Raw genomic sequence first — 57,470 nt, forward strand, 5'->3', positions numbered from 1 at the left:
TGCCCGATGTCGGCCAGGTCGAGTTCACCAATATTCCCGGCTTCCGACAGCTGGAAGCGCTGCTCGACATGGGCCAATACGGCGCCAACGACGTCAAGGACAAGTTCATCGACTGGACCTGGGCATCTGCCTCCGATGGCAATGCCGTTTATGGTATCCCCTGGGATTCAGGCCCGATGGGCATTCTCTACCGCGCCGACGTGCTGGACGCGCACAAGATCGAGGTGCCGAAAACCTGGGCAGCCTTTGCCGAAAGCTCGAAGGCTCTCAGCAAGGCATCGCCGGATACATACCTTACCAATTTCGGCGGCACGGCCGATGGTGGCTGGGTGATCGCACTTCTGGCGCAGGCCGGCTGGAAGCCGTTCGAGCTCAACGGCACCGATCTCAAGCTCAACCTTAACGATGCCATTGCAAAGAAATGGGCCGCCTATTGGCAGGATCTCATCGACGCCAAGGCCGTTGGCGTCAAGACGCCCGTCTGGACCACCGACTGGTTCACCGGTCTCGACGAGGGCACCTATGCCTCGTGGATGACCGGTGCCTGGGGCGCGGTGTTCATTCCGCAATTCGCCAAGAAGAGCAATGGTCACTGGCGCGCGGCTCCGCTGCCGCAATGGGACGAAGGAAAATACGTCTCCGCCAATCTCGGCGGCTCCACATTCGCGGTGTTCAAGACCTCGAAACATCCGAAGGAAGCAACGCAGCTTGCAATGTTCCTGGGTGCAGATCCCCAGGCGGCGCGTCTGTGGAACACCAAGCAGTTCCTCTTCCCCGTGCTGAAGGAACTCGTCGCCGACCCCGAGCTCATCAATCACAAATACGATCTCTACGGCGGCCAGGCGGTCAACTCGGTGTTTGTTGAAGCCGCCAAGCACGTCGACTCCTCATTCCAGTATGCGCCGTTTCAGGATTATCTTGCCGGCCAGGTGCAGCAGGAGCTTTCCGCCTCCATCGGCGGCAAAGGCTCTCTCGGTGATGCTTTCGATCGACTGCAGGAAGGCGTCAGCGCCTACTGCGCCGATCAGGGCTATACCGTTTCCAAGGGGTGATCATCGGCATGCGGGTTGCAGGCCGCCCGCATGCTTTTCGCATGACCCGCGCTTCGGCGCGGGCATATTTTTGCAGGCGGAGACAATGTAGATGGCCGGTCCTAATCAGCGCAAACGTCGCCGCCGCGTGGGCAAGAGACTGGCACCTCTTCTCTTCCTCACTCCCTTTGCACTGCTCTTCATCGCCTTTCTGATTGCACCGATGCTCTATGCGCTTAACCTGGCGGTCTACAAGACGACAGTGGTTGCAGGCACCAAATTTGTCGGTGCCGACAATTTTGTACGTGCGCTCGGCGATCCGAAATTCTGGCAGGGCGTCTTGGTGCTCTTGAAATTCGCGGTGATCCAGATCCCCGGCATGGTCGCGATCGCATTGCTGATCGCCCTAATCCTCGACAGCGGCACCGTTTATGCCAAGAGCTTCTTCCGGGTGAGCCTATTTCTGCCCTATGCCGTGCCCGCTGTTATCGCCACCCTGATCTGGGGCTATCTCTATGGTCCAGCCTTCGGTCCTTTTACGCAGCTCGCCAACGCGCTTGGTCTTCCAGCACCCAATTTCCTCGGGGCGAATACCATCCTCCCGTCGATCGCCAATATCGCCAACTGGGAATATACCGGCTATCAGATGATCATCTATTACGCCGCGCTTCAGGCCATCCCGACGGATCTGGAAGAGGCAGCCTCGATGGATGGAGCCAGCAGTTTCATCTATGCCGTGCGCGTGAAACTTCCACTGATTGCTCCGATGATTGTCGTCACCATCATCTTCTCGATCATCGGCTCGTTGCAGCTCTTCTCCGAGCCTTATCTCCTGCGTAATCTTGCTCCACTCAGTATCACCAACTCCTACACGCCGAACTATTATGCCTACACACTTGCTTTCGCCAACCAGCAATATAATTATTCTGCTGCCATATCCTTCTTGCTCGGTGCAGTCACAGCCGTGATTTCCTATGCCTTCATGCTGATCGTCAATCGCGGTGGCCGCGCATGACCATCGTCGGCAAGTCGAAGCGCTCACCCTCCTTCCGGCGCAATCGCTGGATGTTGACGGCAATCCTGCTGGTGATATGGCTTTATACCGCATTGCCGCTCTTCTATGTCCTCGTCTCGGCATCGAAATCGAACAATGATCTGTTCACGAGCTTCGGCCTCTGGTTTGCGAGCGACTTCAAGCTTGTCGAGAACATCGGCCAGGTCTTCAGCTTCCAGGGCGGTATCTTTGCCCGCTGGCTGTTCAACACCATCATCTATGCGACAACCGCCGGCATCGGCGCCGCCCTTTTTTCCACCATGGCCGGATATGCGCTTGCAAAGTACCAGTTCTTCGGCAAGAGGCTGATCTTTGCGATCATTCTCGGGGCCGTCATGATCCCGCAAACGGCGCTCGTCGTGCCGCTGTTCCTGCTGATGTCGAAGGTTGGTATCGTCAATACGCCTTGGGCCGTGATCCTGCCGTCTCTCGTCTATCCGCCCGGCGTCTTCCTGATGCGCGTCTATGCCGACGATGCCATACCGAATGAGCTGATCGATGCAGGCCGGGTCGATGGCGCCGGCGAGCTGCACATCTTCTTCTCTCTGGCGCTGCGCCTGTTGATGCCGGGCTTTGCGACCGTGCTCATCCTCTCCTTCGTGGCGACCTGGAACAATTACTTCCTGCCCCTCGTCGTCCTGAGCTCAGCCGAATATTTCCCCGTCACCGTCGGCCTTGCGCAATGGTATGCGACGGCGACCGTCGGCTCCGGCGGAGGGGCCGCGCTCTTTACCCTGGTGCTGGCCGGCGCGCTGATCAGCATCGTTCCCGTCATCATCGCCTTCATCGTCATGCAGCGTTTCTGGCAAGGCGGCCTCGGCGCCGGCGGCGTCAAGGCATAGGGCTGCGGAGAAACAGACATGGCCGTTATAGAACTGAAAAGCATTCGGAAATCGTTCGGCGCACTGGACATCATCCGCGGCCTCGACCTGCGGATCGAGGATGGCGAATTCGTCGTCTTCGTCGGCCCCTCCGGCAGCGGGAAATCAACGCTGCTGCGCCTCGTCGCCGGTCTGGAGGAGGTCACCTCCGGCCAAATCCTGATCGGCGGCGAGGATGTCACCGATCTCGGGCCGGCGGATCGGGCCTTGTCGATGGTCTTCCAGTCCTACGCGCTCTACCCGCACAAGACCGTGCGCGGCAACATGGCGTTCGGCCTCGAAGTTGCCCGCACGCCCCGGGCCGAAATCAATCGTCGTGTTCAGGCTGCCGCCGCATCCCTACGGCTCGAAAACTATCTCGACCGCAAGCCGAAGGAACTGTCCGGCGGTCAGCGCCAGCGCGTTGCGATCGGCCGCGCCATCGTCCGCGATCCCGTGGCGTTTCTCTTCGACGAGCCGCTGTCCAACCTCGATGCCGCCCTGCGTGCGGAGATGCGCATCGAGATCGCCAGGCTGCACCAACGCCTCGGCGCAACGATGATCTATGTCACCCATGACCAGGTCGAGGCGATGACGCTCGCCGACAAGATCGTCGTCCTCAAGGACGGAGAGATCCAGCAAATCGGCTCGCCGATCGAGCTCTACGAAAAGCCCGCCAATCTCTTCGTCGCCCAGTTCCTCGGCTCGCCGAAGATGAATGTCTACGATGTCGAGCAGACCTCCGGGGGACTGAAAATCGCCGGCGGCGGCGTGCTTGCGCTGCCTTCGACGCCTTTGAGCGCGGCAAAGCTCGGCGCTCGCCCGGAACATATCGCCGTCCAGGAACCGGGGCTCGGCCATCTCGAAGGCAGGATCGATGTCGTCGAACGACTTGGGTCGGACACCTACGCCTATGTCGTCCACGATGGTGGTCAGCTGACGACAGTCCGCCTGCCCGGCAATGTCCATCTCAGCGTCGGCCAGCCGGTGAGCCTTGCCGTTGATCGGGAGCAACTGCATCTTTTCGACAGGGACGCCAAGTCTATCGCATAGGCCTGCCTGAACAATGATCCGGCCTAAGGACATGAACGGCACTCATGGGCGGCCCAACCGGAGGCATCCTCACATCCATGTTGCAACGATCTCCAAATCGATTAATCTGCGAGCCAGCTGATCAATGACGCACGCAAGAGTTCCGGCATTGCCGGAACCGTGCCAAAGCCCCCAGCTTCAGAGAGATCGATGATAAGCACTGGTGTATTGACGACTTATATATTGGTGGTGATCGGTCTGATGGTCATTCCCGGGCCTGCCACATTGCTCACGCTTGCCAGGGCCGTCAGCGGCGGCAAGCGCGTCGGGCTTGCGACAGGCGCCGGCATCGCCGCCGGCGATCTCCTCCATACGACGATGGCGACCTTCGGACTGTCGGCGCTGCTCGCCACATCCGCGCTGGCTTTCGAAATCGTCAAATATGCCGGCGTCATCTATCTGATCTATCTCGGCTTCAAGGCCTTCATCGAAAAGAGCGGCAGCATCGACATGCCGTCCGCGCAGGCGATCACGCCCATGCGTGCATTCCGGCAAGGTTTTTTCACGGAGATACTCAATCCAAAGACGGCACTTTTCTTCCTGGCCTTCCTGCCACAGTTCATCCATCCGGAAAGCGGCTCGGTCATCGTGCAATTCGCGCTGCTCGGCGCCATCTTCGTGACTTTAAGCATCGGCGTCACCTCGCTTCTGGCAATCGGCGCCGGATCGATCGGCGGCTGGCTGCGCCGCAACCGCACCATTGGCCGTTGGCAAGGAAAGGTCATCGGCACGATCTACATGGCCCTCGGCCTGCGGCTTGCCCTGCAACAGCAGTAATCTTGCCTCACGCCAGCCGGCTTGCAGATCAGGCCGGCTGCCGCTTGACGACGCAGAAGTTCATCTCCGAGCGGATGCGAAACCCCATCGCTTCGTAAAGTGCGACGGCCGGAGCGTTCGTGACGTAGGCGTGCAGATAGGCGGTTTCATCCCGCGCTGCGATCTCGCCCGCGACAAAGCGGAAGAGCAAGGTGCCAAGACCCCGTCCCTGAAAATCCGGATGGGTACAGAGGCCACTGAGCTCGGCAAATCCGGTCTGGCGCATGCGTTGACCGGCCATGGCGACGAGAATCCCATCGATCTTCACGCCCCAGAACGAGCCGAGGCTTTGGGCGCGCAGCGTGAAGGGGCCAGGCTTCGTGAGCGTGGCAAGATCAAGCATAGCTGCGGCGTCGGCCTCGGTCAGCAGCTCGATCCTGCTATCCGAGACCCGCTCGGAAGGCCGCTCCGCCATCATCTGCACGAGCCGGGCATTGGAAAGAACAGTCAATCCCTGCGGAACGATAATCGGTTCGGCTTCGACGATCGCCATCACTTCGTCGCCTGTCGGCAGCTTTTCCAGAGCACCGAGGCTCTCGTTCGAATTGTCGGCTGCTGCTGCGAATGGCACGATGGAAGGCGGGTAGCGCCGCGCACGCGCATTGCCCTCAGCCAGCGAAGCATGCGCGGTTTCGAGGGCACTCCAGATCGGTCTGTCGAGAATATGGCCCATCATTTCTGCTCCCTGCCGAGATTGCCGCGCCGTTTCAACGGAGCTTCCGCAAGTCCGTCCTCGATCGCGCCCAGTTGTTGCAATATCGGCCCGGAAAGGTCGCCGCAAAGTTCGTGCACCGCCTGCTCGACGCGAGGCCATACTGATTGCTTCGAATAGTCAATGAGTTCCTGCCCTCTCAATGTCAGCGAGACCAGGCGACGACGCTGGTCCTCGGCCGAGGCCTGCATGTCGACATAACCCAATTCCAGAAGCTGTGAGACGGTGCGCGTCGCGCCCGGTTGTGTAATGCCGACGGCCTGGGCAAGTTCACCGATCGTCAACGGGCCGGCACGGTCAATGGCGGCGAGGAAGGGATACTGGGCAGATTGCAACGAGACGCCCTGTTCTTCCATGATCTGCTGCGTATCAGCCTGTAGGCGTTCGCCGATCCGACGGAATCTGCTGCCAAGGCAGAGGAAACCCAGCGACCTCACAACATCTTCAACCAAGCAAGCCTCCATCATTTATATAAGCTATTATATAACTCGTTATGTAACTGTAGTCAACTGATGATCCAGTCTCACAATCGCAGCAGCCTTGACATCGAATAAGGAATAATGAATTCTCTATTCATCATCATGGAGCAAAAGCGATGCGTGAGAGCACAGACCATACCGAGGTTTACGAACCCGATGAATTCACGCTACGGGATGCGACCGTCCAGGCCGAACTGGTTCGCCGCAAGGAGGTGACCCCGCTGGAACTCGTGGACGCCGCTATCAAACGTATCGAGCGCATAAACCCTGAAATCAATGCAATCGCGTCCACGGATTTCAATCTTGCGCGCGAACGCGCCGCAACCATCGCTCCCGAAGGTCTCTTCGCCGGTGTACCCACGCTGCTCAAGGACCTAATGTCCTATCCAGGCCATGCCGTGGCATTCGGGACAAGGATGTTTGCCGGCCAGCGAGCGGTGGCGGGCTCCGATTACACAGAGGCTCTCGACGCGGCCGGCTTGATCGTCCTCGGCAAAAGCGCGACATCGGAGTTCGGGTTGCTTGGCACTACGAAAACGTTCGCGAACGGGGCAACGCGCAACCCCTGGGATACGTCGCGATCGTCCGGCGGATCATCCGGAGGAGCAGCGGCGGCAGTCGCAGCCGGGCTTGTGCCCATTGCCCATGCATCCGACGGCGGCGGCTCGATCAGAGGACCGGCCTCCTTTACTGGACTTTTCGGCTTCAAGCCTACGCGCGGCCGCACGGTATCGAACGGCATGCCAGCCGAGATGCCGACGGCGGGGCTCATCGCCGAGCATTGTGTCAGCCGCTCCGTTCGCGACAGCTATCACTGGTTGGTCGCGACCGAGCGGCGGGACCGCGCGCATCTTTTGCCCTCTCTGGAAGTACTTAGAGCCTCCTCGCAAAAACGGTTGAGGATCGGCGCCTATCGCTCTGATTGCTTCGGTTCACCGGCTTCGCTCGATGCGGCGGCCGCACTCGAAACTGGCATTAACCTCTGCCGCCTGCTTGGCCATGACGTTATTGATGTTGCCGGTCCCGTGATCGACACCAAAGCAACGCGCGAGGCCTTCTTCACGCTCACCGGTTTCAGCATCGGTCAATTATTGAGCCAGGTGCGGCAGATGCTGGGGGATCGCTTCGACCCGAACCTGTTCGAGCCCTATACGCTGGATCTGGTTCGAAGGGCCGAAGGCGTGTCTCCGGAAACGCTTGCGACGTTGGCTAAAGCATTTCCTATTGCCGAGCGCGCAGCGGATGACGCCCTTGCTGATATCGATGTGCTGCTATCGCCCACCGTATCCATGCAAGCGTTTCCGCTCGACATTCACGGTCCGAACCAACCACCCGCCGAAGCCGACGATTTTATCGCAAGACTCGCCGGCTATACGGTGGTCGCGTCGCTTGCCGGCTGGCCGGCCATGTCGGTTCCGCTGCATCGAACTGCAGACGGTCTGCCGATCGGCTGCCACTTCACGGCGGCGAGGGGACGCGACGACATGCTGTTTTCTCTTGCGTTCCAGCTCGAAGAGGCTTCCCACTGGTCTTCAGATCTGATCTCTCTTCCACGAGTAACCGCATGCCGCAGAAACTGAAGGACGACGTACGCGACCGCATCGTCGCCGCAGCCGGCGCCGTTTTTGCCGAAAAGGGCTTTGCCGCCGCGAGACTTGCCGATGTTGCCGAGCGTGCCGACATCAGCACCGGGAATATCTACAAGTATTTCCGTGACAAGGAAGCACTCTTCAACACCGTCGTCACGCCACCGGTTGCCGCGGAATTGCTGCGAAAATTGCGCGCTCGCCTGAAGGAATTTCCGAAAATCAAGGATTGGGAGGGTGCGACGGCAGCCGGATCAGGCGCCGCAGGGGCGCTGTTGTCCTTCTGGATCGATCACCGTGTCGCGGTTTTAATTTTGCTGCGCGGCAGCCAAGGCACTCGGTTCGAGCATGTGCGAGGGCTCATGATCAATGAGATGGAACGCCTCGCCTCCTCCTATGTGGAGCGCAGGGCAGGTGGCAGCGCTTTATCGCCAGCGTCCAGGTTCGTGCTCCATAAAGTGTTCGCGCGGACCGTCGACATGATCGCCGACATACTCGACGCCCATCAAGATCCTCAATCCATCCAGCAAGCAGTCACAGCCTTCTGGCGCTACCAACTTGCAGGGCTGCAAGCCTTGCTCAACGTGTAACGTACGCCCTTCCCCACGCTTCCCGTTATGACGTTCCTAGGTTGCATCGGCCTCTGATGCGAGCGAGCGCATACGAAAGCTTGATGACTGAGGACTAGCGTTAAGGTCGTATGTTGTTCGAAACTAGGACGATCCCTAATTCGAACGGTACGGGCGCGAGCCAGTGCGATGGCTCTTGGATGCATCGTAGCTGATACGAACACCTCGCACTTTACTCAATGACGCCGGAAGCCAGCGCGAGAACATCATATTGAAATTACTTCATAATATCACTTTTTAAGTAGAGGTGCGTCAGACGCGAGTCCTTAAGTCTGTGCGTATATTATTTCTTTAGAAATTTACATATTAACTGAATACTAATAAACGACTTAACTTTCCAATTCATATTAGCTAACCATTACGCAAGCGGAGGTAATGGTCGTGCATGATATTGGTACAGAACCCCGAAGACATTTACGAAGAGCTTATTCAATCCGAGATGGCATTCAGACGCACGACCTCGACGGGTCGGACGCCGCTGGCCGACATCTCGCCTCCGAAGGACAGGTTTCAAATCAGGAGAGCCAAATGCAGCCGGTGGACGCGCCCGAACGAGGAACCGCCATTCCGACTCAAGACTATCCGCCAACACTTCCAAGCGTATTGATCGGCGGCTTGCCCATCACCGTCGTCAATCGGCGCAATGCCGCCTCCTTCATGATTGCAGTCGCGCGAAAGCGCCGCCGCGACAGTCGGCCCTACTACTTTACATCCGCCAATGGTGAGGTTGTCGCGCGCGTTCATGCCGACGCCAACATCGCCAAACTTTTCCACGAAGCCGATCAGATCCTCGCCGATGGCCAGCCGCTCGTCATGGCGTCGCGCCTGCTCTGCAGGGTGCGGCTTCCCGAGCGCGTCGCAACGACGGACCTCTTCCACGATGTAGCGGAACTGGCCGAAAAGGAGGGCATAAGCTTCTACCTCCTGGGCGCAACGGAGGCGGCAAGCCAAAAAGCCGTCTCGGCCGTACGAACGCGCTATCCCGGCTTGCGCATCTCCGGTCATTGCCACGGCTATCTTGCCGGGGAGGCTCTGGAGCGCAAGCTTGACGAAATCAACGCGCTTGCGCCCGACATATTGTGGATCGGCCTCGGGGTCCCGCGCGAGCAGATCTTCGTGCATGATTTTGCCGCACGACTTGCCAATGTCGGCATCATCAAGACGTCGGGCGGGCTCTTTGACCATCTCGCTGAAAGAACAAAGAGAGCGCCGATTTGGGTCCAGAAACTGGGTTTCGAATGGTTCTGGCGGATGCTGATGGAGCCTCGCCGCCTGTTCTGGCGCTACCTGACGACCAATCCCTATGCCATCTACGCAATCCTGAGGTATTCGAAATGACGAACCGGCGTTATTTAGAGCTGTCGACCGGCGAAACGGACACGGACATAGCCATCGTTGGTGGTGGGCTTTCCGGCACGTTGACCGCTTGCCTGCTCGGACGAGCAGGGTATCGGGTAACGCTCATCGATCGCCATCGCATCTTTCCGCAGGAGTTTCGGGTCGAAAAAGTCGGCGGCGAGGAAATCGAAAAACTTCAACGGCTGCAGTTGCTCGCACCTCTGTCGGCCGCCTCCCTGCCCTTCGACGAGATCGTCAACATGCACAGGGGACGAGTATTGGACCGGACATACGGTCGCAACTACGGATTTTTCTACAACAGGCTGATCGCTGCGATGCGCGCGGCATTGCCGGAAACGGTAAACTTCGTCGTCGGGCAGGTCTGCGGCTTGCGGACAGGCGCGACGCAACAGCGGATCTCGATCCTCGGCCAGAACGAGATGACGGCGCGACTGCTGGTGCTCGCCGGCGGAATGGGCGATATATTGCGTCGGGATATCGGCATCACTCATCGGTCGATCGGCGCACGGCGCCCCCTTGCATTCGGCTTCAACCTCCGTCCGCTACGGTCGAACAGATTTCGGCATCCGGCGCTGACTTATTATGGCGACGGCGATGGCATCGACCATCTCAGCTTATTTCCGGTTCCCGGCGCGACACGCGCCAATCTTTTCCTGTTTCGAGATCCGCGCGATCCCTGGGTGAAGTCACTCTATGACGAACCGAAGCAGGCGCTTGTCGCCGCCTTCCCGTCCCTAGTCGAGACCTTCGGTGATTTTGAAATCGCCAGCCGTATCGACAGCTGGATCACCGACATCACCTTTGCCGAAAATTGTCGGCAAGCCGGCGTCGTCCTGATCGGGGACGCCTATATGACCTCCTGTCCGGCAATCGGCCTTGGCGTCAGCCGGCTTCTGACCGACGTCGAGCGCCTCTGCACCGTCCATGTTCCGCAATGGATGGAGGAGACCTCGATCGACAGCACCAGGATCGCAGCCTTCTACGGAGATCCGGAAAAGCTTGCGATGGACACCAACGTCCTGCGGACGGCCGATCATCATTTCAATATGGGGGGCGGAACCGATCTGAGCTGGCGTCTGCGCCGCCAATTCCATTTCATGCAGCGCCGCATACTGTCCGGCATCGACAGCCTGAGCCCCGCTCTCGCAGCAAAGCTTCAGCATCTCAAGACGATACGCGCCAGATCCGTCGTTCGCTCACCGTCGCTGAACCTGAAGTCGACGCCATAGCATGACCAGAGCAATTCCAGGAGAAATGCGCAGCAGTCTTCTATCCAGAACGGCCGGATAACAATGAGATAGGGCGGTTCAGAAATTTCGTGAAATGATGAACCGCTCTAGAAACCGAAGATGACAAGCTCGGTAAATGTCAAGTCGCCAAGCGCGGGCGGCTTCGGACCTTTGAAATACTTTGTCCCGCTTCCGGCAAAATAACGCCCCACGAGACCAGGCACCGGCCCGTTCGCATCGACGACACAGAGGAATACGCCTTTGCGCAGGAGATAGCGCCCAAGTACGCCGGCGCATTGACTAAGCTCTTCGGGCGAGCGGCAATAAACCACCTGAGAACTCGGAATCATGCCGCGCAGGATGCGGCGCGTCTTGAAGACGAAGGGCAATGCCCTGCCCTCGCCGACACAAATCAGCGAAAAGCAGTCGAGCGCCGCATGCTGGAGAAGGATCCCCCTGTCACCTTCGGAAAGCAGTGACATCTCCGGAAGATCAGCGCGGGCTTCGAGCACACGATAAGGCCGCCTCGCCGCACTCAGTATGGGAAAGAAGGCGAGTTGTCCGTCGGCATAGCGGCGGAAGCCGAACGCCTCGTTGAGCTTTATCGTCCCGGGAGCCGGCGAAACATTGATATAGGTCACGTTCTTTCGTCTGAGCGCAGCGATCACCATCTTGCCGGCGAAGGCGCGATATTCCGGATCGACAGACCAGCTCGACAGATTGCAGCGCAACTCTTCGCCTTCCAGTCCGTCATGTCGAAAATATAGCGCCAGCAGGACACCGACGATATGTCCGGACATATCCAGCACAAAGCCGTATTTCGGCAGATCGGGCACGAAGGGACGCTTCTCCATGCGCGTGACGGCGCGCTTCCAATAGCTTCGATCGCGCTCCGGGAAATTTCTGCGCAGACAATCGATAATCCCGTCCCAATCATTGTCCTCAATCGGTCGACAAGTAAGTCCGAGAGGAAATGCACCTAAAACCGACATGAACAACTCCACAATATTATCAATACGACTTTGCGTGCTTCACATGTTAGAAACATACTATATTTCTATTAATGAATATTTTCACAGGTTCGCTCGCAAGCCTTTTGAGCGACCCGAACAATTCCAGCGCACGAGGCATGCCATAAGTGCGCCAGGGCAGATCAGTCACGAAGTGGCGCTCGCTCTTGTACATGTTCGCCCAATTGATTGAGTAATCCCCTCGAAACGCCGAGCGAACGCCATCGCGTTCCGAAGGAAACACCGACGAGCAGAAGGCCGAAGCCGAGGGCAAGAGGCGAAAAGAACGCCTCTTCCTGCAAGACGGCATTGGAGGTGATCGTGACGACGGCGACGAAAGCGAAGAGGAAATCCGGATCGCCGGTGACAATCAGCTGCTTGCGGGCAGACAGGGCAAGCGCGATCAGAAAGCCGAAGAAGACGAAGCTGCCCACGCCCATTTGATAGAGCATGACGCCGACGGCACTTTCCACGGGAACCGAGGCAACCCCCTCATCCTGGGCGCGGTCCCAATCCAGATTGAGACTTGTGCTCGACAGGTTGCCGCCAATCCCCAGGCCCTGGCCGAGCGGATTGTGCATGAATTCGCGAACACCGGCGATCAGCCCGAGAACATGGTAGTCGCCATGCGTCACGCCGAACAGGATGGCCGCAACCGTCCAGGAGACGGAAAGCGCAATGACGGCAAGCAGAGTGAACTCCGCACGCGAGGGGCGATAGATCAGCCGCGCGCCCAGCGCCACAAGCAGCATAAAGGTCGCGCCCTTCGAGCCGATGACAAGCAGCAACGGCAGCGCGGCAATGGGCAGCAGCCAACGTCCCCTGAAGAGAAGCCAGGTCGACATGATGCTCAGCCCATACGCATAGCTGATGGGGTGAAAATTCGGACCGCCATTGCGGAAGATCGGCGGGACCAAATCACTGAGTAGCTTAATGTTGAAGAAGGTCGTCATCATCGTATCTTCGATGCCGCGGAGCACGAAGCCGGTTTCCCGCAGCTTCTTTTCCCAGACACCCGCCTCGATCTGCGCCTTCAGACCGCGGTGAATATAAAGATCGCCATGAAAGAGGCTCAGGAAATCCATCCGGAAGATCTGCTCCAGATATCCATAGAGAATGGCGGCGGCGCATAGCCAAAAAATGCCTTTGCGCAGGTCGATGGGATAGAGACTGGCGGCAAGGATGGCGATGTGGAAGCATGCAAGCGGCGTGATGGTATTGCGGAAGTAGATGACGGCATCCTTCGGTCCGCCATGCACGGCACCGAGCGCAAGATAGAAGCTAACTGTACCGCAAAGCAGGAAGCTGAAGATCAACCACGGCCGCAATTCGGTCAGCGCCCGCACGCGATATTGGAACGAGGCCATGGCGAAGGCCAGAAAGGCAGTCATCAGGATAACGAAATTGGCGCCACGCAGCGCATCGAATGTATTGTGATCGGGCACGAAGGGGGTGAACCAGGCAACCACGAGATTCTGGTAGAGAAAGGAACAAGCGATGACGATCGGGATGCAGCCGGGTTGAGCGATCGACAGGACGAGCGTCAAGGCGAATGTCGCAGCAACCCCAAATGGGGTCCAGACGGCAAATGCCGAAACAGAAGCGATGACTGCGAGAATGGCGATGCAGAGATGGAACGTCGCATCCGAGCGCAGTCCGCTCGGACCTCCCGCCCCGAAGCCGGCTCGACTTGCCGTGATGCTCATCGTCGATCTCCATCCATCCGCATCAGTTGCCGCTCCGCAATGCCATATTCCCTCGGATTTCAGCCGCCGTCAGGGCCATCCATCAGTGCGGCGATCATGGCATTGTCGAAGCCCTCGATACTGCGCCGGCTCTGGATAATGCCGAACCCTTGATCAAGCTCCCAATAGGCCCAGCCGACCTGATTGGCCTCCGCCGCTTGCCGCACGGCCCGAACCCAGAACCTGCGGCTTTCGGCGTCGACGCAGAAGTTGAGCACGCCGAACTCATTCATCATCACCGGGCAATCATGCGTCTCCGACCACCGCCTCAGCCGCACGAACTCAGAGGCAATCGCCTCTTCGGTCCAGGGTGTCGTCAACTGTTCCTCAATGAGGCTTGCGGCCTGCTCGTCCCCGTCGGCGCGTAGTGTGTCGATACTCTCCTGTACGAGGGGAGTTTCAATGGTGGCTGGAAAAGGCAAATTTGAAATTCGCGCCAACGGAGAAGCATCCCAGGTCTCGCATTGATGCGTGAAGGCCGTGGGCGAATAAAAATGAATGGCGGCGATCTGGTTGTCGTCGGCAAGAGGCGGCGTCTCGCCAATTTCCCAGATGCCTTGCGAGGGCGAAGGCCCCCAGATCAGCGTGTGGTTCGGGCATTTGGATCGCACGATCTCGGCAAGCCTGTCCCGCAATTGAAGCCAGGCGTCGCTCCCCATAGGCGGCTCGTTCAAGAGTTCGGGATAGACGCTTTCACTCGGCAGGTTCGCGACGACGACGCCTAACGCGGTCCAGGCCTCTGCCACCCTTCGAGAGCCGGCTTCGAAATCTTGGCGAAGTGCCGTGTGAAGACTTTCGGAGGGATGCATGTCCAGGAGCACAGAAAAACCCAGCCGATTGAGGTCGATCACCCCGGCCTCGATGCGGTGGAGCGCCGACGTGTCGCCAGTCGACAGGAGATCGCCGTTGATCGGCAACCGGATCGTTTGGAACCCCGATCCGCGAAGCTTTTCGAGCACCGCTTCACTCGGCGCCACTCCATCGTTTCGATCGAACCACCCCGGCAGGTTGATGCCACGGGAGGGCACGATGGGCTTGACCGCCGCGCGCGTCGTGGCGGCAGCGGGAAGAGCCGCCAAAATGGAGCCGCCTGCCAGCTTGAGAGCGCTGCGGCGAGACATCATCGTCGATCGCAAGCCGCGTTCCATGCTCATCCTCTCGCTGAGATTCGATCGCCCTGCTCTCCGTCGCCGGCCGGTCGGATCGACCGCACCACCCGACCCTGACGCGCATCGACATGCTCCGCTGCAATTGTCAGCGTGGCGCTGCGTTCGATCTGATCGACATCAAGGCGTTGGCGAAGCATCTTGGCAGCTTCCGCCACCTCCTCCGCAGGACTGAGCGCAAAGAGCATGAGATCCGCTTCGCCAAATAGCGCCGGGTCCCAGTTGCCATCAGCGACGGAGGGTCCCATCAGCAACACGAAATCGAAGGAGCCGGCTTTGGCCAAGATATCGTCGAGACCAAGGCGCGCCGACGACGACGTATCCTCGGCTGCGGGCCTGTTGTACACGACAGTGCGCAGGCCGCTCGCCCCGCTGACGAAGACGCCGTTACCATCACGCACCGACGCCTGCAGGCCAGGCTGGTTGTCGAACTCGACCACGAGCACATTCTGCTCGGCCTGCTCGAGCCCTAAGCCGACCATTGCCCCTGCCAGCCTCGCCGCCAGCGGCGTATGGAGCGGCGAGATCAGCAGCACATATGGCTTCGGATGTTCGGTCAGATGAAGGATGATGCGCCGCATGAGCTGCAGCACATCCCGCGAGAAAACCTCGTTTCCGGCCTGGAAGAAACGCCGCCGCATCGCACGAATACTCAAATATGCACCGGCACCCGCCACGCCCGGGAGTCGATATTCGCCGAGATTAACGGGCGTGGGCTGCGACTGCGCGATCTCCGCGACCGTCGCCGTAAGAGGTTCCACATGAAGGAGACTGCTGCGTATCGGGGGTGTCGGGTCCTTTTCCGGTCGATGCTTCGGCCCGCGCACCAGCGCAAGACCGCAGCCGATGATAAGGCCGAGCGCCGCACTGACCGGCAGCAGCAGCAGCGGCTTCGGCCAGGTCGGCTGCACCGGGGGCGCTGCGGCGCTGATTACCCTGGCCTCTTGCAGTTGCAGACCCTGCATCTGCGAGGTCTCCTCGGCGCGCTTCAGGAAATCATCGAGCACAGTGCGCGCGGCTTTCGCCTTCGCCTCCAGTTGCCGCAACTGCACCTGCGCGGCGTCCGAGCTTGCGAGCCTTTGACGGAGATCGTCGAGCTTTGCCTGCAGCGCCGCGACATTCTGCGTGGCGAGATCGGATTTCGCCTTCAATTCGCGGGTAATCCGCTGTGCCTCGACAGCCATGAGGCTCTGCATGCCCTCCAATTCGGATCGCAGCCTTTTGATGATCGGATGACGCGGCTGATACATAGCTTCGTAATTGGCGAGATCGGCCGCCCGCTGATTATAATTCTCGCGAAGTTTAACCGTCGCTTCGGAGGAGAGGATTTCCGAAAGCTTGGCGAGCCCGGCCGGCGAGGTGCCTGCGGCAAGCGCCTGAGCATATTTATCCTTGGCCTGGTCCGCATCGCTTCGCGCAGCGATCAACTGATCGGTAAGTTTGTCGATCTGCGACTGCAGCGTGCCGCCGGCGGAAGCATCCAGGATCTGATGCGAGACCTTAAAGTCCCCGACCTCCTGCTCCGCATCGCTGACGTTCTTCTGAAGGCTGCCGATCCGGCTTGAAAGCAGGGAATTCACGTCGCTGTTTGCTGTCTCCCGCTCACCCGAAAGACCGGCCCTGTAGCGGTCCACAATGGCGTTGGCGATCCGCGCTGCCTTGTCGGCATAGCGAGATACGAAATTGACATCGATGACATAGGTGAGGCCGGCCCGCTCGACGGTAACGGCGCGCTGAAAGTTCTTAAAGATCGAATCCTTCGTCGGATGGGGCGCCAGACCGAAACGTGATAGGAGACCGCCGCCGGCGAATTCCGGGTCGTTCTCGATATCTTCGCTTTCGAAGACCTTCATCAGCAGATCGCGCGATTCGATGACGAACACCTGACTCGCAATAGCCGCACTGTCACTGCCAATACCGGGCAGGACATTGTTGAGATTCGTCGCACGGGGATCACGCGGATCGATCATGACGGAGGCCGTCGCCGTATAACTCGGCTTTGCCACGGCAAGATAGGCCAACGTCAATAGAAGGACGATACAGGTGCTCGCCAGCACCGTCAGCCAGCGTTGCCGCAAGATCGTCCAGACGGCGCCGACATCGAATAGCGGCGGAAGCGAGCGCTCGTCAATGTTAAACGGCTTCATCCTATTCCTCTCCGCCGCCGCGGATCTCCGGCTCATCGCACATCACTAAATTCAGTATTAGTGAATAATGTTAATCATCCGTTGAATTTACACCGGAGCGTGTGATCAACCTCAGACATCGCAAGTAACCATGTTGAGACTTCGATATGGCGCGCCCATGAGTACTTACGATATTAGAGATACATTCTATTTCAGGTGTTGTCGGCCATTCCGCCGACGGCAATCAGCACAGGATCAGGGCGTTGGGTGATAAAGCTGACAGCTATGATAACATATCGGCCGAAATGCCCCCGCCCCAGAGCAACCTGCGCTTGTCGATCGGCGCCCTTGCCCGGAGCGGCGCCGTTGCCGGCGCCATCAAGCTAGCCAGCGCCGGCCTGTCGTTCCTGATGTTCGTCGCGGTCGCCATGACGACCGATGGGCGGCAATTCGGTCTTTACAGCGCCGCCTATGCCGGAGCGAGCCTGGTCTCCTTCTTCGCGGTGGTCGGCCAGCAAAGCGCGGTGCTCAGGTTCTGGCCGCAATATGCCGGCAACAATGATCTGAATTCCGCAAACGGCATGATGACCCGTTCCATCCTCGTTGCGCTTGCCGGGCTTGCCAGCTTCAGCCTGCTCATCCTCATCATCGGCATCTTGCCACTCGCGGGCACGCAGACACCAGAGTGGTTCCCGATCTGTGTGGCGACCATGGTCCTGGCCTTCGCGCTCGGCTGGTCGGAATTCGTGGCTTGCGCCCTTCGCGCCAAGAATGCACTGATATTCGCGCTGCTGCCACGCGATGTCCTATGGCGAGCGGTGGCAATCCCGGTCTTTGTGCTTGCCCATTTCATGCAAGTGAAGTTGAGCGCGGTTACCGCAACCTACCTGACGGCCGGCTTGCTGCTTGTCATGATCGCCCCGCAAACATTCGTGCTTTTCCGCGACACGGTCCGCGCCCAGCGCGGCCCGCTTACCATCGCGCAGAAAGCCGAATTCAAAACGGTGACGTTCGGGCTCTGGGGCGTCACGGCGCTGCCGCCGGCGCTTAGCCAGGCAAGCACCTTGCTCGTCGCGGCCATCCTCGGTCCCGAAGCCGCCGGCGCGATCTTCGTGGCGGACCGGACGATGCGACTGGTCGTCCTGGCCTTAAACGGCATCAACCAGGCGCTCGCGCCGCAGATCTCGGCTGCCTTCTACACCGGAGACAGGGCGCATGTGCAACGCATCACCAGCCTCGCGGCGCTCGGCGGCTTTGTCATCGCCTTGTGCGTGCTGATATCGTTCCTGATCTTCGGCGACCTGATCCTGTCGATCTTCAATCATGCCTATGCCACCCCGACCATGCAGGTAACCCTCATCATCTTCGGCATCGGCGCGACCGTCGGCACCGCCTGTGGGCCGACTGAAATCCTCATGCAACTGACAGGCCTTCAGCACGCGCTTTTCAAGCTGCTTGTCATCGTCAACACGTTCGGGCTGTGTGCGACGGCGGTACTCACCTATTGGCTCGGCCCAATCGGGGCTGCGCTCAGCATTGCCGGCACGATCATCATATGGTGCATCACCGCCGTATTCATCGCGCGCCGCACCATCGGCATCAACCCATCGATCCTTGGCTTCTTTGCCGGCGAAGACGCCCTTGCCGCCCGCTCCTTCCTGAAAGGCCGCTCATGAAAATCGTCCAGGTACAGACCCAGGCGGAAGCAGCCGGGGCACAGCGGATTTCGGACATGATCGGCGAGGGCCTGCGCGCCCGCGGCCATGAGGTGCGCACCGTCTTCATGTACAGGAAGACCGATGTCTACGACCGCGATTCCCATGCGGACTTCATCCTTGCCGAGCCGCCGCGCGGTTTGCTCGGCCAGATGCGTGCGGCTATCGGGCTTGCGGGCTATTTGCGCGAAACCCGAGCCGATGCGGTCATTACCTTCCAGCATTACGGCAATATTTTCGGCACCATCGGCGCGCGGCTCGCCGGCGCGAACCTCATCATCGCAAACCAAAGCGGCGCGCCGCAAACGCGCGGTATCAGGGGAATCCTCACGCAGATCGACAAGCTGATGGGCACCTTTGGCGCCTATCATGCCAATGTCGTCAATTCGAAATGGACCGAAGCGCAATTCCACACATTTCCGAAAGCCTACCAGCGCCGGATGTCGCGCATCGATCACGGCGTGCCAGCACCGACATTCACCTTTGACAAGCAGGCCATGCGTGCTGCCTTCGGCCTTCCTCCTGGGGCATGGCTTGCCGTCTCTTCCGGCCGCATGGCTCCATCCAAAAACCAGCTTGCGCTCGCCGGCGCCCTTGTCCATCTGCCCGACATTCACATTGCCATCGCCGGCACCGGCCCAGAGCAGGATGCGATCCTCGCCTTTGCCAGGGACAATGGCGTCATCGACAGGCTACATCTCGTCGGCGAGGTTCCCCCCTCCCGCATCTTCGAGTTCCTCGCAGCCGGAGACGCCTATGCCTTTTCGTCATTGACGGAAACCTTTGGCCTCGCGGCGGTCGAAGCAGCCATTTCCGGCCTGCCGGTCGTTGCGAACAAACTGGACGTCCTGCGGGAAGTGCTGACGATGGATGACGGCCGGGCTGCGGCACTCTTCGTCGATGCCGATGCCAAGAGCATGGCCGAGGGGCTTGCTGAACTCATTGCCAGGCCGGAGCTTGCAGCCCGGCTGGCTGCAGCCGGACGGCATTTGAAGGAACAATATTCACCAGCGCGCATGTGTGCCGGCTACGAAGCGCTGCTCCTGTCGCGCTCACTTCCGCACGGCTGCAATCCCGTCGATAACCTCCAGTCGGCCTGAGCGGTTGAGCGTATGGATTTTCGGATAAGGCCAGTCGCCACGGGCGGCGATCGGCCGGGGCGCTGACAGCCGGACCGTATTTTCATCCAGCTCCAGCAATTGCGAGATGCCGAGCCCGCCGCCATAGCCGAGCGTCCCGTCCTGAACCGGCAGAGAGATGCGGCCATCCGCTGCGCGGATGAAAGCCCCGCCGGGGCGCGCCATGCGGCGATCGATGAGTATGGGATTGAGCGCATGCGGCGTCCAAGGCCCAGCCAGCCGCAACGCATGGAAAACCACGAGCGTATCAGACGTGCTGCCATAGCCATCGCGATTGGTCGCAAACAGCCAAAGCTTGCCACCGTGATCGAGCAGGGTCGCGTCGGAGATCTCGCCCTCGACAAGCACGGCTTCGGGCTCCCAGCGATCGGGAAATTCCGTGGAGCGATAGAGAACCAGCTTTCCGCCAGAGCTGGCTTCGGGAAGCATCCAGATGGCGCCATCGCGCTCGAAGACCTGCGGATAGGAAAGATGGTATGGCTCCTCCAGCACGCATCGCGGCTCCTCGGGCACGCCGGCCGCATCGAAGGGCACGACGGAGATAACGGCCTTGCCGGTGGCGTGCGGATAATCCTCCACGAACAGGAAGGAGCGGCCCTGCCATTCGAACGGAAAGGGATCGGCATAAAAGCGATCCCCCAGATCGGGCAGAGCCGACCAGCCACCACCGAGCTCGCAGGTGCTCGCCACGCCCGGCCCTTCCAGAAAGCGATAGCCGACGCGCCAATGCGCGTGACGAAAGCGTGCGCGACGCATCGCCTCCCGGCCGAGACGCGGCATGGCGCTGGCCAAGTAGGTGGATGCAAAAGCAAGCGTTCCACTGGCGCGATTTTCCGGCGTCGTCGATACGTGTTCGCTCATTTCAAGCCGATTTTCAGCAAAGGAACGAACCGAGGCAACAGCAAGCGTGATCGCACGCGCCAACACATCCTCGACGCCGAGTGACGCGGCCTCTCGCCGATCGATCATCGGCCAGGCCCGACCTATCACCGTCCACCCATCCAGAACCGCCTCGATGACAGGCAAATTGCCGGCTGCGACCGCCACCACGACCGACAGGTCCGATTGTGAACCATCAAACCGCAAGCCAATGGTCGGAACGTCAGAAGGCACGGCGTTGCCTGCGAGATCCAGCCGAAGCGCTGAAGTTCTGCTGCGAGTGCTGGCGGGGATTTCCGATAATGGGGCGGCAAGCGCCTGATCACGTCGGCGGAAAACTTGCCGTTCGAAGGCCAAGCTAGCGTTGACTGCCGCCGGCCATGCGGCCGACAAAGGCTGATGCAAGACAGCGGTATCATATCCGTCCGCTTGCAGACGCCGGATCACGATCTCCTGCCAGCGACGGGGAGCGGATTTCGGAACGATGATATCGATCGAAGGCATGGCGCTTCCCATTCGCGGCAGCATCACTCGGGCGTCCAATGGCGTCGCGATCTATATTCTGCCGAGAAAGCTTACCTTCACGTTACTCTTGGGTTGCATTGACAATATTAACCTGCATTACCACTCAGTATTTCCCTTTCCGAAGAAATGCCGGGAAATTCGGCGAAGACAAGCTTAGCGAGCCTGGCCCGATGGCGAGAGACCTTCCTTGCACATAGCTCCACGGTCCTAGGACGCGTCCGCACCTAACATTTGCGGGAGGCGTTCGGCTATCAGCCGCAGAAACTGCTCGGCCGCAACAGTCAACGCTCTCCGGCTTGGATAGACGGCATAGATGTTGGCAGGCTGTGGCTTCCATTCGCTCAACAGATGTATGAGCTGACCGCTGCGCAGGTCCGGCCCGCAAAGCGTGGCCGGCACGGCGGCAATCCCTATGCCTTGCCGCACCGCGGTCATCAGCGCACTCAATTGCGTGGTTGAAAAGCGCGGCTCGAATTCGGCGCGAAACGTCTCCCTCCCCTTGCTGAGCCGCCATGCCCACGGCGTCGATTTCGGCCCGAAGCCGATGCCGTCGAAAGCGGCAAGATCGGCTGGCCCGACGGGCAACTCCCGCCCGGCAAAGAGCGATGGATGCCCGACCAGCACATAGGGGGTCGTCGCCACGCGCCGGGCGATGACATCAAGGTCCGGAAGTGGGTCGAAGCCGGCGTGAATGACGAGATCGGCCGAAACAAGACGCGGATCGAGGAGCCATGCCATCTCCTCCAGATGCAGCCTGACCTTCGGTGCAAGCTCGACGAACTCCGCAGCCAGTTGCTCGATGATGATCGCCCCGAGCAGCGGCGGGCAGACGACATGCAGGAACCCGGCCGGCACATGAGCGGCGCGATCCGCCATTTCGAAGACCTTGTCCGTCTCCCGCACCACCCGGCTGCATTGGCCGTAGCATTCCCGCCCAAAGCCGGTGAGCAAGAACTGCCTCGGCCCGCGATGGAAGAGCGGCACGCCGAGGCGCATCTCCAGATCGTTCAGCCGCCGCGAAAGCGTCGACTTGGGGATATTCAGTTGACGGCTGGCCTGCGATATGCCGCCGCAATCGACCACCATCTTGAAGATATAAAGCTCGTCCAAGCCTTTCATTGTCGTTCCAGATTTGGATCTTGATCGTCCCGAAATTAGAACGAAATCCTGTCCATTCCAATGCTAGGCTCATCCGATTGGTTTTCAGCGGAGGAGAAAGCATGACCGAGCAGAGGCCGACGGATCGCAACATCATCGAAACCCCTTATGGCGCGCTGATCGGCGCGCGATCGGAAGGTGTCGTGAGATTAACGAGCGTTCCCTATGCCATGCCGCCGATCGGACATCGGCGGCTGCGCCTGCCCGAGCCCATACGCGCCTGGACAGAGCCGCTGGACTGCACCGGCGAGGGTTCCATCCCGCCGCAATTGCCGTCGCGGCTCGCCAAGGTCATGGGCGACTATCCGGTTCGGCAGGACGAAGATTGCCTGCATCTCGACATCTGGATGCCCGAGGTGCGCGAGGCGGCGACCCCGATCTTCGTCTTCCTGCATGGCGGCGCCTTCATGACCGGGGGCGGCTCGCTCCCCTGCTACGATGGCGCCCTGCTTGCCAAAAACACGTCGATGATCGTCGTCAACGTCAGCTATCGCCTCGGTGCTCTGGGCTTCCTGCCGATTGAAGGGATTGCACCCGGCAATCTCGGCCTTCACGACCAGATCATGGCCCTTCGCTTCATCCGTGACATCGCCGCGTCGCTTGGAGGCGACAGCGCGAACATCACTACTTCAGGCCAGTCGGCGGGAGCCTTTTCCATCGCCGTGCTGCTGGCATCGCCCACGCACAGCTCGCTGTTCAACCGCTCGATCATGATGAGCGCGCCTCTGGGCCTGGAGCTGCAGAACCGAGACGCGACAGAGCGTCTCGGGCTGAAGTACATGACTGCGCTCGGGCTCAGGCCAGGCGATCGTGCTGGCGTGGAGGCGCTTCCGATCGGGCATCTGATGTCGGCCCAGCTTGAGGTGGCGCGAGCCCATGCTCCGGCGCCCGGTCAGGTAACGCCGCCCTTCATGCCCGTGATCGATGGCGAACTCATTCTTGCCGATCCGTTGGAAACGCTGACCAACGGGACGGCGTCTGCGCACGAATTCATGATCGGCACGACCCGCGAAGAAATGGCCGGCTTTTATTATCGCGACGATGGCCTTGCTGCCATCGAGGACAAGCTCGCGGCGGCAGCCTTTGATCGCCGCTATGGCGAAGAGGCCGCAAAGGCGATGAGCGAGGCACGGGCAAGACGTGTCCCCGGCTCCGGGCTTGCGCTTCTTGGCGACCTCGTCACGGATATGGTTTTTACCGAACCGAGCCTTGCCGTGGCTCGCGCGCAGGCCAAAAAGGGAGCCGCACCCTATGTCTATAGGTTCGACTGGCAGTCGCCGATGCCGGGCATCCAGGCTTGCCATTGCATCGAGCTTCCTTTCCTCTTCGGCAATCTCGAAACCTGGCAGGCCGCACCAATGCTCTCAGGCGCGGATATGCGTGAAGTTGCCGATCTCAGCCGGATTTTTCAGGGCGCGCTTGCGGCCTTCACCAGAAGCGGCAGGCCCGAAGGGCCGGACCTGCCGCTTTGGCCGGACCACGTCACCCCGTACGTCGTCCAGTATTTCGACAAAGTCATTCGGGCATCCAGCTGACGGCGGTACACCGCTTTTGGGGGCGGCGGCCGGACTAGGATCTGGGCGCCGTCTTCTCATGCAGCGGCTCCTTGCGGTGCCAGTTTTCCAAAATCCTGCCATCCCTGTGCTTCTGCTTAGCCCACCGGATGCCGTTGGAGATGACCTTCAGGACATATTCGTTGTGATAGACGGGATAGCTCTCATGACCCGGGCTGAAGAAGAAGATCCGGCCGCGGCCGCGCTGAAAGGTGCAGCCGCTGCGGAACACTTCGCCGCCGGAGTACCAGGATATGAAAATGAGCTCGTCCGGCTGCGGAATGTCGAAGGGCTCTCCGTACATCTCTGAGGCTTCAACTTCGAAATAGGGTGGCAGCCCCTCCGCGATGGGATGCGAGGGATTGATGACCCAGACGCGCTCGAGATCACCTTCCGGAAGCTCGCGCCAGGAGAGATTGGCATTGGTCCCCATCAGCCTGCGGAACAGCTTGGAATGATGGCCGGAATGGAGGATCAGCAGGCCCATGCCCTTCAAAACCCGCTGCTGGACGCGGTCGATCAAGGCATCGCTGACGTCCTCATGCGCCACATGGCCCCACCAGAGCAGCACGTCGGTATCCTCGAGCAGGGAATCCGGCAACCCCTCCTCCGGATCGTCCATGGTCACTCGCCGGATCTCGAAATCCGGATTTTCGATGCCGCTGGCAATCGCGCCATCCATCCTGTCCGGATAGAGCCTCCGCACGATCTCGTCGGTTTGCTCATGCCGGCCCTCGTTCCAGATGGTGACCTTGATCGTCATTGCACCGCCTTCTCCTGTTTGCTGAAGCCCGATGCTCACACGTATGCGCTATATTTTCAATAACGCCGATATGAGATTTCCATATCTATTCTTCTTATTTGTTTTTAATTGAAAATTTTTCGCACTCTGGCTAAGTCAATTTATGCAAACGTATGCGCAATGGGAGGATTTCATGTCGAAACCAGTTCGCCTGGCCGTTATCGGAACCGGGCTGAAAGCTGCGGAATACGCCCGCAGCTGGGCGCGGATGCCCGAGGTTGAATTCATTGCCGTTACGGATGTCAGCTCAGCCTCACGCGGCCGGTTCAGCGAGATTTGCACCGCTGCCGGACGGATGGCTCCTCTGGAGTTTGACGACTTCCGAACGATGCTTGTGCAATGCAAGGGTAATCTCGACGCGGTCTACATATCGACGCCGCACGCCTTTCATGCCGAGCAGGCATTGGCGGTGATACACGCCGGTCTCGACCTCTTCCTAGAGAAGCCGATGGTGACAACCGTGGCGGAGGCAAAGGCTCTCATCGACGCCCGCTCGAAAACCGGCAATACCGTCGTCATTGCCTTCAACGGCGCGCTGTCGCCGCTGGTGCGCGACACGCACAGCCGCGCAGCTGGAGGCGAATTCGGCGAGCTGATCAGCGTCTCGGCAACCATCTGGGAAGGCTGGTCCTCGAAATATGACGGCCAGTGGAAACAGAAGCCGGAACTGTCGGGCGGCGGCTTCATGTTCGATACCGGCGCGCACATGATGAACACGGTCTGCCTTCTCGTACGCTCGGAATTCGAACGCGTCTCCGCCTACATGAACGATTACGGCAAACCCATCGATATCACCTGCGCTGTGGCAGCCCGCCTTCAGAACGGCGCACTCGTCACCTTTAACGCAGCAGGCGAAGGCCCTCCGGGTTGCGCCTCCCACATGACCTTCTTCTACAAAAAGGCGATCGTCAGGATCGACGCCTGGGGTGCGTGGCGCGAAATCGAGATGGACGGCAAACCTGCTATCCGCGAGGTCGCGGAAGCCGCCCATCAGGAAAATCCGCTGAAATCCTTCCTCAGCGTCAGGTGCGGCGAAGAGGAAAATCCATCCACGGTCGAGAATGGGCTTCGCTTTGCCCGCCTATGGGATGCTATCAAGGCCTCTGCGGCACGAGACGGGGAATCGATCAAGATCTCCGAGATGGGCTGATCAACAGGACGCGGGAATGAACAAGCGCATCACCTCGAAGCAAATCGCAAAGCTCGCCGGCGTCTCCTCGTCGACGATCTCGAGGGCCTTTTCGGGCGATACACGCATCAGCGAGCCGACGCGAAAGCGTATCATGTCCCTCGCCGACGAACATGATTACCGACCGAACGCGATCGCCCGCTCGCTAAACAGCCAGAGATCGCGGCTCGTTGCCCTCGTTGTCAATTCGATCGAAAACCCCTGCGAGGGACAGCAGCTGCAATATCTGGTGCAGCGACTGCAGGAGCGCGAACTGTTGCCGATCCTGCTGTGCTGTGCCGGCTACGACGATCGCGCGCATCTGATGCGCATGGCATCGGCCTACCAGGTCGATCACGCCGTCATCTTCTCCGACATGGTCTCCATGGCCGACGCCACTCAGATTTTCCGAACGGCGCGCCCGATCATGGTTTCCTTCGAGCCGATTTCCGATCCTGACATCGCGCAGCTCATCGTCGATGGATCGAAGGCAGCCGAGCAAGTCGTGGCAAAGGCAGTCTCGGCCGGGCGCAGCCGCTTCGCCTATCTGACCGGCCGTAACTCCAGCTGGATCGACAAGCAGCGCAAGCGCTGGTTTGCCGATGCGCTTGCCAGGCATGGCCTCAGCTTCGTGGCGGAAAGCCATGGCGACTATTCCTATGATTCCGGTTTCAAGGAGGCCGTTGTGCTTCTGCGCCGATCGCCTGTCGACGCCGTCGTCTGCGGCAATGATGTCATGGCGATCGGCGTTCGTGACGCGGCAACGCGAGTGCTCGGACGAAAAGTGCCAGAGGATCTCGCCATCATCGGCCAGGACGGCGTCAATCTTGCCATGTGGGAGTGCAACGACCTGACCACCCTTGCGCTCGATTTCACCGCCTATATGGACACGATCATCGGCTTCATCGAGGATCAGGCCGAAAACAGGGAAGGAACGGTGTCCGTGACACACGAATATTTCGTTCGCTGGGGATCGACCTGCTGAGATCCTCGATCCGGCGCTGCGGCATTCACAATGGAATGCCGCAGTAATCCAATGGCCCTGTTTACCCTCGTTCGGGCGCCAGTACGAAATCGTGCTCGACCTGCCAGAACTTGTCAGCGAAGCCAAGCTCTCTGGCGCGGGCGGCATCTTCGGTGAGCTTGAACTCCGCAAGCAGGCTCTCCTTGACGCCGAACACCGCATCGGAATGGATGTAAGGGTCGTCGGGATCGAAGATATGGGTCGTCAACGTCTCGAAACCCTCCGCCTTGATGATGTAATGCAGATGGGCCGGCCGGTACGGATGGCGGCCGAGCGCATCGAGCAATTTTCCGACGGGGCCATCGTCCGGGATCGGATAGTATTTCGGCTTCACCGCGCGAAACCAGTAGTGCCCATTCTTGCCGGTGCGGAAGACACCACGCAGATTGAAATCCGGCTGGATACCCTTCTGCTGGACATCGTAGAAGCCTTCATCATTCGCCTGCCAGACATCGAGCACGGCGTTCTCGATCGACCTGCCGTCAGTATCGAGAATGCGGCCGCTGATCACCATATCCTCGCCCTTCTGGTCAAGGCAGATATTGGCCCCCATCGGCAGCTCCGGCGCGTCCGCGACGTGGAAGGGGCCGAGAACCGTACTTTCCGAAGCGCCCGACGGCTTGCGGTTGTTGATCGCGTCGACCAGCATCGACACGCCGAGCACGTCCGACAGCAAGATGAACTCCTGCCGCCAGTCGGTGCAGGTATGGCCGGTACGGGTAAGGAAGAAGATCGCCTCCATCCACTCGTCCTGCGTCGGCTCCAACTCCTTCACCGCCTCATGCAGCTTGCGGGTGATGACCTCCATCACCTGTTTCAGCCGCTCATCCCTGGCTTTCGCGTTGCGGCCCGTGACGACCTCGACGGAGTTTTCCTCGGTGAAATAGCCCTTTTCTTGCACGCTCATGATTGCCTCACAGATCCAGAATTGTCTTCAACACGCGGCGAAGTTCGCGTTCCGGCTCGTCAACCGCCGTATCAGAACGCCAGGCGACGTGATGGTCCGGGCGCACCAGCAACACGCCGGCGTCTCGAATTTCGCGGGCGCGCGCCCAGTCTCCTGTCAGGTCCTGCCACTCCTGTCGCGGACCAACCTTGTGGACGGCAATCGGCAACCTCAACTCCTTCGACAGAACCTTCGCCGCAGCTATCCAGCCGTCGCCGCCAATGCCGGTCAAAACCGTGAAGACGCCATGACCGGTCAGATCGAGGCTCGATACTTTCTTGCCGCTGTCGTTGAACAGCCAGGCATGCGGCAGCCGCGCGCCCGGCCAAGTCGTCGGCTGGAAATGCAGTTCCGCATCTTTCTCATAGGCCGGTTCCGGCTGCCCGTCCTTGACCACGGCATTCGAGGCGTAGCGATGGTTCATTTCCACGCCATGGGCGTCGAACTCGTAAACCTTATGGGCAATTGCCTCGCGGATTGCCGTGCGCTGGCGTTCGGCATCGGCAGTATCATCGCAGCGCTCATCCATGTTCTGCTGCATCTTCACCGGATCGACGGAATCGAGCAGACCGAGCGACTTGAAGATCGGGCCGAATTCCTCGATCGACTTGTTGGCGCGTGTAACGATCTGCTTGGCGACCGGCGCGCGTTCAGCCTGATAGCTGTCGAGCAGACCCATGCCAGCCTGACCTCCTAGGACCAAGGCCAGCTTCCAGGCGAGATTGAACCCGTCCTGGATGGAGGTGTTGGAGCCGAGACCATTCGAAGGCGGATGGCGATGGACGGCATCGCCCATGCAGAAGACGCGGCCGTTCGACATGGTGGTCGCGTACATGTTGTTCACAGTCCAGGTCGAGACGGATTTGATCTTCGGCTTGAGATCTGCAACGCCGACGAGTTCGCGCACGACCTTGGTAGCGAAGGCATCGTCGACCTGAGGTGCCGGCTGGTTGATGTCATAGCCCCAGACGATCAGCCACTCGTTCCATGGCCGCACCATGCGCACCAAGCCCATGCCGATGCCGCCGACATCAGCACCGGGCTGCAGCACCCAGTAGAGCACCGACGGGCGATGTGCGACATAACGCGATAGATCGGCCTCGAAGAGAATGTTCATCGAACCAGCGACGCCCATCTTGCCTTCGAAGGTCAGGCCGGCATGTTCCGCAACCTTGGAATTGCCGCCGTCGGCGCCGATCAGGAACTTCGAGCGGATGGCCAGCTCCCTGCCGGTCAGACGGTCGAGACAGGTCGTCGTGACCCCTTCGGCATCCTGCACGTGGCTCACATACTCCGTCGACATGCGGGCTTGCGCGCCACGCGAACAAGCCGTCTTGAAAAGGAGTGGTTCCATATAAGTCTGCGGCAGGTCGTTCATGTGGGCTGGCGAAGAAAGCAGGTGCTCGGCACGCGACAGCGGATGGTTGCCCCAGCTTTGCATGCGGCCAATCTCCTCGCCGGCGACCGCCGTGCAGAAGACATTCTGCCCCATCAGATCCTGTTCGACCGCAAAGAGATAGGCCTCCTCCTCTACGTCGCGGCCGAGATCGCGCAGCACCTCCATCGTGCGCTGGTTGGTGATGTGCGCGCGCGGCGTGCTTGCCAACCAGCGATAGCGATTGATCACCATCGGCTCGAGCCCGTAGGTCGCAAGCAGCGCTGCGGTCGCCGAGCCGGCGGGTCCCGTACCGATGATTAGAACGTCGGTGGTGATGTCAGCCATTTGGCCCTCCCTTTTGATCACGTAGAACTGGTTCGCCTCTCAGCAGGCGGCGGACCGGAAAAAGTTCCCAACCTGTGCGGCTGGATATGAGCCCCCAGAGGCCCCGTGGCGCAAAGAGCATCGTGATGATCGCCAAGGCACCAAGGGCCAGCAAATACCAGGAGCCGTAGCTCGAAAAGGCGTTCTGCAGCAGGAAGAAGACAAGCACGCCGACAAGTGGCCCCTCGATCGTGCCAATACCGCCGATGACAACAATGAACACGACATAGGCGGTCCAGTCGGTGAGCGAGAAGGCAGCGTCCGGCGATATGCGCGCCTTCTGCAGATAGATCAGCGCACCGACCATGCCGGTCACGAAGGCAGTCGCCAGATAGACAATGATCTTCAGCCGGTGCGCATCGACGCCGAGCGCACGGGCCGCCGTCTCATTGTCGCGCACGGCGGCAAGGCCAAGGCCCTGCTTGCTGCGCAGCAGCCGGTAAATGAAACCGATCGTAAGCGCCGTCAGCGCCAGTGCCAGCCAATAGGTGAGTGCATCGGCCGCGGCCGCGGAGCGCATGCCGAACAAGTTCTGCAGCAGGGAAATGCCCAGCATATCCTTCGTAGCTTCGCGCGGCAGCGAGGTTCCCGTTCCGCCGCCGAGCATCTTCCACTGGGCAAAGAGCAGCCGCCCGACTTCGGCGATGACCCAGGTGCCGATCGCGAAATAGGGGCCGTAAAGCCGGAAGGAGAAGAAGGCGGCCGGCGCGGCGATCAGCATCGCGAACAACCCGGCGAGCGGAATGGCAAGGATCGGGTCGACCCCGGCAAGGATGACGAAACCGAACAGCGCATAGGCGCCGCAACCTACGAAGAGCTGCTGGCCCACAGAGATCAGCCCGGCATAGCCGGCAAGCAGGTTCCAGCTTTGCGCCAGCGCCAGCATGGTCAGGATGAAGAACAGATCCTGCACCACCCCACGCGACATCACGAACGGGACCGCCGCCAGCACGATCACCACGATGAACGACAGGATGGCGAAGATGCTGGAAAGCCGCGTCCGCGTCTCCACCCGCCAGCCCGGCGGCGCTGCGATTTCGGTCGGCATTGTTTCAAAACCTGTGGTCATGGTCGCCTCAATCCACTGCCCGAGGGAAAAGACCGCGCGGCCGGAAGAGCAGCACGAGCAGGAAGGCGATATGCCCGGCCAGGATCTGCCATTCGGGATTGATCGCGGCGCCGAACGTTTGCGCAATTCCCAGGATAACGCCACCGGCGAGCGTGCCCCAGAGCGAGCCGAGACCGCCGATGATGACGGCTTCGAAGGCGTAGATCAGCCGCGCCGGCCCGGCCGTCGGATCGAAGTTCGCCCGCATGCCGAGATAAAGCGCCGCGACCGTCACGATCATCATCGCAAGCCCGGTCGCGATGGCGAAGATGGAGTTCGGCCGGATACCCATCAGGCTCGCCGTCACCACGTCATCCGAGGTCGCGCGGAAGGCGCGGCCAAGCTCGGTGCGGTAGATGAGCTGGTTCAGACCGACGATCACGAGGACGGCCGAGGCAAAGGTCAGCAGCGGCATCAGCCCGGCATTGACGCCGCCGAGTTGCAGCGAGGCCGTCTCCAGAGCACCGGCGGAGATCCGCCGGCTGTCGGCCGTGAAGCCTTCGAGCAGGCCGTTCTGAATGACGATCGACAGGCCGAAGGTGACGAGCAGCGGCGGCAAGATGTCCTTGCCGAGGGTACGGTTCAGCAAATGATATTGCAGCAGCCAACCGACGGCGAACATCAAAGGCGCAGCGATCGACGCAGCCAGGAACGGATTGAGTCCAAGCAGCGAAACAAGCGTCAGGATCAGGAAAGCGGCCAGCACGATGAGATCGCCATGGGCGAGGTTGACGAGGCGCATGATGCCGAAGACGAGGCTGAGGCCTGCGGCAAACAGTGCATAGAGCCCACCGAGAAGCACACCCTGCAGAAGGGTATCAAGCCAGTTCATGGGTGTCCGCTCCGAAATAGGCCGCATGGATATCGGCTCGGTCGAGTTCCGCCGGCCGCCCGGTCAGGGTGATGCGGCCCTCCATCATGCAATAGACACGGTCGGCGACTTTCAGCGCCTGGGCGATATCCTGCTCGACGATGACGATGGCCGCGCCCGCAGCGCGGATATGCGAAAAGGCGGCATAGATATCCTTGATGATTACGGGCGCGAGACCAAGGCTCAGCTCGTCGCAGAGAAGGACTTCCGGATTGGACATCAGCGCTCTTCCGATCGCGACCATTTGCTGCTGCCCGCCCGAAAGCGCCGTCGCCGGATTGCGGCGTCTTTCCCTCAAGACGGGGAACAGCGAGTAGATGCTGTCGAGCGTCCATGGGCCAGCGACCCGGCGGCCATAGCGACCGATCTGCAGATTTTCCTCTACCGTCAGCGACGGGAAAAGCTTGCGCCCCTCAGGCACCAGCGCGATGCCGCGGCGCACCACATCGGAAGCGGCCATCGCCCCGATCGGCTCGCCGCGATGCAGGACCATATCGGGCTTGTTGGCGATGACACCGGCAATCGAGCGCATCAGCGTCGATTTGCCGGCACCGTTCGCGCCGATGACGGCGATGGTCTCGCCGGCCTCCAGATGTAGATCGACGCCGAGCACCGCCTGGAAATCGCGATAGGCGGCCATGAGGCCGCAGGTTTCGATGAGGCTCGCCATCAGACTTCCATCCCCAGATAGATTTCACGCACCTCGCTCGAGGCCATGATCGCGTCGGGCTTGCCGATACCGATCACCCGGCCGAAATTGAGCACGAGAATGCGCTCGGCCACCGCCGTCAAGGCATGCAGCACATGCTCGATCCAGATAATGGCAACGCCGCGCTGATGGACCCTTTTGATCGTCGCGACCAGCTGACGGCATTCGCCTTCCGTCAAGCCGCCGGCAATCTCGTCGAGAAGCAGCAGCTTCGGTTGGGTTGCAAGCGCGCGGGCAAGTTCCAACCGCTTACGTTCGAGCAGGGTCAGCGATCCGGCCGGCACGTTGGCCTTGGCGATCAAACCGGTTTCCACAAGGATGTCTGCGCAAAGGGCCGAGACATCGCTTTCCCTTGCACGTGCGCCGAAGGCGCCTGCGACGAGCAGGTTTTCGTAAGTCGTCAGGCGCTCGAACGGCTGCGGGATCTGGAAAGTTCGGCCCATGCCGGCAAGGCATCGCTGCATCGGCGGTATATGCGTGACGTCATGACCATCGAACCGGATCGATCCCCGCGCGACGGAGAGATTGCCGTTGATCAGGTTGAACAGCGTCGATTTGCCGGCGCCGTTCGGCCCGATCACGCCGAGCGCCTCACCGGGTTCGACGGCGAATCCGACATCCTCAGCGACGACGAGCGCGCCGAAGGATTTCGAAACTCCGTTCAGTTCAAGCATGGGCATTGATCGTTCTCCTCCGGAAGCTGCCCGACTGAGTGCGGGCAGCCCTCTTCCTCACGCCAAGGCTTCGAGCTTGCCGCCAAGCGGCACGCTCGGCGCCAGCCCGTTTTCGACAACGACGAGATCGTAGCCGCCGCCCGATTTCAGCCGCCACTGCCCGCCGACGAGCGGCGTCTTGGCGACATTCTTCTGGGCGAATGGCGGCAGCTTCTCGTTGCCCCAGGCAATCGGCCCGACAAGCGTATCGAGCTTTGTTTCGCCGATCGCCTTTGCAACCGCCTCGGCTTCGCCTGCATCCTCGGTCCGCTTCATCACATCGACGGCGAGTTCGAAGAGTGCGTGGGCAAAGCCGATTGGCTGCGTCCACGGACGTCCCGTCGCCTTGGTAAAGGCATCCGCGACAGCGGACGCGCTCTCCCCGGTCAGCGACGACTTGAAAGGATGCGTCGGGGTCCACCAGACCTCGGTTGAAAGATTATGGCCGGCATTACCAAGCGCCTCGACGGCCTGCGGGAAGAGCAACGCCTTGCCGATCGAAGCGACCTTCGGCTTCAAACCCTGCTGCTTGGCCTGGTTCCAGAAGGTGGTGAGATCGGGCGGGATCATCACTCCGGTCAGAATATCGGTGCTTGCCTGCTTGAAGGCGTTGATTTGAGCGGAAAAATCATCCGTCAGGTTCTGGTAGCGGCCGGTGTCCGTCAGCCCGTAGCCGAGCTTGTCCAGAACCGGCGGGAAGCCGACGACCTTGTCGCCCCAGGCATTGCCGTCGCCGTCGTTCGGAAACAGCCCGCCCACCTTTTTGTTGGTCTCGATCTGGCTCCACATCCCAGTATAAACGGCGATAATGTCCTCAAGGCCCCAGAAGAAATGATAGGAATAGCTGAACGGCTTCCAGGAGGCGGGGTCGCCGGGATTGCCTTGCTGCCCAATGAACCAGGGCTGCCACGGCGCGACGGTGGAAATGCAGGGCATCTCCTCGCCCTCGCATGTCGTGGAAACCGGATTGGTTGTTTCCGGCGTCGAGGACACCAGCATCAGATTGATCTGATCGTCGACGATCAGCTGCTTTGCCACTTCCGCGGCCCGGTTCGGATTCGACTGGCTGTCCTTGACCACGACCTCGTAGTTCAGACCCTTGGCCTTGGTCGTTGCCAGGAAGGCGTCAATGACGAATTTGTCGGCTTCGCCGAAGCCCGCAAGCGGCCCCGTCTGCGGGCTGACATAGCCAAGCTTGATCGCCGCATTCTTGGCAATCGCCGGCATGGCCAGGCCCGAGGTTGCGAGCAGCGCGCCGCCGGCAGCCGTCGTCTTTAGAAAGTCGCGTCTCGTAAACATGTTTCCTCCCCTCATCGTCTCTCCTCCCAAAGAGCGCGCCAACAGGCGCTGATGTCTCAGTCTTTCGGCCGCCGGCCCTCCCAAGCGTCCTGCAGCAGTTGGCGGATCGAATCCCGATCGATCGGCCTCGGATTCCAGTATGGGTTCTCGACGGCGATCGATGCGGCGCGATCGAGATCGGCTTCCGTCAGGCCGAATTCCTTGAGCGACAGCGGCGAGCCGATCGCCTTGGCGAAATCCCAGAGCCCGCCGCCGATCGAGCCGCCGAACATGCCGGCTGCTTCCGCCAGTTTCGGCGCTGCCGCCGTTGCGTTGAAGGCGGCCGTATGCGGCAGCATCACCGCATGGGTTTCGGCGTGCGGCGTATCGAAGGAACCGCCGAGCGTGTGGCAGATCTTGTGATGCAGCGCCATGCCGACGGTGCCGAGCACCGAACCGCAGAGCCAGGCACCATAAAGCGCATCGCTGCGCGCCTCGGTATTCTTCGGATCGTTGACGATAACGGGCAGGCTCCGCTCGAAGGCGCGAAGGCCTTCGAGCGCCATCAGGCTCGAAATCGGATTGCGGTCTTGTGCATAGAGTCCCTCAACGGCATGGGCCATGGCGTTGAGGCCGCTCGTCACGCTCATGGCGACAGGCAACCCGAGTGTCAACGAGGGGTCGTAAATCACGATCTCCGGCAGGATCTTTGCATCGCGCACCGTCGTCTTGCGGCCGCCTTCGGTCTGGCCGAGAATCGGCGTCACCTCCGATCCGGCATAGGTCGTGGGAATGACGATCTGGAGAAGATCGGTACGATAGGCGATCGCCTTGCCGAGCCCCGTCGTCGATCCGCCGCCGAGGGAAACGACGCAATCGGCCTCCGTCTCCGCCACGACTTTCATCGCCGCCTCCGTCACCTCGACGGGCGTGTGCATCGTTGCGCCTGTAAACACGCCGCAAGCAAACGATCCGATCTCCTGCACCAGCATCTCGGCATCCGACTTCTGATGTGGCGTCGACAGAACCAGAGCCCGCCTGCGGCCAGCTTTCGCGATCCATTCCACCACCTTGCTGCGGCTACCCGCACCGAAGACAATCCGGGCTGGGCTGCCCGCATAGGAAAAATCTCGGCTCATCCTGCTCTCCCCGGCTTTGTACGCACCATGACGAAGGTAAGGCTGACCGCCCTGCCAGGCTTTCCATCGATCTCCGCCGGCTCAAAACAGGCGACGAGTTCTGGCCGCACGCCGAAGAGGACGTCCTCGGCAAGATGTGGATCGCTCGCGTCGTAGATATGGGTTGTGATCGTTTCGAAACCCTTGGCTCGGATAACGAAATGCAGGTTCGCCGGACGGCGCAGCGGATAGCCGGCCCCGGCGAGCAGACGTCCTACCGGCCCGTCATCCGGCACGCCATAGCCCGACGGCATCACCGAACGATAATGGAAGCGCCCGTCGTCATCCGTGCGGAAAAGGCCGCGCAGATTGTGCTCCGGCTGGAGGTCCGGCTGCTGGTTTTCATAAAAGCCTTCGCCATTGGCCTGCCAGGTGATGACTTCGGCGCCGGCAATCGGCAGGCCGTCGAGATCCTGCACTCGCGCGGCAACGAATAACGGCTCACCGAATCCATCGAGCGAGATCGAGGAACCGGAGGCCCGCTCCGGCGCATCATGGCGGTAGAACGGCCCCCGAATGGTGTTCGGAGTTGCGGCCTGCGGCCGCCGGGAATTGATTTCTTCCACCAGCGCCGAAGCGCCGACGAGATCGGACAGGAGCACCCATTCCTGCCGCCGTTCGTCCGAGGCGTGGCCAACCTCCGTCAAAAACGCAATGACCTTGCGCCATTCCTCCTGCGTTGGGCGAAACTGCTTGATGAGGTCGTGAACTTGAGTGACCGCGGCAGCGATCAATCGCGGCAGATTGCCATCACCATTGGCCGAGAAGCGCTCGGAGAAAGCCTCCGCCGATGTCGCCTCGCTGAATGTGAGCGCCTTAGCACGCTCCACCATGCTCATCCTCCAAGATCTGCCGTGCATGTAAGGGAACACTAGCAGTTGAGCGCACATGGATTGATGATTTTGTTGCCATTCAATATAACGGATTGTTATGAAGATAGATGAACGCCACCTCATTCAGCTTGCGGCCGTGGTCAAGACGGGCGGTGTCACCGAGGGTGCGGCCCTGCTTGGCCTGGCGCAACCGGCCGTCTCGCGCACATTATCGATGCTGGAAAAGCGTGTCGGCGAGCCGCTCTTCATCAAAGGACGTCGGCCGCTGCAGCCGACACCGCTTGGCCTGTCGCTCGCCGAGCACGGCCTGGTGATGCTCGCAGCCTCGCGAAAGGCGTCCGATCTGGTCGAAAGCTTCCGCGTCGGCAAAAGCGGGGTGGTGCGGATCGGCGGCACGCCCTTCTTCATGGATGCATTGATTGCCCGGCTCTGCGCCGAGTTTCAGGCCAGCCACCCGGACGTGCGTATCGACCAGAGCTATGGTTATTTTCCCGACCTGCGCGCAGCGCTCAAAGCCGACCAGATCGATCTTGCCATATGTCCGATCGACATACTCGACGAAGGGTCCGGGCTCGAATTCCAGCAGATCCTGCCGGGACGCAACGTCGTCGCCTGCCGGGTAACGCATCCGCTGCTTCTGAAACGCCGGCCGCAACCCGGCCATCTGCTTGATTACCCCTGGATCGCGCCACCGCCGGGAAGCCCACTTTTGGCCGACCTGCGCGCCTTGCTGCTCTCCTTCGGCGCAACGGAGATCAAGATCCGTTATACCGGTGGCTCGCTGATGAGCGTGATCAACTACCTGAAATCGGCCGACGCGCTGACCGTCATGCCGCATAGCGTCGTCTTCGCCCAGCGCAAGGAAAAGACCATCACCGCGTTGCCGATCACCATTCCGCATCCGGAGCGCGCCCTTGCGATCCTCAAGCGCATCGACGCCCCACGCGCTCCCGCCGTCGACCAATTCGCCGAATTCGTGCGCGCCGGCTTCCAGGATCTTCGCCACCTGATCAAGCGTCACGAGGAATCGGTGATCTGGGGGCTTTGACGATGCCGCGTCGCCGTCAGCCGTCAACCGTTGCGATCGACTTTTCGCTAGGCGTCAGAACGGGAGATGCTTCAGCAAAGGCTTGATCGAGGATGAGCAGCTTGCGGGCATGTGCGTGTGCATATTCTTCATAGAAGCCGTGCGAAATCCATAGCCGCGAGCGGCCGCGCCGGCCGCTCCAGCCGACACCGCCGATCGATTCCGCGGCGGCCAGCTTGCGACTGGTATGGGCTCGCGACAGGCCGAAGGATTGGGCGAGATAGGAAATCGAGCTTACATCGGTCAGAAGCCTGCCTTGTTTCGCCAGCACCTCCGGCTCTATTCCGGCGATGAGCCGATCCATCAGGAGTCCGCCGGCATCGGCCCAGGTGAAGATCGTATAGAGCGGGCCGGGGCTGCGTATCTCGGGATCAGACAGCAACGTGTGTGCAGCGATCGGCTGAATTAATGCGAGCAGCTTTTCCGGCTCTGCGTGGAACCGGACCGTCCTGTCGCCACCATCCATGAGATCGAGAGCCTGAAAATGGACGCTGTACCAGTGGATCAGCATCGACAGCGTGAATGGCGCGGGTGCAACCTGCTCCGATTGATGCCCCGCTGGATCGGCAATCGGGCGGATGACATCATATTGCAGGGCTTCATCGAAAAATGCGTAGGCGGTATTGCGGCTGGCAATGGCGTATTGCAGGGCGAGATTTCCGAAGCCCCGCCGGGTCAATCCCGCGCCGGATTTGCGAAATGTGCGAAAGTAGTCGCCAAGCGCGGCGTGGCAAAGAAGCCAACGCTGTTGGGTGGCAAACAGCGCTGCGGTTCGCGGCGAGACCTCGTGGACGGCCACGAAGTTGCGCGCCAGAAGCAAGACCGCGCGGGCAAACACCACCGGCTCGAACAGGCCATCTAACCTGCCGGCGGGCAATGACCGGTCCACACGCGGAACGTCCGCCGACCGATGCATCCGAAAATCAAGCACCTTTCCCATGAACCGCTCTCTCAAGATTGACGGCTGTGTGCACCCGGATCGTTGCCATGCCGTTCCGGGACAATCATGAGTGTCGGGAAAGTCGAATTCGAAGAAGCACAGGCGGCAGCTAAAAATATGCCCGCCCATTCCTCATGTTTTCAAGTACATCCCTCAACTCACGAGCAACCGCCATGAGTTTCCTTATCCGCCCAAACATAATCCGACCGGTACAACGACGTCCTGATAAGGCGCTGGCGAGGTTCTGATATTTTCTGATATTTTTCTGAAATCGATGATTTCTCGAGGGAAATATACAGTTGGCAAATCGCGCTAGGAGCTTGCCCTTACGGCAACGCGGACGGCCGTGCGGCTTTCCGAGGACAACATCGGTACGTTGACTGCCGAGCCTAGCTCTCTTTATATTGTGCCATATTTTAAATGACACAGTTGGGGATCATTGGGAGCAGGTGTTTTGTTTTGCTGGGTTCGTTCTTGATCCAGATCGTGCCGAGCTTCACGGACCCGATGGTTCCGCGATCCGGCTACGCCCAAAAGCTTTTGAATTGCTGAGCCTACTCGTCACCAACAACAGGCGGGTCGTCGGCAAGCAGGAATTGATGGAAGCTATCTGGCCCGGGATACATGTCGGTGAAGATAGCCTCTTTCAATGTATCCGAGAAATACGCACCGCGCTCGGCGACACCGAACGACACATGATCAAGCTTGTCTCCGGTCGCGGCTACCTTTTTACCGCCGACGTAACCGTGAGACAGGAGGCCTCGGAACTCCCCCACGCAGCGCGCGATATACCGGCTTCCGGCGCAGGCGCCACAGTGGATGAAGGCAGAGCGCCAGCTCGGCTTTTTGGCTCCCGTAAGATTTTGGCTTTCGGCACATTGGCAATTCTCTGCGTGATCGCGGTCATCGTCGGTGCCTCGATTTTTTCCGCTCGTGTCAGCAACGTTCTTGGATCAAGCCAGCCAATCATCGAAGTTCTGCCTATTGTCGATACGGTCGGCGACTCCGAGAGCGCCGCTCTGGCGCAAGGCATCGCGGCGGAGATGATCGGCGGGCTCTCCAAGATCGGCGGCATCCGCCTGATAGCCTCGAAGGAACAGGGGCTGGCGGCAACCGCCAAGCCGACCGCCGATCCTGGCGGCAATGCCGATTTCATCCTGCGCGGCGAACTGCAAAGAAGCCCGCAATCCTGGACCTTTCAAACACGGCTGATCAACATGGGCAACCGCGAGATCGAATCGGTCGCCGAGGTGACGCTGGATGCCAATGAGCCCGACCGACAGCGTCTTGCCTCCCGGCTTGCCGCAGGAGTCGGCTACGAACTCGCCAACCGCATCAACAAGATCGGAGAGGCCAACAACCCGGCATCTCAGGATACTGCCGCCAGCATCGCTATTCAGCAAGCGACAGCGTCGATCAACCAGACGACGAAGGAACGCTTCGCGACAGCGCGATCGATCCTTGAAAAATATCTGAGCGACCAGCCGAACAATGCCGATCTGCAGATCGCGCTTGCCACTTTGCATCTGCGCGGAATTCAGCTTGCCTGGTACGATCCGGCCGAGATCAAGGCCGCGGAGAGCGAGGCAAGATCCCAGCTCGAACACGCGCTGCGGACCAGACCGAATTCCCTTCCGGTGCTCGGCATCTATTGCCGTTTCCTGACCGCCACCAATCAGTTCTCCGAAAGCCTTGTAGCCTGCGCACGTGCGCTCAGCGGCAATCCATGGGACGGCGCGGCGTTGTTCCAACTTGGCCTGACGCAGATTCAACTCGGCCGTTTCGAAGATGCCCTTGCGACATTCGAGCTGGCTGATCGTTTCGACACGCCGGCCGTCTCACGCTGGACCTGGCTGTTGGGCGCCGGTTGGGCCGATATATTCTTGGATCATAATGAAGATGCCGTCGAATGGCTGCAGCGTTCCATCGCGATTACGCCCGGCACCGGGCGAGCGTACATGCTGTTGGCGACCGCCTATCAGCGATTGGGTCGCACGGAAGAAGCCAAACAGGCATTGGCGAAAGGGCTGGAACTAAGGCCAGGCTCGACAACCGCAAACATTTCCCTGCCTTCCCGCAACGCAAGCCCGATCTATCTTGAAGGTCGGCAGGCAATAAGCCGAACGTTGATCGAGCTGGGGTTGCCCGCCGGCGGCGAAGCGCAAAAGTCTGGCGATCAGAACTGAGGAAGAAGCATCGCCGATGCGACTACCTATGATTGCGCCGTTGTACAGTATTTATCGTAGATCAGTATATAAAAGCGCCAAGCAATAATGAAGCGTTTGCATTTTATGATTTACTGAAATATAGAATAATAAATACTCGACATCGCTAGAACTTGAACCCCCTTCTAAACCACACGTTTATATCTTCTGCCCATTGTCTCTCCAAAGTTTAATTCTATTTCTGGTAGGAATAATGGACACCCACTTTTTCCGGCATATACGCCGCTTGGCAAGAGATCGTGGCGGCAATTTCGCGACACTGACGGCGCTGATCGCCGTGCCGCTGGCCGCTGCTGGCGGGATGGCGGTCGACTACGCGTCGGCGATACATCAGCGGACGAACTTGCAGGAAATAGCCGATGGAGCCGCGCTGGCCGGCGGCAAGATTTTCGATGGCACCAATCTGGCCGCCGCACAGGCGGAGGCGACGCGTTTCATCACCGCCTACGCAGACACGACGCCTGCAAATCTGAGCTACACCATCACGGCAAGCGGGCGCACTCTTTCGGTCAATTTGACGGGAGCCGTGCCCACGAACCTGATGCGTGTCGTCAACATCAACAGCGTCAACATCGGCGTAAACTCCCAGGCCACGGCACCGGCCAAGCCGGACATCGTGACACTGACCCCGACACAGGCACAAGGATGGTATTATAAAGTCATCACCATCCGCGTCGTCAGACCCAATTCAACGGCCGAAACCGTGGTCGGTACCGTAACCTATCAGCCGACGACCCATAACAATAGCGGTCAGGGCACCATGACGTCCGTCCCGTCCGGACCGATTACCCTCGGCCAATATACCAAGCTGGTGCTGCAGATGGACGTCAAGAACGATGGCTGCCCAATCGGCAAGTCCGCATCAATCGGCAATGACAATGGTGTCAACTGCAACAGCAAGGCATCCGCCGGTACGAAATACGATCTCATGCTACGGACAGACGACCCAAGCACATCGAACTATCTGTTCGTCGACGGCAGCGAGCTTCCGAAGGGCGTGACCTTGCCGATCGAGAATTATTTCGGTTGTCAGGCGGCGCAACAGCACGCTTGGGAAGATGGCGGCGGCTGGGATCGACAGGATTTCTTCTACACGATCTCGTCGCAATGCTCTTCGGTCGACGGCGATGCCGTGCGCCTTACCAATTGAGAGTGTGGTAATCGGGCGGCCGCTTGGCCGAACAAAGTGACCGGCGCCACAGATGACGCCGGGCTCTTCTCAAAGCAATCCGATTTAGCGGCGCGAGCCGAAGGGACGTAGCGCCATGTGGCGGTTTACGTCCTTATAGAGCAGGTAGCGGAACGGGCCAGGCCCCCCGGCATAGCAGGCCTGCGGGCAGAAGGCGCGCAGCCACATGAAATCGCCGGCCTCTACTTCGACCCAATCCTGGTTCAGGCGATAGACGGCCTTGCCTTCCAAGACATAGAGACCGTGTTCCATGACGTGAGTTTCCGCGAACGGAATGACAGCCCCTGGCTGCAGGGTGACGATCGTCACATGCATGTCGTGCCGCAGGTCGGACGGATCGACGAAGCGGGTCGTCGCCCAGCGCCCTTCGGTGCCCGGCATGGCGGACGGCGTGATATCCTTCTCGTTCAGGATAAGCGGTTCCGGATGGGCCAGTCCCTCGACGGCTTCATATGCCTTGCGAACCCAATGGAAGCGGGAATGCGCACCCGAACGATTGTGCAGCGACCATTTCAGACCCGGCGGCAGGAAGGCGTAGCCGCCCGGCTGAAGGACGTGCTTGCCGGATGGCAGGGTAAGTTCGACCTCGCCATCGACGACGAACAATACGCCTTCGGCCTCGGCATCCTGCTCCGGCCGGTCGCTGCCACCGCCGGGCGCCACTTCCATGACATATTGCGAGAAGGTTTCGGCAAAACCCGAAAGCGGCCGGGCGATTACCCAGCAGCGCGTATCGTTCCAGAAGGGCAAATAGCTGGTGACGATATCCTGCATCACTCCTTTCGGGATGACCGCATAAGCCTCCGTGAATACCGCGCGCCCCGTCAGCAGGTCGCTCTGCGGCGGATGGCCGCCAAGAGAGGAGTAGTATTTTCTTTCCATTGTCTAAGCCCTTCATTCTTATCGTTTCGGGAGGCTAAGGCATTTGCCTCCCAGTCGTATTGCATAACGTCGGAAGTTGAAATGTCCCGCTAGGTCGCCCCGGCCTCCTCCAGTAATTTCAAGATCGCGGTAAAACCACGGCTGCGGGCATGCTGCAGCGGCGTCACGCCATCATTGTCTGCCAGATTGACGTCGGCACCGGCATCTACCAACTGCTTGACGATCTGGACGTGGCGCGGGCCGCCATCGCTGAGAATCACAGCCTCGATCAGGGCCGTCCATCCCAACCGGTTGACGTGATCGACAGCGACACCCGCCTTGATCAGGATCGCGACGGTTTCGACATGCCCGCGCTCCGAAGCGGGAATGAGCGCCGTGCCGCCATAGCGATTGGTGCTTTTGAGATCCGCTCCATGGGCGAGCGTCAGCTTCAGGATATCCAGATGACCACGGGCGCCGGCATAAAGGTAAGGACTGTCCTGAATATCGTCCTTTGCATTGACGTCGGCGCCGGCCTCGATCAACACCCGGGCAGCCTCCACCTTGTTGCCGTGCGTTGCGATCAGCAGCGGCGTCGCGCCACTTGCATCCCGCGCCTCGACAGCTGCACCGTTGTCCAGCAATTGGTGAATGGCCGCGGCGTCGCCTGCGGCCGCCGCCTTGTGTAATCGAAGATCCATTGTATCGCCGAAGGCAAGAAAAGGGGTGCAGACAGCCGCCAGGAAAAGGAAGGTCGACAGCAGAAGTTTCAACATGCCTTATCCAGTTGGTGTGTCTTTCCCGAACCTAGCAGGGAACCCGGCTTCGGAAAATCAAATATCCAAGCGCCGACCGCTAAGAAAACGAAAACACTTTCAGGATTTTGTACGGCAATATCCGCTACACATGATTTCGGTTCCGGCACCTATGGCTTTTGCCGCCAGCCCATGTCCGCGACCACGACCGAGGGCGGAATGGAGCCGATCTGCAGCCTTACGCAAAATCCATGGCTAGTATACAGAAATGAAATCCGTCCGCCGTGAAGCTCCGCGGCCTTCTTGACCAGATTCAATCCCAGACCCGCGCCGGACGAGCTGGCATTGATGCGGCGAAACGGCTCGAAGACGCGATCCCGCTCCTCCGGCGGTATGCCCGGCCCCTCGTCGCAGACATCGATCGTACCGGCAGCGCCGACGCGAACGACGATCGAACCTTTTCCCCCGGCGTGGTCGATGGCATTTCGGATCAGGTTGACCACCGCCATTTCGATCGTGGAGGCCTGGATGACGAAGATTGCCTCCTCCTTGCTCGGTTCGAAATCGAAATCGTAACCGGCATCCATTGCAATCGGCGCGAGATCGGCGGCGATGTTTTCAACCAGCATATTCAGATCCATCTTCTCCGCGCGCAGTTCGACCACGCCGATGGCCTGCATCTCCAGGAGCTGATGGGCGACGCGAGACAAACGGTCGATATCGTCGCGCAATTGATGGCTGACTTCGGCTTCGGGCAGCAGATCGGCCCGCGTCCGGGCGATTGCGATCGGTGTCCTCAGCTCATGTGCGGCATCGGCAAGAAAGCGATTGTGCCTGTTATACCCTTCATCCAGCTTCGAGAGGGCATGGTTGAACGCATCGACCAGCGGGATGATCTCGGTCGGCACCTTCGAGCGATCGAGACGGGCTGAGCGTGTGTCGAAATCGATCGCTTGCGCCTGCGTTGCCGTTTCCACCAGCCCGGTGAGCGACCGCCCGACGGCGCGCGGCGTGACGAGCAGCGTCGCGACGCCGGTCAGCGCTAGTATCGGGGCGACGCCGATGAAGATGACGAATGCCATGGCCGGCAAGACGTCGAGCCAATGGATTTCGCCATGCGGTCCCTTGGGAACCTCGACGCGCATGTTGATCCATACATTCAGGCCGTCATTGTCAAAGCCGCGTTCGGTGGCTGCCATGATCTGCAGCTTGCCAACGGATGTCTCGCGGTTCTCGACCGTCGCATGCGCCCCGTTGCCGGCCTCCACTCTCGCCCGGTCGATGGTCCACGGAAAACTTTCCGTGAGCGCGGCCGTCGGTATCTCTCCATATTGAAAGAGTATCCCCTTATGATCGCGGATCATGAACCAGAGTTCCGGATAACGCTGCTTCAGCTCCACGACCTCATGCGTCTCTGCCACCTGCAGCTGCCCGTCATCATCCCGCGTTATCTGTTGTGCGACGACGCGAACGGCTTCTTCATTGGCATCTTCCAGCTCCGGATTGATGATCCAGATCCAACCGACGAGCAGGACGAAAAAGAGAACGAGAAGAAAGGCCTGCAGGGCGATCAGGCGTTTTATCAGCCCCCAGCGTAGAGATCGGCTGCGCTCCGGGGTCATGCCTTCGCCCGGATCAGGTAGCCGATGTTTCGCACGGCCCTTATCTCGACCGTGGCCTCGGCCAGAAGCAGCTTCTTTCGAATACGCGAGATATGCGCATCAAGGGCGTTCGACCCGATCTCGTCCTCAAGCGCATAAACGGCCTCGATCAGGCTCGGCCGCGTCACGATGCGGTTCGGTCGGCGCATCAGCGTCTCCAGCACCAGATATTCACGGCGGGGAAAGTCTATGAGCGCGTCGCCAACAAAGATTTCATTGGTCCTGGGATCGACGCTTAGATTGCCGAAATTCAGATACCGGTCGGAAACCGTCGGCCCCCGCCTCTGGAGCGCCCTCAATCGAGCGAGTAGCTCCTCGATCGCGAATGGCTTGGCAAGATAATCGTCGGCACCGCTGTCGAGCCCGTCGACACGGTGGTCGACGCTGCCGAGCGCGGTCAGCACGAGGATCGGCACGGGATGTTTGCGTTGACGCAGCGCCGCCACCAGATCCAGCCCCTCGCCATCAGGCAGGCGGCGATCCAGGACAAGGACATCATAGGTCCCGACGCGGGCCATCGCATCGGCATCCGCAATCGTGCGGACGTGGTCGGCAAGCACGTCACGGCGGCGCAGCGCTTCAAGTAGCGCGCGGGCCATTTCGGGTTCATCCTCAAGCAGCAGAATTCGCAACGACTTTCCCCCAAAGGACGGCGCTTGCCATCCTTCGCCCCACTGACAGCCAAAGATTGCGGCTACATTACACGCGGATTGCCGAAGTGGCACCAGAACAATGCGAATGAACAGCGGCCAGAAAGGTGACGGTTCCGTTTCGAACTGAAACCATCTCAGGGCGGAAAGGCAATCGGAATATTGTCACTGCAGCATGCGTGCCAGCATTCGCCTGATGTGATCTTGACCGCCAAAGAAAATCGCCGCGACGACAATCGTCCGGCGCTCGGCGACCGGCAGAAACCAGACGGCAGCCTTGTCGCGCCGCAGGAAACGGATACCGGGATAGATATCCGGCCGCAACGTTCCGATGTAGGGCGTCCCGACCAATCGATCGATTTCCAGGCGGAGTTCGCGAATACGGTTGGCCGCCCGCTCCAGAGCTTCCTCGGGCGCGTCTCCAAGATCGAGGTAGGCCGCAAACAGATGATCGAAGGTCAGTTCGAAATCGAGATCCGCATCCCTGGAATATTCAAGGGTCCACACGGAGCGCTCGCCGTTTACGCTCGATCATGCTCTCGATGCTTTCCTCCATCTCCGGAGCCGAAATCATCGGCCCGTCGACGCGGCGCTGGATGAGCCTGCGCAGCCCTTCCGTCTCGGCCGCTTCCGCTTCCGTTTTCTGCCGCAGCAGTTCCAGACCCTGCTGGAGAACCGAACTGAGGCTGGAATAGCGCCCCGTGTCGACAAGCGAGCGAGCAAACGCATCCTGCTGATCGGTCAATGATATCGACGATTTGACGCTCACGGAACAATCTCCTTCATGCGCCCAAAATGCTACTCAGTCGCATAGATGTCAAGACTTCGAGGCGGGACGATGGAGGGTTACGAAGGTTTATTGCCGTCGCTTTGCCACATCGTTGACCCCATCAAGATCCGGTGCCTGTCCGTAGCTCATATTCTTCATCTGCTGGATAACACGTGCCATTTCCTCGTCATCGAGAATAGGCGGCTCGCCGAGCGTCAAGGCCTGCACATAGAGGCGCGACAGTGTCTCGACTTCGATCGCAAGCGCAAGGGCTGCGGCCGGCGTTTTCCCAAGCGAGATCTGCCCGTGCTGACCGAGCAGGCAGGCAAGCCTGTCCTGCAAGGCTTCGATCGCAGCATCCGAAAGGGCCTGCGTGCCGAAGGTGGCGTAACGTGCGCAGCGGATCGTCGTACCGCCAGCGACGCCGGTCATATAGTGAAAGCTCGGGATGGTCTTGTGATGCACGGCAAGCGTGGTCGCATAGACCGAATGGCAATGAAGCACGCATTCGATATCTTGGCGGGATGCCAGAATATCGCGATGAAAGCGCCATTCGGACGATGGCCGGCGTTCCCCCTCGTAGCTGCCGTCGAGAAACATCTGAACAAGATCCTTCGGCTGCATCACGTCATAGGGAAGCGACGTCGGCGTGACCAGAAATCCCCTTGGATTTCGCACGGACATATTGCCTGCCGTCCCCTGGTTGATGCCGGAGGCGTTCATCCGGCGGCAGATTGCCACCATTTCCGTGCGCAAGGCACTGTCGTCATAGGTCGTCACGATGTTTGCTCCATTGTCTTGGCCAACGCCTGCCAGCGGCGCTGATGCGATGAAAGGTCGGGCAGATCGGAAATATCCGGCGCCTCGGCGGCGAGCGGCACGGGCGATATGCGTTCTTCATGGGCCGCAAGCATGGCCGCACCTGTCGCCGTTCCTGTCGTGCTGCGGCTGACCAGCACGCGGCGGTCGGGTAGGAGGGCGGTAACGATGGCGCCATAAAGGGGGTCGACCACGAAATTGCCGTCGAGCACCACCGTTCCCGCCGGCGGTAGATCCCGGATACAGGCCGCACTCAGCAGCGCGGAATAAAGTACAGCGAGCGTGAAGCGGACGTCCTCATCGTCTGCAAGCGGCCCTTCCAGGCGGCCACGGCGCGCAGTGCCGGGAAAGAGCCCGTCGTCCGAGCCGAACGTCGGCAGCGCGAAAGTGCCTGAAGCGATGATCCTCCGAAGCGCGGACAATGAGGCAGGGCCGGACGCCTTTGACGCGACCGCGGCAAATTCCCGACCTCCCATGGTCAGCATGCCGGGCGTTGGATTGCCGAAGACATCGGCATTGCAGGAATGGCCGGGTTGTTCGTCGCTGAAATCGACGCCGTTACGGTCGGTCAGCGCAACGATCCAGGTCCCCGTCGACACGACGGTAAAATCGGAGAGATCGGCTGCCTGATAGCGATAGAGATTGGCCGAAGAGTCGTGCACGCCGCACAGAATACGTGTCGTCGTCTTCAGGCCGCATTGCCTGGCAAGCTCAGGCTTCAACGGGCCAAGCGTTTCCCATGCGCGCCGCATCGGCGGCATGAGACGCTGCCACCCGCGATTTGCGACGAGCGCGGCGGGCCGGCCGTCGGCTGATGCCCATAGATGCGACTGTGCCGCAAGGCTCGTCACCTCGCTTGCCAGAACGCCGGAGAGGCGGAAAGCCCAATATTGCGGCGTGGCAAGATAGGCGTGAGCTGACGCAAACGTCTCCGGCCAATGCATTTCCTGCCATAGCATCTGCCGCGCGAGATGGGCCGCACCCAGCATGATGGCGCTTGCCCGCTCGCGATAGGAGCCAACAACTGATCGATAGCGCGCATCGACGTCGCTGGGGATCGGCTGTTCGTAGTCGATCATCGGCATTGCCGCACCCCGTCCATCGACCAGCACGCCGCCGGACCCATGCGCGCAGCTGACGATCGCGCCTATGTCGTGTCGCTTGCCCAGCTCCGTCAGGCTATCGATGAGCCACGCCTCCAGCTCGACAAGATCATGATGACGATAGGGCGGACCATCCTTGACGATATTCGGCGTCGACAGCGTTTCGAGTACATGGCCATCATCGCTTGCCGCCGACAGCTTCACATTGGTCTTGCCGATATCGAAAACCGCAACGATGCTCATTTTGGACCGGATAAACGCGCTGGCAGCAGCCACATCAGATAGGGCCGTGCCGTCTGTATCGCAGCAACGAAGATGAGAATGCCGCCCCATATCGCGACCGTCAGATAATTGCTGAGGCCGAACTGGTTGAAGCCCGAGGAGATGACCTGCAGGATCGCCAGCGCCAGCATCAACCCGCCGGCCGTACCGAAGCCGCCGAAGGGATCGACACCGCCGAGAACAGCCGCAAGGATCGTCACCAGCAGATAGGATTGCGCGTAATCCGCGCTCGCCGAGTTGAAGGTTGCCAGCATGACCAGCGCTGCGAAGAAGCAGATCAGGCTGGACATGACATAGACGCCGACCAGTACCCTGCGGGTATCGATCGCGGAATAGCGCGCCGCCTCGATATTCGAGCCGATCATGGCACAGGCGACGCCGAAGGCGGTGCGCCGCAATATGAGGCTGACGATGACGGCGACGACGATCAGCAGCAGGAAGATCAGCGGCACCCCGACAATGGTGGTCGTCCCAATGCGGCTGAAGCCGTCCGGTATGCCTGAGAGCGCCATGCCGCGGGTCAGATAAATGCTGATGCCGTCGATCAGAGATTTCGTGCCGAGCGTGATGAGGATCGGATGGACGCCGGTATAGGCGATGAGCGAGCCGGTGATGAGGCCGATCAATAGGCAGAGCGCGAGGCCGGCGACGAGCGCCAGGATGATCACGGCAACCGCCGTTCCCGTGCTGCTATCGGGCGTAATCAGGCTCTGCATGATAAAGGCCATCAGCAGCGCACACTGGTTCGTCGTTGCGATGATCGCAAGATTGAGGCCGCCCGTTATCAGCGGTGCCATCATCGCCAGAGACAGAAGGCCGAGCAGCGGCAGCTGGTACATGAAGGATTGCAGCGTGCCGAGCGAGGCAAAATTCGGAATGAACAGGGAGAAGCCGGCAACCAGAAGGATCAGCAGGACGACAAGCCCGGCATGTGCGCCGGGAATACTCATCCGCACACGCGCCACCAAGTCCGCCAGGCTGTTGTTGATATTGTAGAGAACTGGAGGCTCAGCCATTGGACGGCGCTCCGGCGATGATGCGGTGACGACGGCCCGGGCGCGAGCTGATGACGGTGATCGAGGTCGAGACCAGAATGGTGATGCCGATGACGATCTGGAAGAAATAAGAGGAAACACCAAGCAGGTTGAGTCCGTTCTGCAGCACGGCCAGAAGCACGATGCCGAGCAATACGCCTGGCACGGTGCCGATACCGCCTGTCAGGCTTGCGCCGCCGAGGACGGCAGCGGACAGCACGGCAAGTTCGGTATTGTACATAGCATTAGGCACGCTCTCGCCGACCCGGTGCGCCTGCAGCAGCCCGGCGATCGCAGCCATGAGGCCGAGATACCCATAAGCAACGAATTGCAGCCGGCCGATGTTCATGCCGATGCGCCGCGCCGCCTCCGCATTGCCGCCCATCGCATAAAGCTGCCGTCCGACGGAAGACCGTGTCATCCATGTCCAGGTAAACAACGTCACGATAACCATGGCGACGATCGGCAGCGTGATGCGGACGATGTCGCCCGACGCCGTCTCCATCCGCCAGAAGACGATCCGGTTCGTCCACCAGTCCGGCAAAGTGTAGATCGATTTGCCGCCGGAAAAATACATCAGCAGCGAGAAGCTGACGCTCATCATGGCGATCGTCGCGATGATCGAGGTGATGCGCACATAATGAACCAGCAGCGCATTGAGACAGCCGAGACCGGCACCGATCGAAAGGCCGCAAATAATGACAACCGGTGCGGAAAGGCCGAGCTGCGTTGCAAGCAGCGCCGCGCAATATTGCGCGACGGAAGCGGTTGCCGCAAAGGATATGTCGATGCCGCCCGAGACCAGAACAACAAAAAGGCCCATCGCCATGATCGCCTGCACGGAATAGGTTTCAAGCAGGTCGATGATGTTGCCAAGCGTCAGGAAATCGCGTGCCGTCAGTGAAAAGACGATCACGACGGCGACGATGACAGCCAGAAGCCAGGCTTCGGGGCGCCGTTTCAATTGCGCGACAAAGGATGGTCCGTCCGGTTGGCTGTGCTCACGCATAGATGCGCTCCTTCATATTGGCCTCGCTGACTTCACCCGGCACCGCCTCGCCGACGATGCGGCCGGCGCGCATGTGCAGAATGCGGTCGCAGGTCGCAAAGAGCTCCGACACCTCGTCGGAGATGAGAATGATGGCGACGCCTTGGCGCGCCAGATCGGCAACCACATCGTAAATGCCCTGCTTGTTCTTGATGTCGACGCCGACGGTCGGGGAATCGAGGATCAGCACCTTCGGCCGTGTCGCGAGCCATTTGGCCAGCACGACGCGCTGCTGATTGCCGCCCGAAAGCGTCTGCACGGCGCGATCGGCCGAGGGAACCTTGATGGCGAGCCGCTTGATCCAGTCATCCGCAAGCTCTGCGCGCGTCTTGCCGGGAATGAGCCCGAGACGGTTTGCCATGCCCTTCATGACGGCGAGCATGATGTTGTCGCCGATCGACTGCTGCAGGATGACGCCGAGGCTAAGCCGATCCTCGGAAACATAGGCGATGCCGGCGCGCACGGCATCGCGATTGGAACGCAGTGCGAGCTCCTTGCCCTCCAGGCGGATGCTGCCGCTCTCGGCGCGGTGCATGCCGAACAGCGTCAGGGCAAGTTCGGTACGGCCGGAACCAAGCAATCCGGAAATGCCAAGAACCTCGCCGCGATGCAGCGTGAAATCGATGTCGGCAAACTCACCGCGACGCGACAGGCCGCGGACTTCCAAAACAGGTGCCGCCTCCGCCATATCGCGCGCGACGATCGAATGATCGATATCCAATCCGGTCATCAGATGCGCGATCCTCTTTTCGTTCATCTGATCGGCAGGCCAGGTGCCGACCTTGCGGCCGTCGCGCATGACAGTGACCCGCTCGGCGATCTCGACCACCTCGTCGAGCCGGTGGGAGACGAAGACGACGGCAATGCCGTCGGCCTTGAGCCGCCCGACGATCCCCAAGAGGCGGTCAACCTCCGTCCGCGTCAGCGATGCCGTCGGCTCGTCCATGAAAATCAGCCGCGCCTGGGCTGCCAGGCCGCGGGCGATCGCCACAATCTGGCGTTCGGCGACGGAGAGGTCGGAAACCGCGAGATCGAGATCGAGCGCAAATCCGAGCCTTGCAAGGACAGCGCTAGCCTTCTCGCGCATCTTCTTCCACTTGACCGGTTTTACGAGCCGGTCGAGATGGTTTTCGATGGCAATATTTTCGGCGACGGATAGGTTCGGAAACAGCGACAGGTCCTGAAAGATGACCTGAATTCCAAGTGCTTTCGCGCGGGCGGGATCAAGCGGAAGAACCGGCTTGCCCTCGATTTCGATAATACCGGCCGAAGGCGGGTGCACCCCCGCCACGGTCTTGATCAGGGTCGACTTGCCGCAGCCGTTCTCACCGACGAGACAATGGATTTCGCCGGGCCTCACATCCCAGTCGATCTCCTCCAATGCACGTACGCCGCCGAACCGCTTGGACAGCCCAGTCAAACGCAGAAACGGAATTTCATCGCTCATCGATCCACTCCGATTGCCACGGGTCGGCCGGCGGCGGCACATAAGCCTGCCGCCGGCCCTCGGGAGGAACGCCTAGAGGCCGAGCGCCACAAGCCGATCGATATTTTCCTTATCGAGCGACTCCAGTTTCTGGGCCTGAATGAGCTTCTTGTCCGGATAGACGCGAACCTTGCCGACGCCGGTCAGCTCCATGTTGTCGGTCGGCTCCTTGCCGGCCGCCAGGATGGAGGCAAGCTGCACGAAGATCTCGCCCGCCGTCATCGGATTCCAGATGAAGCCGCCGCGGATCGTGCCCGATTTGACATACTTGACGCCCTGCCCCGGCGAGAAGCCGCCGACGAGCGCGATCGATTTCGCCTTTTCGCGATCGTCAAGAACGCGCGCCGCGCCGATGGGACCTTGCGAGCCGAATGTCAGAATACCCTTGAGGTCCGGATGGGCACGCAACTGGTCCTGCGTGGTCTTGATGCTTTCATCCAGACTTTCGGCTACGCCGAAGCGATCGCCGAGCATTTCCATCTTGGGATATTTCTGCTTCTGATAGGCGATTGCGGCGTCCGCCCAGGCATTGTGCAGCGGAACCGTAAGCGAGCCGACATAGACAATGTATTTGCCCTCCTCGCCCATCTGCTTGGCGAGCAAGTCCATATGCGCCTGTCCGTAACCTTCGATGGTCGTGAGCTCGAAGTCCCAATCGGCCTCCTTCTGGTTCGGGCCTTCATGGGCCAGCACCTTGATGCCTGCGGCACGCGCACGGCCAAGAACAGGATCAAGCGCAGCCGAATCATTCGGCACGATGCCGATGACAGCGACCTTACGGGCAATCAGATCTTCGATGGCGCGCACCTGCTGGGCGGCGTCGGCCTGCGTCGGCCCGACCATCCAGGCATTCGTCTTGTATTCCGGCGCCGCCTTCTTGATGCCGACTTCCATGGCATTGAACCACGGAATGCCGCCGATTTTGACCACGACACCGACCTGCGGCTCGGCCGCCTGCGCCACACCAATTGTGCCGCCGAGAGTTCCGACGACGACGGCGCCGCCTATTCCGGCGAGTATGGTTCGTCTTGTAACTTCCATTTTTCTCCTCCCAGTTTCGTTTTACCCGCCTCCTCAAGCGGGCTCCGCGGCGTCGAACCGCGGATCTCGACGGCGCAGCGCAGGCGTCGCGTAACCGGCTTTCCTCCAGAGCCGGTCATGCGTCGCAACAGCAGCGCCCAGGCCTGCTCGGCCATTTCCTCGACAGGCTGACGCACGGCCGTGATGCCGGGAGCGACCAGCCGCATCCATTCCATCTCGTCGAAGCTCGCAAAGGCGAGATCGCCCGGCACGGAAAGTCCGATCTCCGCCATGGTGCGGTAGGTCAGGAGCGTCGTGCCGTGGTCGAGTGAGAATAGCGCGCCTGGCAACGGCTGTCGGCGTAGCCGCTCTTCGAGGCGTTGCGCGCCATTATCATCGTCGATGCCGATCTCCAGCATCTCGACGTGCATGCGCCCGGCCGCGGTACGCACGCCCTCCCAGCGTTCGCGCACATTGGTGATCGACAGGCTGCTACCGAGGACCACGCAATCGCGATAGCCCTGCTCATCGAGATGCGCGGCGATCGCACCGGCCGCGGCCCCGTTGTCGACCGCGATCAGATCGAAACCGGCCGCATCCGGTATACGGTCGGCCAGCACGACCGGCGCGAAGAAACCATTCGGCAAGCGCTCGGCAATGGCGCCATCGCAGGGAATGACGATCAGGCCGGCCGGCCGCCAGGAGCGGATCTTGCGCAGCCGGTCGGCCTCCTCTTCGGCATTGTTGCGCGCGGAGACGACCACGAGGTCATAATCGTCGAGGCGCGCCAGATGCTCCAGCGTGGAAACGAAGGAGGCGAACATCGGATTGGTCAAATCCGGCACGACGACACCGGCGAGCTGCGCCTTGCGTGAACGCAATCGCGACGCGCCGAGATCAACGACGTAGCCCAGTTCGCGAACCGCGTCATTCACGCGCCTGGCGAAATCCGGAGAAACCGTCGGCTTGCCATTGAGAACATTCGAGACGGTCGCCACCGAAACGCCTGCCCTATCGGCTACCATCTTGATGGAGGGAGTTCGCGATTTCGACACTTTGCCCTCCCCCATCAACAATCTCCGATTGATACTACGAAAATTCTGGTGAAACGTTTTATTGTAAGCTATACCAGCATACATGCGGTGTCAACGTGAGTGCTTTCAAGTATAAAACGATTCACGTCTTTCGCATTGCAGCAATTGTTTTGCATCCACGAAACCGGGAGGACGATCATGAACAAGCTGGGAGTTCACGCGCTGGTCTGGGAGGCTGGCTGGAGCCGCGACGAATGCGCCCGCGCAATCGCGAGCAGCGCCGAGGTCGGCTACGACTTCATCGAGGCGCCGGCGCTGGACCCGAGCCTGATCGATCCCGAGTTCACCCGCCGCCAGCTCGAAAAAAGCGGCATCGGCATCAACTTCTCGCTCGGCCTCGATTTCGACACCGACATCTCAAGCGGCGACAAGGAGAAAGGTCGACGCGGCAAGGCGAAGCTGGAACAGGCAATTGCCGTCTGCCGCGATTGCGGCGGCGACTATATCGGCGGCATCCTGCATTCAGCCTTCGGAAAATATACCGAGCCGACAACGGCGGCGGGCGTCGCGCAATCGGTCGACATCCTGCGCCAGGTGGCCGAGACGGCGGCGAAAAGCAACATCACGCTCGTGCTCGAGGTGGTCAACCGCTACGAATCCAACGTTCTCAACACGGCCGCCCAGGCCGTTGAAATGTGCAAGCGCATCGGCATGCCGAACGTGAAGGTGCATCTCGACGTCTATCACATGAATATCGAGGAATCCGATATTCAGGCCGCCATTCTCGAAACCGGCGATTATCTCGGCTATTTCCATACCGGCGATTCCCATCGCGGCTACATGGGTTCGGGCACGATCGATCTTGCCGGCGTCTTCCGGGTTCTCGTCCGTTCCGGCTATCAGGGACCGATCACCTTCGAATCCTTTTCCTCGCGCGTCGTGGGACAGCCGCTCGAAGGCATTCTCGGCATCTGGCGCAACCTCTGGGACGACGGACGCGACCTGGCCGAGCACGCTTTGATGTACACGAAGGCGCAGCTCAAGGCCGCTCAGGAGGCCCAGCGGCAAAGCCAGCAGCGCAGCCGTCTGCCCTGATCGCCGATTGGCGCAGACTTGCCAATCAGCCTTCCGCAAGCTGCAGCACCGGCTCCCCTTTGAAAGGGAGCCGCTCACTCAGGCAGAGATCGCCTTGCTTTGAAGCGGAGTCTGATGAACGACGATGCGCGCGTGGTAGGGAACGCGTTCATAGAGGTCGATGACGTCCTGATTGACCAAGCGGACACAGCCCGACGACGTCGCCTTGCCGATCGAGTACCATTCCGGCGAGCCGTGGAGACGGTAAAGCGTATCCTTGCCGTTCTGGAAGATATAGAGCGCGCGCGCACCAAGCGGGTTCTTGATGCCCGGGTCCATGCCGCCATTGGCGACGGAATATTTCGCAAGCTCCGGCTTGCGGGCGATCATGTCGTTCGGCGGCTTCCAGCGCGGCCAATGCTGCCGCCAATGAATGATCCCCTCGCCTTCCCACGCAAAGCCGTCGCGGCCGATGCCGACGCCATAGCGCATGGCGGTACCGCCCCGCTCCACGACATAGAGAAATCTAGACACCGTATCGACGACAACCGTGCCCGGCGTTTCGCCGGTCGGATCGGGAACGCGCTGCCGATAAAATTTCGGGTCCAGCTTTCGATAAGGCACCGCCGGAATGACATGGCCGCCATCGACCACGGAGGCATAGCGTGCTTCGAGTTCGGGATCAGGTGTGATGACGCTTTGAGGTTCCGACGCAACGGGAACGACAGGCGGTGTACGAACAGGAGCTGCAATTGGGGTTGGAACGGGGGCCGTGGTGGCACAGCCCGCAAGCGCTGCGGTCGCAGAGATCGACCCGAGCATGAAAGCCCGCCGGGAGAGAGTCTTTTCGTTCTTCGTTGAGCGCATTCCTGTCCTAACAAACCTCGCACATTGATATCGCGTCCTCGACCGATGAGGCCAAAAGAGGCGACATGTCTAATCATTAAGTGGTGATGACCTCATAGTCAGTCCGGACCTATAATGGCAAGTTCGCCGATATCATGACCATGCAAACTCAATTGCCGAGTGTGGGCTAGAAGCCACAGGTATTACGCATTTCCGCAAGTGTAGTGAGCGCTGGAGGCTATCCCGATGCTTAAATGCCCCGGCTGCGGCCCGCAATATCTGTTCGCCAAACCGTCTCGCCACGCACCGCCTAGTCGCCGAATGAGCGGCCGGGCAGGACATTATGCTCCATGTCCAGCCAGGGCGGATTTTCCGCGTACATTTCCTCGATCAGCCGTTTGATCAGGTCGATATGAACAGAATTGTCGCCAACGCGATGGTTGAGAATCACCGGAGACGTCATCGCCTCTTCCTCGATCAGCCGATAATGGACATCGGACCGCATCTGCCGCGCCGATGACGGGATCACGCACACGCCGGCATCGGCGGCCACCAGCCCCAGAGCCGTCTGAATTTCCCGCACCTCGTGCACTTCCGCCGGGCGAACGTCGCGGCTCTGCAGCAATCCCAGCACCTGGTCGGCATAGCTCGGCCGCGGCTCCTTCGGATAGACGATCAGCTTCTGCCCGTGAAGTTTCTTCACCGGCAAGGGAGCGGAATCCCCTGCAAGCGCCGTACCCATGGGCACCGCAGCCACGAGGCGCTCTTCGCGCAAGACGGTGCCGACGACATTGGGATCGCTGTGACGCAATCGGCCGAAGCCGACATCGATGCGTCCCTCCTTGAGCGCGGGGATCTGCTGGACCGACACCAGTTCCAACAGCTGGATATCCAGTTCGGGCGCATGTCTGCGCATCTTGCGGACCAGCGAAGGGAGGCCGCCATAGAGCGTTGAGGCGACGAAACCGATGGAAAAGACGCTGTTCTGATTGAGGCCGATGCGGCGCGTCGCATCCCGCATCTGCTCGACGCGGCCGAGAACCTGCAGCGCCTGCTCGTAGAACAACCGGCCGGCATCGGTCAGACGCACGGGACGGCTCTTGCGGATGAGCAGCGAAACTCCCAGTTCCTCTTCCAGAAGCTGGATCTGCCGGCTGAGAGGCGGCTGGGCGATATGCAGCAATTCCGCCGCGCGCGTAAAATTGCGCTCCTGCGCGACAGCCACGAAGTAACGAAGTTGCCGAAGATCCATTTCCCACCTCCAAATATGGCAGCCGCTTGATATAGCCATCTGATATGTTGCGATGCAGTAAGTATATAGATATTAGCATT

52 protein-coding genes (1 of these 52 cut by a window edge) are annotated in these 57,470 nt (G+C 60.3%); 18 read left to right on the plus strand and 34 right to left on the minus strand.

The window, feature by feature from the left end; genetic code table 11:
* From BJ928_RS15205 to BJ928_RS15225, 5 genes are all read left to right on the plus strand, one after another.
* Positions 1–1,052 carry the 3' portion of an extracellular solute-binding protein gene (locus tag BJ928_RS15205; RefSeq protein WP_052227560.1) on the plus strand. The gene continues 289 nt to the left of window position 1, outside the view, so 1,052 of the gene's 1,341 nt are visible here — the last part of the coding sequence; its start codon lies off the left edge, out of view; the stop codon is at positions 1,050–1,052.
* 91 nt (positions 1,053–1,143) lie between these two features.
* Positions 1,144–2,046 (plus strand): sugar ABC transporter permease, encoded by a 903-nt coding sequence (locus tag BJ928_RS15210; RefSeq protein ID WP_047630290.1) that lies wholly within the window; start codon positions 1,144–1,146, stop codon positions 2,044–2,046.
* The gene (locus BJ928_RS15215; protein ID WP_047630292.1) at positions 2,043–2,927 is read left to right on the plus strand and encodes a carbohydrate ABC transporter permease; all 885 of its coding nucleotides are present in this window, start codon (positions 2,043–2,045) and stop codon (positions 2,925–2,927) included. Before BJ928_RS15210 ends, BJ928_RS15215 begins: the two co-directional genes overlap by 4 nt.
* 18 nt (positions 2,928–2,945) lie before the next feature.
* Complete coding sequence (ugpC, locus tag BJ928_RS15220) at positions 2,946–3,998, plus strand: sn-glycerol-3-phosphate ABC transporter ATP-binding protein UgpC (protein WP_047630294.1); 1,053 nt, start codon at positions 2,946–2,948, stop codon at positions 3,996–3,998.
* Between the two features lie 189 nt (positions 3,999–4,187).
* Positions 4,188–4,814 (plus strand): LysE family translocator, encoded by a 627-nt coding sequence (locus BJ928_RS15225; RefSeq protein ID WP_047630296.1) that lies wholly within the window; start codon positions 4,188–4,190, stop codon positions 4,812–4,814.
* A gap of 28 nt (positions 4,815–4,842) precedes the next feature.
* Here BJ928_RS15225 and BJ928_RS15230 read toward each other — a convergent pair whose 3' ends face one another.
* Together BJ928_RS15230 and BJ928_RS15235 are read right to left on the minus strand one after the other, a co-directional pair.
* Positions 4,843–5,526, minus strand: a complete 684-nt coding sequence (locus BJ928_RS15230) for a GNAT family N-acetyltransferase (protein ID WP_047630298.1) — start codon at positions 5,524–5,526, stop codon at positions 4,843–4,845.
* Positions 5,526–6,017, minus strand: a complete 492-nt coding sequence (locus BJ928_RS15235; RefSeq protein ID WP_047630300.1) for a MarR family transcriptional regulator — start codon at positions 6,015–6,017, stop codon at positions 5,526–5,528. The genes BJ928_RS15230 and BJ928_RS15235 overlap by 1 nt, the downstream gene beginning before the upstream one ends.
* Before the next feature lie 143 nt (positions 6,018–6,160).
* Here BJ928_RS15235 and BJ928_RS15240 point away from each other — a divergent pair, with 143 nt between their 5' ends.
* The 4 genes from BJ928_RS15240 (at position 6,161) to BJ928_RS15255 (ending at position 10,847) form a co-directional block, all read left to right on the plus strand.
* Positions 6,161–7,624: an amidase family protein gene (locus tag BJ928_RS15240; protein ID WP_052227561.1), complete on the plus strand. Its 1,464-nt coding sequence runs from the start codon at positions 6,161–6,163 to the stop codon at positions 7,622–7,624.
* Complete coding sequence (locus BJ928_RS15245) at positions 7,609–8,220, plus strand: TetR/AcrR family transcriptional regulator (protein WP_047630302.1); 612 nt, start codon at positions 7,609–7,611, stop codon at positions 8,218–8,220. The genes BJ928_RS15240 and BJ928_RS15245 overlap by 16 nt, the downstream gene beginning before the upstream one ends.
* A gap of 567 nt (positions 8,221–8,787) precedes the next feature.
* Positions 8,788–9,597 carry a WecB/TagA/CpsF family glycosyltransferase gene (locus BJ928_RS15250; RefSeq protein ID WP_082011806.1) on the plus strand — a complete coding sequence of 270 codons (810 nt, stop codon included), beginning with the start codon at positions 8,788–8,790 and terminating at the stop codon, positions 9,595–9,597.
* Complete coding sequence (locus BJ928_RS15255; protein ID WP_047630304.1) at positions 9,594–10,847, plus strand: NAD(P)/FAD-dependent oxidoreductase; 1,254 nt, start codon at positions 9,594–9,596, stop codon at positions 10,845–10,847. Before BJ928_RS15250 ends, BJ928_RS15255 begins: the two co-directional genes overlap by 4 nt.
* Before the next feature lie 107 nt (positions 10,848–10,954).
* Here the strand turns inward: BJ928_RS15255 and BJ928_RS15260 are convergent, their stop codons facing one another.
* The 4 genes from BJ928_RS15260 to BJ928_RS15275 form a co-directional block, all read right to left on the minus strand.
* Entirely contained in the window at positions 10,955–11,839 is an 885-nt protein-coding gene (locus BJ928_RS15260) for a hypothetical protein (RefSeq protein WP_047630306.1), read from the minus strand.
* A gap of 161 nt (positions 11,840–12,000) precedes the next feature.
* Positions 12,001–13,563 (minus strand): hypothetical protein, encoded by a 1,563-nt coding sequence (locus BJ928_RS15265; RefSeq protein ID WP_047630308.1) that lies wholly within the window; start codon positions 13,561–13,563, stop codon positions 12,001–12,003.
* A 59-nt stretch (positions 13,564–13,622) separates the two neighbouring features.
* A complete protein-coding gene (locus BJ928_RS15270; protein ID WP_047630309.1) occupies positions 13,623–14,750 on the minus strand; it encodes a cellulase family glycosylhydrolase in 1,128 nt (375 codons plus the stop codon).
* Between the two features lie 2 nt (positions 14,751–14,752).
* Positions 14,753–16,915, minus strand: a complete 2,163-nt coding sequence (locus BJ928_RS15275) for a GumC family protein (RefSeq protein ID WP_047630311.1) — start codon at positions 16,913–16,915, stop codon at positions 14,753–14,755.
* A 242-nt stretch (positions 16,916–17,157) separates the two neighbouring features.
* Between BJ928_RS15275 and BJ928_RS15280 the strand changes: the two genes are divergently transcribed.
* Together BJ928_RS15280 and BJ928_RS15285 are read left to right on the plus strand one after the other, a co-directional pair.
* Positions 17,158–18,570: a lipopolysaccharide biosynthesis protein gene (locus BJ928_RS15280; protein WP_245432333.1), complete on the plus strand. Its 1,413-nt coding sequence runs from the start codon at positions 17,158–17,160 to the stop codon at positions 18,568–18,570.
* A complete protein-coding gene (locus BJ928_RS15285; RefSeq protein WP_047630316.1) occupies positions 18,567–19,709 on the plus strand; it encodes a glycosyltransferase family 4 protein in 1,143 nt (380 codons plus the stop codon). Before BJ928_RS15280 ends, BJ928_RS15285 begins: the two co-directional genes overlap by 4 nt.
* Here the strand turns inward: BJ928_RS15285 and BJ928_RS15290 are convergent.
* On the minus strand, positions 19,662–21,131 hold the full coding sequence (locus BJ928_RS15290; RefSeq protein ID WP_047630510.1) for a hypothetical protein: 1,470 nt from the start codon (positions 21,129–21,131) through the stop codon (positions 19,662–19,664). The two genes, BJ928_RS15285 and BJ928_RS15290, sit on opposite strands and share 48 nt — an antisense overlap.
* 228 nt (positions 21,132–21,359) lie before the next feature.
* Positions 21,360–22,271, minus strand: a complete 912-nt coding sequence (locus BJ928_RS15295) for a LysR substrate-binding domain-containing protein (protein ID WP_047630318.1) — start codon at positions 22,269–22,271, stop codon at positions 21,360–21,362.
* A gap of 101 nt (positions 22,272–22,372) precedes the next feature.
* Between BJ928_RS15295 and BJ928_RS15300 the strand changes: the two genes are divergently transcribed.
* Positions 22,373–23,845: a carboxylesterase family protein gene (locus tag BJ928_RS15300; protein WP_052227562.1), complete on the plus strand. Its 1,473-nt coding sequence runs from the start codon at positions 22,373–22,375 to the stop codon at positions 23,843–23,845.
* A 34-nt stretch (positions 23,846–23,879) separates the two neighbouring features.
* Here BJ928_RS15300 and BJ928_RS15305 read toward each other — a convergent pair whose 3' ends face one another.
* The gene (locus tag BJ928_RS15305) at positions 23,880–24,626 is read right to left on the minus strand and encodes a ThuA domain-containing protein (protein ID WP_047630320.1); all 747 of its coding nucleotides are present in this window, start codon (positions 24,624–24,626) and stop codon (positions 23,880–23,882) included.
* A gap of 172 nt (positions 24,627–24,798) precedes the next feature.
* Between BJ928_RS15305 and BJ928_RS15310 the strand changes: the two genes are divergently transcribed.
* Both BJ928_RS15310 and BJ928_RS15315 read left to right on the plus strand, forming a co-directional pair.
* Entirely contained in the window at positions 24,799–25,815 is a 1,017-nt protein-coding gene (locus BJ928_RS15310) for a Gfo/Idh/MocA family oxidoreductase (RefSeq protein ID WP_047630512.1), read from the plus strand.
* 16 nt (positions 25,816–25,831) lie between these two features.
* On the plus strand, positions 25,832–26,818 hold the full coding sequence (locus BJ928_RS15315) for a LacI family DNA-binding transcriptional regulator (RefSeq protein WP_047630321.1): 987 nt from the start codon (positions 25,832–25,834) through the stop codon (positions 26,816–26,818).
* Between the two features lie 61 nt (positions 26,819–26,879).
* Here BJ928_RS15315 and BJ928_RS15320 read toward each other — a convergent pair whose 3' ends face one another.
* From BJ928_RS15320 to BJ928_RS15360, 9 genes are read right to left on the minus strand one after another with little or no spacing between them, the layout of a single operon-like run.
* Positions 26,880–27,764, minus strand: coding sequence for an intradiol ring-cleavage dioxygenase (locus BJ928_RS15320; RefSeq protein WP_047630323.1), 885 nt, complete (start codon positions 27,762–27,764; stop codon positions 26,880–26,882).
* A gap of 7 nt (positions 27,765–27,771) precedes the next feature.
* A complete protein-coding gene (locus BJ928_RS15325) occupies positions 27,772–29,526 on the minus strand; it encodes an FAD-dependent monooxygenase (RefSeq protein WP_047630325.1) in 1,755 nt (584 codons plus the stop codon).
* A complete protein-coding gene (locus BJ928_RS15330; protein ID WP_052227563.1) occupies positions 29,519–30,634 on the minus strand; it encodes a branched-chain amino acid ABC transporter permease in 1,116 nt (371 codons plus the stop codon). The genes BJ928_RS15325 and BJ928_RS15330 overlap by 8 nt, the downstream gene beginning before the upstream one ends.
* A gap of 7 nt (positions 30,635–30,641) precedes the next feature.
* Entirely contained in the window at positions 30,642–31,505 is an 864-nt protein-coding gene (locus tag BJ928_RS15335) for a branched-chain amino acid ABC transporter permease (protein ID WP_047630327.1), read from the minus strand.
* Complete coding sequence (locus BJ928_RS15340) at positions 31,492–32,214, minus strand: ABC transporter ATP-binding protein (RefSeq protein WP_047630330.1); 723 nt, start codon at positions 32,212–32,214, stop codon at positions 31,492–31,494. Before BJ928_RS15340 ends, BJ928_RS15335 begins: the two co-directional genes overlap by 14 nt.
* Positions 32,214–32,933, minus strand: coding sequence for an ABC transporter ATP-binding protein (locus BJ928_RS15345; RefSeq protein ID WP_047630333.1), 720 nt, complete (start codon positions 32,931–32,933; stop codon positions 32,214–32,216). Before BJ928_RS15345 ends, BJ928_RS15340 begins: the two co-directional genes overlap by 1 nt.
* A 51-nt stretch (positions 32,934–32,984) precedes the next feature.
* Positions 32,985–34,265 (minus strand): ABC transporter substrate-binding protein, encoded by a 1,281-nt coding sequence (locus BJ928_RS15350; protein WP_047630335.1) that lies wholly within the window; start codon positions 34,263–34,265, stop codon positions 32,985–32,987.
* 56 nt (positions 34,266–34,321) lie between these two features.
* A complete protein-coding gene (locus tag BJ928_RS15355) occupies positions 34,322–35,383 on the minus strand; it encodes a maleylacetate reductase (RefSeq protein WP_047630337.1) in 1,062 nt (353 codons plus the stop codon).
* The gene (locus BJ928_RS15360) at positions 35,380–36,255 is read right to left on the minus strand and encodes a dioxygenase (protein ID WP_047630340.1); all 876 of its coding nucleotides are present in this window, start codon (positions 36,253–36,255) and stop codon (positions 35,380–35,382) included. Before BJ928_RS15360 ends, BJ928_RS15355 begins: the two co-directional genes overlap by 4 nt.
* 97 nt (positions 36,256–36,352) lie before the next feature.
* Here BJ928_RS15360 and BJ928_RS15365 point away from each other — a divergent pair, with 97 nt between their 5' ends.
* Positions 36,353–37,303 carry a LysR family transcriptional regulator gene (locus tag BJ928_RS15365; protein ID WP_047630342.1) on the plus strand — a complete coding sequence of 317 codons (951 nt, stop codon included), beginning with the start codon at positions 36,353–36,355 and terminating at the stop codon, positions 37,301–37,303.
* A 16-nt stretch (positions 37,304–37,319) separates the two neighbouring features.
* Here the strand turns inward: BJ928_RS15365 and BJ928_RS15370 are convergent, their stop codons facing one another.
* Entirely contained in the window at positions 37,320–38,282 is a 963-nt protein-coding gene (locus BJ928_RS15370) for a hypothetical protein (protein WP_052227564.1), read from the minus strand.
* A 449-nt stretch (positions 38,283–38,731) separates the two neighbouring features.
* Here BJ928_RS15370 and BJ928_RS15375 point away from each other — a divergent pair, with 449 nt between their 5' ends.
* Both BJ928_RS15375 and BJ928_RS15380 read left to right on the plus strand, forming a co-directional pair.
* A complete protein-coding gene (locus tag BJ928_RS15375; RefSeq protein ID WP_063769445.1) occupies positions 38,732–40,468 on the plus strand; it encodes a winged helix-turn-helix domain-containing protein in 1,737 nt (578 codons plus the stop codon).
* A gap of 232 nt (positions 40,469–40,700) precedes the next feature.
* The gene (locus BJ928_RS15380) at positions 40,701–41,657 is read left to right on the plus strand and encodes a TadE/TadG family type IV pilus assembly protein (RefSeq protein WP_047630345.1); all 957 of its coding nucleotides are present in this window, start codon (positions 40,701–40,703) and stop codon (positions 41,655–41,657) included.
* A gap of 84 nt (positions 41,658–41,741) precedes the next feature.
* On the opposite strand, the gene BJ928_RS15385 is transcribed toward BJ928_RS15380, so the two are convergent.
* The 13 genes from BJ928_RS15385 to BJ928_RS15445 all read right to left on the minus strand — a co-directional run bounded on the left by BJ928_RS15385 (position 41,742) and on the right by BJ928_RS15445 (position 54,239).
* Complete coding sequence (locus tag BJ928_RS15385) at positions 41,742–42,578, minus strand: bifunctional allantoicase/(S)-ureidoglycine aminohydrolase (protein ID WP_047630347.1); 837 nt, start codon at positions 42,576–42,578, stop codon at positions 41,742–41,744.
* An 89-nt stretch (positions 42,579–42,667) separates the two neighbouring features.
* A complete protein-coding gene (locus BJ928_RS15390; RefSeq protein ID WP_047630516.1) occupies positions 42,668–43,258 on the minus strand; it encodes an ankyrin repeat domain-containing protein in 591 nt (196 codons plus the stop codon).
* 224 nt (positions 43,259–43,482) lie between these two features.
* The gene (locus BJ928_RS15395; RefSeq protein WP_047630349.1) at positions 43,483–44,934 is read right to left on the minus strand and encodes a HAMP domain-containing sensor histidine kinase; all 1,452 of its coding nucleotides are present in this window, start codon (positions 44,932–44,934) and stop codon (positions 43,483–43,485) included.
* A complete protein-coding gene (locus BJ928_RS15400; protein WP_047630351.1) occupies positions 44,931–45,605 on the minus strand; it encodes a response regulator transcription factor in 675 nt (224 codons plus the stop codon). Before BJ928_RS15400 ends, BJ928_RS15395 begins: the two co-directional genes overlap by 4 nt.
* 183 nt (positions 45,606–45,788) lie before the next feature.
* On the minus strand, positions 45,789–46,130 hold the full coding sequence (locus tag BJ928_RS15405) for a type II toxin-antitoxin system RelE/ParE family toxin (protein ID WP_047630353.1): 342 nt from the start codon (positions 46,128–46,130) through the stop codon (positions 45,789–45,791).
* Positions 46,117–46,392, minus strand: a complete 276-nt coding sequence (locus BJ928_RS15410; protein ID WP_047630356.1) for a type II toxin-antitoxin system ParD family antitoxin — start codon at positions 46,390–46,392, stop codon at positions 46,117–46,119. The genes BJ928_RS15405 and BJ928_RS15410 overlap by 14 nt, the downstream gene beginning before the upstream one ends.
* An 87-nt stretch (positions 46,393–46,479) precedes the next feature.
* Positions 46,480–47,136 (minus strand): class II aldolase/adducin family protein, encoded by a 657-nt coding sequence (locus BJ928_RS15415; RefSeq protein ID WP_052227588.1) that lies wholly within the window; start codon positions 47,134–47,136, stop codon positions 46,480–46,482.
* A gap of 32 nt (positions 47,137–47,168) precedes the next feature.
* Positions 47,169–48,557: an FGGY family carbohydrate kinase gene (locus tag BJ928_RS15420; RefSeq protein ID WP_047630360.1), complete on the minus strand. Its 1,389-nt coding sequence runs from the start codon at positions 48,555–48,557 to the stop codon at positions 47,169–47,171.
* Positions 48,554–49,612 (minus strand): ABC transporter permease, encoded by a 1,059-nt coding sequence (locus BJ928_RS15425; protein WP_047630362.1) that lies wholly within the window; start codon positions 49,610–49,612, stop codon positions 48,554–48,556. Before BJ928_RS15425 ends, BJ928_RS15420 begins: the two co-directional genes overlap by 4 nt.
* Complete coding sequence (locus BJ928_RS15430) at positions 49,605–50,639, minus strand: ABC transporter permease (RefSeq protein WP_047630364.1); 1,035 nt, start codon at positions 50,637–50,639, stop codon at positions 49,605–49,607. Before BJ928_RS15430 ends, BJ928_RS15425 begins: the two co-directional genes overlap by 8 nt.
* A complete protein-coding gene (locus tag BJ928_RS15435; RefSeq protein WP_047630367.1) occupies positions 50,632–52,125 on the minus strand; it encodes a sugar ABC transporter ATP-binding protein in 1,494 nt (497 codons plus the stop codon). The genes BJ928_RS15430 and BJ928_RS15435 overlap by 8 nt, the downstream gene beginning before the upstream one ends.
* Positions 52,126–52,197: 72 nt before the next feature.
* Positions 52,198–53,205 (minus strand): substrate-binding domain-containing protein, encoded by a 1,008-nt coding sequence (locus tag BJ928_RS15440; RefSeq protein ID WP_047630369.1) that lies wholly within the window; start codon positions 53,203–53,205, stop codon positions 52,198–52,200.
* A complete protein-coding gene (locus BJ928_RS15445) occupies positions 53,169–54,239 on the minus strand; it encodes a LacI family DNA-binding transcriptional regulator (protein ID WP_245432335.1) in 1,071 nt (356 codons plus the stop codon). Before BJ928_RS15445 ends, BJ928_RS15440 begins: the two co-directional genes overlap by 37 nt.
* A gap of 177 nt (positions 54,240–54,416) precedes the next feature.
* Between BJ928_RS15445 and BJ928_RS15450 the strand changes: the two genes are divergently transcribed.
* A complete protein-coding gene (locus tag BJ928_RS15450; protein WP_047630371.1) occupies positions 54,417–55,313 on the plus strand; it encodes a sugar phosphate isomerase/epimerase family protein in 897 nt (298 codons plus the stop codon).
* Between the two features lie 78 nt (positions 55,314–55,391).
* On the opposite strand, the gene BJ928_RS15455 is transcribed toward BJ928_RS15450, so the two are convergent.
* On the minus strand, positions 55,392–56,159 hold the full coding sequence (locus BJ928_RS15455) for a L,D-transpeptidase (protein WP_047630373.1): 768 nt from the start codon (positions 56,157–56,159) through the stop codon (positions 55,392–55,394).
* 289 nt (positions 56,160–56,448) lie between these two features.
* Entirely contained in the window at positions 56,449–57,390 is a 942-nt protein-coding gene (locus tag BJ928_RS15460) for a LysR family transcriptional regulator (protein WP_047630375.1), read from the minus strand.
* Between the last annotated feature and the right edge of the window lie 80 nt (positions 57,391–57,470).

Source organism: Rhizobium sp. WW_1 (genome assembly GCF_003610155.1).
GTDB lineage: Bacteria > Pseudomonadota > Alphaproteobacteria > Rhizobiales > Rhizobiaceae > Rhizobium > Rhizobium tropici_A.

Excerpts from the sequence above, each read along its gene's own strand:
- BJ928_RS15210 (WP_047630290.1), top strand. The coding sequence starts at position 1,144 with ATGGCCGGTCCTAATCAGCGCAAACGTCGCCGCCGCGTGGGCAAGAGA.
- BJ928_RS15215 (WP_047630292.1), top strand. The coding sequence starts at position 2,043 with ATGACCATCGTCGGCAAGTCGAAGCGCTCACCCTCCTTCCGGCGCAAT.
- ugpC (WP_047630294.1), top strand. The coding sequence starts at position 2,946 with ATGGCCGTTATAGAACTGAAAAGCATTCGGAAATCGTTCGGCGCACTG.
- BJ928_RS15225 (WP_047630296.1), top strand. The coding sequence starts at position 4,188 with ATGATAAGCACTGGTGTATTGACGACTTATATATTGGTGGTGATCGGT.
- BJ928_RS15230 (WP_047630298.1), bottom strand. The coding sequence starts at position 5,526 with ATGGGCCATATTCTCGACAGACCGATCTGGAGTGCCCTCGAAACCGCG.
- BJ928_RS15240 (WP_052227561.1), top strand. The coding sequence starts at position 6,161 with ATGCGTGAGAGCACAGACCATACCGAGGTTTACGAACCCGATGAATTC.
- BJ928_RS15245 (WP_047630302.1), top strand. The coding sequence starts at position 7,609 with ATGCCGCAGAAACTGAAGGACGACGTACGCGACCGCATCGTCGCCGCA.
- BJ928_RS15250 (WP_082011806.1), top strand. The coding sequence starts at position 8,788 with ATGCAGCCGGTGGACGCGCCCGAACGAGGAACCGCCATTCCGACTCAA.
- BJ928_RS15255 (WP_047630304.1), top strand. The coding sequence starts at position 9,594 with ATGACGAACCGGCGTTATTTAGAGCTGTCGACCGGCGAAACGGACACG.
- BJ928_RS15260 (WP_047630306.1), bottom strand. The coding sequence starts at position 11,839 with ATGTCGGTTTTAGGTGCATTTCCTCTCGGACTTACTTGTCGACCGATT.
- BJ928_RS15265 (WP_047630308.1), bottom strand. The coding sequence starts at position 13,563 with ATGAGCATCACGGCAAGTCGAGCCGGCTTCGGGGCGGGAGGTCCGAGC.
- BJ928_RS15270 (WP_047630309.1), bottom strand. The coding sequence starts at position 14,750 with ATGGAACGCGGCTTGCGATCGACGATGATGTCTCGCCGCAGCGCTCTC.
- BJ928_RS15275 (WP_047630311.1), bottom strand. The coding sequence starts at position 16,915 with ATGAAGCCGTTTAACATTGACGAGCGCTCGCTTCCGCCGCTATTCGAT.
- BJ928_RS15285 (WP_047630316.1), top strand. The coding sequence starts at position 18,567 with ATGAAAATCGTCCAGGTACAGACCCAGGCGGAAGCAGCCGGGGCACAG.
- BJ928_RS15290 (WP_047630510.1), bottom strand. The coding sequence starts at position 21,131 with ATGCCTTCGATCGATATCATCGTTCCGAAATCCGCTCCCCGTCGCTGG.
- BJ928_RS15295 (WP_047630318.1), bottom strand. The coding sequence starts at position 22,271 with ATGAAAGGCTTGGACGAGCTTTATATCTTCAAGATGGTGGTCGATTGC.
- BJ928_RS15300 (WP_052227562.1), top strand. The coding sequence starts at position 22,373 with ATGACCGAGCAGAGGCCGACGGATCGCAACATCATCGAAACCCCTTAT.
- BJ928_RS15305 (WP_047630320.1), bottom strand. The coding sequence starts at position 24,626 with ATGACGATCAAGGTCACCATCTGGAACGAGGGCCGGCATGAGCAAACC.
- BJ928_RS15310 (WP_047630512.1), top strand. The coding sequence starts at position 24,799 with ATGTCGAAACCAGTTCGCCTGGCCGTTATCGGAACCGGGCTGAAAGCT.
- BJ928_RS15315 (WP_047630321.1), top strand. The coding sequence starts at position 25,832 with ATGAACAAGCGCATCACCTCGAAGCAAATCGCAAAGCTCGCCGGCGTC.
- BJ928_RS15320 (WP_047630323.1), bottom strand. The coding sequence starts at position 27,764 with ATGAGCGTGCAAGAAAAGGGCTATTTCACCGAGGAAAACTCCGTCGAG.
- BJ928_RS15325 (WP_047630325.1), bottom strand. The coding sequence starts at position 29,526 with ATGGCTGACATCACCACCGACGTTCTAATCATCGGTACGGGACCCGCC.
- BJ928_RS15330 (WP_052227563.1), bottom strand. The coding sequence starts at position 30,634 with ATGACCACAGGTTTTGAAACAATGCCGACCGAAATCGCAGCGCCGCCG.
- BJ928_RS15335 (WP_047630327.1), bottom strand. The coding sequence starts at position 31,505 with ATGAACTGGCTTGATACCCTTCTGCAGGGTGTGCTTCTCGGTGGGCTC.
- BJ928_RS15340 (WP_047630330.1), bottom strand. The coding sequence starts at position 32,214 with ATGGCGAGCCTCATCGAAACCTGCGGCCTCATGGCCGCCTATCGCGAT.
- BJ928_RS15345 (WP_047630333.1), bottom strand. The coding sequence starts at position 32,933 with ATGCCCATGCTTGAACTGAACGGAGTTTCGAAATCCTTCGGCGCGCTC.
- BJ928_RS15350 (WP_047630335.1), bottom strand. The coding sequence starts at position 34,265 with ATGTTTACGAGACGCGACTTTCTAAAGACGACGGCTGCCGGCGGCGCG.
- BJ928_RS15355 (WP_047630337.1), bottom strand. The coding sequence starts at position 35,383 with ATGAGCCGAGATTTTTCCTATGCGGGCAGCCCAGCCCGGATTGTCTTC.
- BJ928_RS15360 (WP_047630340.1), bottom strand. The coding sequence starts at position 36,255 with ATGGTGGAGCGTGCTAAGGCGCTCACATTCAGCGAGGCGACATCGGCG.
- BJ928_RS15365 (WP_047630342.1), top strand. The coding sequence starts at position 36,353 with ATGAAGATAGATGAACGCCACCTCATTCAGCTTGCGGCCGTGGTCAAG.
- BJ928_RS15370 (WP_052227564.1), bottom strand. The coding sequence starts at position 38,282 with ATGGGAAAGGTGCTTGATTTTCGGATGCATCGGTCGGCGGACGTTCCG.
- BJ928_RS15380 (WP_047630345.1), top strand. The coding sequence starts at position 40,701 with ATGGACACCCACTTTTTCCGGCATATACGCCGCTTGGCAAGAGATCGT.
- BJ928_RS15385 (WP_047630347.1), bottom strand. The coding sequence starts at position 42,578 with ATGGAAAGAAAATACTACTCCTCTCTTGGCGGCCATCCGCCGCAGAGC.
- BJ928_RS15390 (WP_047630516.1), bottom strand. The coding sequence starts at position 43,258 with ATGGATCTTCGATTACACAAGGCGGCGGCCGCAGGCGACGCCGCGGCC.
- BJ928_RS15395 (WP_047630349.1), bottom strand. The coding sequence starts at position 44,934 with ATGACCCCGGAGCGCAGCCGATCTCTACGCTGGGGGCTGATAAAACGC.
- BJ928_RS15415 (WP_052227588.1), bottom strand. The coding sequence starts at position 47,136 with ATGGTGGCAATCTGCCGCCGGATGAACGCCTCCGGCATCAACCAGGGG.
- BJ928_RS15420 (WP_047630360.1), bottom strand. The coding sequence starts at position 48,557 with ATGAGCATCGTTGCGGTTTTCGATATCGGCAAGACCAATGTGAAGCTG.
- BJ928_RS15425 (WP_047630362.1), bottom strand. The coding sequence starts at position 49,612 with ATGGCTGAGCCTCCAGTTCTCTACAATATCAACAACAGCCTGGCGGAC.
- BJ928_RS15430 (WP_047630364.1), bottom strand. The coding sequence starts at position 50,639 with ATGCGTGAGCACAGCCAACCGGACGGACCATCCTTTGTCGCGCAATTG.
- BJ928_RS15435 (WP_047630367.1), bottom strand. The coding sequence starts at position 52,125 with ATGAGCGATGAAATTCCGTTTCTGCGTTTGACTGGGCTGTCCAAGCGG.
- BJ928_RS15440 (WP_047630369.1), bottom strand. The coding sequence starts at position 53,205 with ATGGAAGTTACAAGACGAACCATACTCGCCGGAATAGGCGGCGCCGTC.
- BJ928_RS15450 (WP_047630371.1), top strand. The coding sequence starts at position 54,417 with ATGAACAAGCTGGGAGTTCACGCGCTGGTCTGGGAGGCTGGCTGGAGC.
- BJ928_RS15455 (WP_047630373.1), bottom strand. The coding sequence starts at position 56,159 with ATGCGCTCAACGAAGAACGAAAAGACTCTCTCCCGGCGGGCTTTCATG.
- BJ928_RS15460 (WP_047630375.1), bottom strand. The coding sequence starts at position 57,390 with ATGGATCTTCGGCAACTTCGTTACTTCGTGGCTGTCGCGCAGGAGCGC.